Here is a 57671-nt window from a genome sequence, read left to right on the forward strand (position 1 = left end):
AAACAAGCTGAAGTAGACAAATTACACAAAAGTCAACTACAGCAGCTTGAAGTAATTTCCGGCCTTTCTGCAGAAGAAGCAAAAGAGCAATTGGTTGAAGGTTTAAAAGCCGAAGCTAAAAGCAAAGCAATGTCTCATATACAGGAAACTATTGAAGAGGCAAAACTTACTGCACAGCAGGAAGCTAAAAAAATTATCATCAACACCATTCAAAGAGTCGGAACAGAAGAAGCGGTAGAAAACTGCGTTTCTGTTTTCAACATCGAATCTGATGATGTAAAAGGTCGTATTATTGGTCGTGAAGGTCGTAACATTAGAGCGCTTGAAGCCGCAACCGGTGTTGAAATCATAGTTGATGATACACCAGAAGCTATTATCCTTTCTTGTTTTGATCCTGTTCGTAGAGAAATTGCCCGTTTGTCTTTACACAAATTAGTTACTGACGGACGTATTCACCCAGCTCGTATCGAAGAAGTTGTTGCCAAAACCGCTAAACAAATCGACGATGAAATTATCGAAGTTGGAAAACGTACAGTTATCGATTTAGGAATTCACGGTTTACACCCAGAGTTAATTAAAGTTGTAGGTAGAATGAAATATCGTTCTTCTTATGGACAAAACCTGCTACAGCACTCCAGAGAAGTTTCTAAACTTTGCGGTATCATGGCAGCTGAATTAGGTTTAAACGTAAAACTGGCAAAAAGAGCTGGTTTACTTCATGATATTGGAAAAGTGCCGGATACTGAAAGTGATTTACCACACGCATTATTAGGTATGCAGTGGGCTGAGAAATACGGCGAAAAAGACGAAGTATGTAATGCTATTGGAGCGCACCACGACGAGATTGAAATGAAATCTTTATTATCTCCAATCGTTCAGGTTTGTGATGCTATTTCGGGAGCAAGACCAGGAGCAAGACGTCAGGTACTTGATTCATACATTCAGCGTTTGAAAGACCTTGAAGATGTAGCTTATGGTTTTAGCGGAGTTAAAAATGCCTATGCAATTCAGGCAGGTAGAGAACTTCGTGTAATTGTAGAAAGTGAAAAAGTTTCTGATGATAATGCAGCAAACTTATCATTTGAAATTTCACAAAAAATCCAAACTGAAATGACATATCCGGGTCAGGTAAAAGTTACTGTAATCAGAGAAACAAGAGCAGTAAATATTGCAAAATAATTTCTCATTGTTATAAAAAAAAGGCTGTCAATAGACAGCTTTTTTATTGCCTTTATATTTTAGAGATCATTAAAAACGATTTTAAAACTCGTTCCCACCCCAACTTCACTTTCAACAGAAACTGTTCCTTTCATGGCTTCTATTTGATTTCTGGTAATATACAAACCTATTCCGCGCGCTTCCTGATGTTTGTGAAAAGTTTTATACATTCCAAATAATAAATCGCCATAAACTTTTAAATCGATTCCTAAACCATTATCGGTAATTTTCAAAGATTTATAACCTTCAGGTTCAATTCCAAAATCAAATACAATAACAGGATCACGATCAGGATGCGCATATTTTATGGCATTTGTTGTAAAATTCAGCAAAACACTTTCCAGATAAGCCGGATTAAAATTAATCGTCAAATACTGCGGAACGTTATTGATAATTGTAACCTTCTTTTGATTATCATATCCTTTTATAGTTGAAATTGTTTTTTCGATGTATTCATGAAGTTTTAACGGTACAACGGCAATATTAATATTGCTCTGTGTTTTTACGATCTGAGTTAAATTAGAAATTGTCTCATTTAAATCATTTGAAACTGTTCTTAGATGTTCCAGCATTTCAGCAACCGTTCCTTTATCTTTATCTTCATCGATAAAATCCAGAATTGACTTTATATTTCCGGCCTGAGTATTTAAATTATGCGAAACAATATGTGAAAAATTAAGCAGACGACTGTTTTGATCGCTGTATAATTTCATTGTTTTTAAAAGCTCTAATTCTTTTTCTTTTTGAAGAGAGATATCGGTATGAGTTCCAATTACACGCAAAGGTTTTCCGTTTTCATCACGATTAATAACCTTTCCTCTGTCGAGAATCCATTTATAATTACCGGTTGAAGTCATTACACGATGGTAATTTTCATAATACGGAATCTTATTGTCAAAATGTTCTCTGATATCTGAATAATATTTTGGAAGGTCATCAGGATGAACAATTTTATCCCATCGTTCAGGATCATCAAAAATATCGGCCGATTCCAGTTCTAAAATCTTTAGCGAAAGCGAAGAATAAAAAACATTATTGGTAACCATATCCCAATCCCAGATTCCAACAGTAGAAGCATCCAGAGCAAATTGAAAACGCTCTTCGGATATACGAAGTCTTTCTTCTTTATCTTTTAAATCGGTTATATCAGAAACATGTCCAAAAAAGCTGACTTTGCCATCTGGAGACAATTCTGTTTTGGCAGAAACTTTAAACCAGCGAAGTCCCTTTTTTGGCAAAACTGCCCTAAATTCGAGCTCCCAAGGAACTATTTCTTTACGCGATTTTATTAAAGATTTGAAAAACAACTCTCTGTCCTGCTCAAAAATTCTGTCGTAAATTATGTATTTAATATCGTCTGTAAACTCTTTTATAGAAAGCTCGAAAATTTCATCAGCAGATTTACTGACTAAGGGAAAAGTGTAACGATTATTATTATCAATAACAAACTGGAAAAGCAAATCCGGCATTTCGGCAAATAATTTTCTGTAGAAATTATTCACCACTAAGCAATCCTCATTACTATATAAATCAAAAACCATATGCCGCTGTTTAAGTAAATACTATTTTTGGATTTGTTTAAAATCCTTAAAATTCATTTAATTTACTTCCTTTGAATACAAATGTAATACCAAGTTAAACTTTTTTAACTTAATAACGTTAAGTCTTACAAAAAATTACTTCCTTGGATGATATGAGTGCATTACTTCTTTTAAAAAACTTCTGTCCAGATGCACATATATTTCGGTTGTTGTAATTGATTCGTGGCCCAGCATTAACTGAATCGATCGTAAATCGGCACCATTTTCTAATAAATGAGTTGCAAAAGAATGGCGTAAAGTGTGAGGACTAATACTTTTGTTAAGACCTATTTTTACTGCCAAATCTTTGATAATCGTAAAAATCATTGCACGCGTTAACTGATTTCCTCTTCGATTTAAGAATAAGGTATCTTCACAGCCTTTTTTTATAGTAAGGTGAACCCGAATTTCATCACGATAAATCTGAATATATTTCTGGGTTAATTTACCAATTGGCACAAAGCGCTCTTTGTTTCCTTTTCCGGTTATTTTTATAAAACCTTCATCAAAAAATAAATCAGATATTTTAAGCGAAACTAATTCTGAAACCCGCAGGCCGCAGCCGTATAATGATTCAAGAATAGCACGATTTCTTTCTCCTTCGTTACTGCTTAAATCGATTGCCGCAATAAGTGCATCGATTTCTTTTACAGATAATGTATCAGGAAGTTTCCTGCCTGTTTTAGGACTTTCGATTAATTCCAAAGGGCTGTCATTTCGATAATCTTCAAAAACTAAATAATTAAAAAAGCTTTTCAATCCGGAAATGATCCTTGCCTGCGAACGCGGATTGAGTTCTTTTGAAACAGAATATATAAACTGCTGGATCGTTTCATCTGTAATTTTAATAGGCGAAATATCAATTTGATTGGCTTCTAAAAAAAGGCATAAACGCTCAATATCAAAGCTGTAATTTTCGATCGTGTTTTTAGACAAGCCTCTTTCTATACGCAGATACGACTGATAATCTTTTATATAATTATTCCATTTCATATTTACAAAGTAAAACATTTTTGAGCATAAAAAAACCTTCCTGAAGAGGGAAGGTTTTTAGAGTATTTTAAAATTCAGATTTTAGAATCTATATGCTGCCGTCAAAGCCAAAACACTATTCTTAGGACTATCTATATAATCATCAATATTGTCTGTATCATAATCTCTAACATTTGATAAACCAACGGTATAACGAATACCTACAGAAAAATTATCTGTAAAATTATATCCTGCACCAAAATTAAAGCCTAAATCGGTAGATTTGTAAGCATCTTTTACATCATTACCATCTCTTTTAGCAGAAACTAAAAATCCAAGTTGCGGACCACCTTCAACGCTAAACTGTTTTGTGATATAAAATTTTGCCAATACTGGAATATTAATATAATTTAATCTATAATCAATATCATTATTATTTCCAATAGCATCAAACGACGCACCCTGAGCAGAAAATAAAAGTTCTGGCTGAATAGATAACCTTTCGATAACTTTTATCTCTGCAAAACCACCAACTTGAAAACCTATTAATGCATTTGAGTCATTATCTCCACTAAAATTTGTGATGTTAAGACCTCCTTTTACTCCAAATCTTGTTTGCTGTGCATTAGCAAAGCCAAATGCCAAAACGGCAATAGTTGTTAAAATAACTTTCTTCATTGTTAAATTTGTTTTGGATTAAATTTTAATAACCAAATATAAATATATTCTTCTTAAAAAATCATTTTGAATTTAACAAATAAAATAGTATTAAGCGTATAAATTGTTAAATCAACATAAATTTACCTTTAAAATACCTTATTATTAGAACAAGAATCTTTATAAAACTAACTACACCTTTTTTAAAAACATATTTACATAAGATTATACTTGTAAAAAAGAATTTTAACAAATAATTAAAATGTTAGAATAAGAAAGAAATACATTACAAATATCGAGTTGATTTTCAGTATTTTAAAACTAAAATCATTAATTTAGGCATATAAAACCTTAAAAAAGTGTGAATTTTAATAATGATTGAAAGATCGATATAAAACAATAAATTCAAATTAATGTAGTTTTGAACTATAGAATAACATTTAAATACCAAACACTAAAAAACATTTTTATGAAGAAAATACTTTTAGCAGCTGTATTGTTCATTGCAACAACAGCTACAATCCAAGCACAATTATTACAAATTGGAGTTAAGGCGGGGGTAAACTTTGCAAGTCAAACAGGAGATGCAAGTTTAAACGGCGTGGCATTCGATAAAGACGGAATCACTAGCTATCATGCAGGTCTAGTAGCTGAACTTAAATTATTGGATAAATTTTCTATTCAGCCGGAGCTTTTATACTCGACTCAAGGAGCAACTTATAAAAATGCAGTTGAAGAATTTAAAAATGAATTAGGTTATTTATCTATACCAGTAATGGCTAAAATTTATTTAAACAACAGTTTTAGTTTAGAAGTTGGGCCACAAGCTTCATTTTTATTGAGTAACAAAAAACAATTTGATGTAGAAGATCCTAATACTTTTGATTTTGCAGTTAATGCCGGTTTAGGAGTCAAATTAACTAAAAACATTTTCCTTCAGGGACGTTATAGTTTAGGATTAACAGAAGTTTCGAAAAATGCTGATGTTAAAAACTCAACTGTTCAAATTTCCGCTGGATTCCTGTTCTAAAAAATATCACATACTTTTACAAAAACCGGTCTATTAATTAGAGCGGTTTTTTTATTTTTACAGAATACAATGACAATTGCAAAAATCAACAGCAATGTCAATATTTCAATAAATAATTTTAAATATGAAAATCTGCATTATCAACGGACCCAATTTAAATCTTTTAGGAAAACGTGAGCCTGAAGTATACGGAAGCCAGACTTTTGAAGATTATTTTGAAACGTTGAAACAAAAATTTCCGAACATTGAACTTTCTTATTACCAAAGTAATATTGAAGGAGAACTGATTGGGAAAATTCAGGAAGTTGGTTTTTCATTTGATGGAATTATTTTAAATGCCGGAGCTTACACACATACTTCTATAGGTTTAGGCGACGCTATGAAAGCGGTTACAACTCCTGTAATCGAAGTGCATATTTCTAATACGTATGCCCGCGAGAGTTTCAGGCATCAATCGTATTTATCAGGAAATGCAAAAGGTGTTATATTAGGATTTGGCTTAAAAAGCTACGAATTGGCCATTCAGTCATTTTTATAAACCTTATTTAACAAATTATTAATAGGATCGTTTTTTGAGTTGTTTTATTTTTATAAGACAAATTACTCGCATGAAAAACGTTATACTGCTCGCCATTTTATTTTTTTCAATTTCCAATTTCGCCCAAATCAAAGGAACAGTAACCGATGAAAAAGGAAATCCATTGCCGTTTGTTTCTATTTTTGAAGAAGGAACTTATCGCGGTACAACTTCAAATGAGCAGGGACAATACCAGCTTCAAGTAAAAGAAATAGGTAGAAACAAAATCGTTTTTCAATATCTTGGATTTAAAACACAAAAAATAACGGTTTCTGCAGAATCAAAAACAATAATTTTGGATGTTAAAATGCAGGAAGAAAGTTTTGCATTAAATGAAGTCGTTATTGATCCAAAAAATAATCCTGCTAATGCAATTATTAAAAGTGCAATTGCAAACCGAAAAGAAAACTCTGAAAAAACGGCTCGATTTACAGCCGATTTTTATTCGAAAGGAATTCTAAAAGTAAAAGATTTACCAAAGAAAATTTTAGGTCAGAAAATTGATCTTGGCCCTGATTTATCTTCAAACTTAGATTCTACCGGAACCGGAATTTTATATTTATCCGAAACCATCTCAAAAGTTTCGTATCAAAAACCGGATAAATTAAAAGAAACTATAATCGCTTCCAAAATTTCGGGAAACAACAAAGGTTTTAGCTATAATACTGCCGCTTTATCTACTTATGATTTTTATGATAATACATTAGAATTTGATGTAAACCTTATATCTCCTATTGCCGGAAATGCTTTTAGTTATTACAAATATAAACTCGAAGGAAGTTTTTATGATGATAACAAACAGCAGATTTACAAAATTAAAGTCACTCCAAAACGAGATAAAGAACCCGTTTTTGAAGGTTACATTTATATTGTTGATGACAGTTTTGCCATTTATGCTATAGATTTTGACATAAAAGGCTACCGAATGAAAAATGAATTTACTGAGGTTATGAACTTAAAACAAAGCTTTAGTTATAATACAAAAAACAAAATCTGGTCAAAAAATGCACAGACACTTTCTTTTAGTGCCGGCGGTTTTGGAATAAAATTTTCGGGTCAGTTTAATTATGTTTATTCTAATTATGAATTCCCGGAAACTTTCGCCAAGAAAATTTTTGGAAACGAAATTGTTGCTTTTGATTTGAATGCGAATAAAAAAGATGATTCTTATTGGAATGAAATCCGCCCTATTCCATTAACGCTTGAGGAAAGTGCTGATTACACAAAAAAAGACAGTCTGCAAACGATTAGAAAATCAAAAAAATATACCGATTCGATTGATGCTAAGAACAATAAATTTAGAATAATAGACTTTTTAAGAGGTTACGATTACAAAAATACTTTTGAAAAATATTCTTTTAAATATGAAGGCTTATTGAATTTGACTTCTTTGAGTTTTAATACAGTTCAGGGTTTTAATCTGGATTCTGGTTTTTCATTTAAAAAATGGAATGAAGAAACCGGAAAAAGCACTTCGATAAGTACTACATTTAATTATGGTTTTTCAGATCAACGTTTTCGAGCTATTGGTGAATTTAGTCATCGTTTTAATGCAATAAATTATGCCACAATTTCGGCTTCGGGCGGAACAAAAACGGCTCAGTTTAACAGCACCGAACCCATTACAAAATTTGTCAATTCTATAAGTTCTTTATTTTTTAAAGATAATTATATGAAATTGTACAATCTTGAATTTGTTCAGATTAATTATGCTCAGGACATTGCAAATGGAATAAATTTAAATGCAAAAGTAGCGTATGAACAGCGAAAACCACTTTTCAATACAACTGATTATTCTTTCTTTAAAAGAGATGATATTTATTCATCCAATAATCCGCTGGCTCCTGATGATTTTAGCACTCCGGCTTTTAGTCAGCATCATTTGATGAAAGCCAATGTGAATTTCAGAATTAATTTTGGAAACAAATATATTTCAAGACCAGACGGCAGATATAATTTTAAGGATGAAAAATACCCGACTGTATTTCTGGCTTTTGAAAAAGCTTTTGCAGCAAGTGAGAAAAACTATGATTTTGAGCGCATTGGAGCCGCAGTTCAATATGACTTAAAACTAGACAACAAAGGCCTTTTGGGAATGAACTTTAAAGCAGGTAAATTCTTTAATGCCGAAAATATTTCGTTTATAGATTACAGGCATTTCAACGGAAACCAAACACACATTGGCACAACCGATCGCTATTTGAATGTTTTCAACTTAATGCCGTATTATACAAACAGTACAAATGACAGCTATTTTGAAATGCATCTGGAACATAACGATATGGGATTTGTAACGAATAAAATTCCTTTAATTAACCTTTTAAAATCAACAATGAATCTTGGATTTCATTCGCTGGCAATTCCAGACAGAAAACCTTATACAGAGTTTACAGTTGGTTTAGACAATTTAGGTTTCGGAAAATTTAAACTATTTAGAATCGATTACGTACATTCTTATCAAGGCGGAATTCAGCAGAATGGTGTTGTTTTTGGATTGAAGATTTTGAATGTGCTTAATTAAGATACTAAGGTTCTGAGGTTCTAAGATGCTAAGATTTCTCTTTGTCAAAGTTTAAACTTTGACAAAGATTTTAAATTGCTATGCTTAAATCTGCGAAAAAAATCTTAGCATCTTAGAACCTTAGCATCTTTAACAATGATAATCATCTGGTTCAATATGAATTAAAACATTTCCTAATTCAGGAATTTGTTCTTTTAAAGTATCTTGTAGTTTATGAGATAAATCATGCCCTTCTTTTACAGAAATCTTTGCCGAAACTATAGCATGAAGATCAACGTGATAACGCATTCCGGCTTTTCTTATGAAACATTTTTCGGTTCCGAGAATTCCTGGAACTGTTAATGATTTTACACGAATTTCTTCGACTAAATCATCGTTCATATTTTCATCCATGATTTCGCCAAGAGCAGGTCTGAAAATTTTATAGCAGTTGTACAAAATAAAAAACGCTGCAAAAAGTGCTGCCCAGTCATCTGCAGATTCGTAACCTTTTCCCATTATCAAAGCAATCGAAATTCCGATAAAGGCCGCAACCGAAGTTATGGCATCGCTGCGATGGTGCCATGCATCTGCTGCAAGAGATGAACTATTTGTTTCCCTGCTTCGTTTCATTACCAAACGATATGAGTATTCTTTCCAAAGAATTATAGCTCCCAAAACATATAATGTCCAGGATTTTGGTAAATCATGAGAACTTCCAATATTGGCAATACTTTCATAACCAATAATTGTTGCCGAAGTAATTAAAAAACCAACTACCAAAAAGGTAATTAAAGGTTCAGCACGCCCATGACCATAAGGATGATTTTCATCTGCAGGTTTATTTGAATATTTAATTCCAAACAAAACTAAACATGAAGAAAATATATCTGCTGTCGATTCTATTGCATCTGCAATTAAGGCGTATGAATTGCCAAAAAAACCTGCTAAACCTTTAATCAAGGCTAAGCAGGTGTTTCCGACTATACTAAAAATAGTAGCTTTTATAGCTTTTTTTTCATCTGTCATTATAGAAAATTATTTTTTCGCTGTAAATTCACGAATCTAAACCTTTGATTATCAAAATAATTCATGAATTCACAGCAAATAATTTTTATGCTCTCACAATTTTTGCTCCAATAGCTCTTAAACGCTCGTCGATACGCTCGTATCCACGGTCGATTTGTTCAATATTTTGAATTGTACTTGTTCCTTTTGCTGAAAGCGCTGCAATCAATAATGAAATTCCCGCACGAATATCAGGAGAAGACATTGTTGTTGCTTTTAATTGAGATTCAAAATTATGTCCCATAACCACAGCTCTGTGCGGATCGCATAACATAATTTTTGCGCCCATATCGATTAATTTATCCACGAAGAATAAACGGCTTTCAAACATTTTTTGGTGAATTAAAACGTCTCCTTTTGCCTGTGTTGCCACAACTAAAACAATACTTAACAAGTCAGGAGTAAAACCTGGCCATGGTGCATCGGCAATAGTTAAGATAGATCCGTCGATATCAGTTTTTACTTCATATCCGTCTTTGTGAGCCGGAATGTAAATATCGTCGTTACGTTTTTCGATTGTAATACCTAATTTTCTAAAAGTATTCGGAATTAAACCTAAATTTTCCCAGCTTACATTTTTGATCGTGATTTCGCTTTTTGTCATAGCCGCAAGACCAATCCATGAACCAATTTCGATCATATCCGGTAAAATTGTATGTTCACATCCGCCAAGGCTTTCGACACCTTCAATTGTAAGTAAGTTAGATCCAACACCTGTAATGTTAGCTCCCATAGAGTTTAACATTTTACACAACTGTTGTAAATATGGCTCACACGCAGCATTGTAAACTGTCGTTCTGCCTTTTGCTAAAACAGCAGCCATTACAATGTTTGCTGTTCCGGTTACAGAAGCTTCATCAAGCAGCATATCTGTTCCTTTAAGACCTTCTTCAGGAGTTTCTACACCATAAAAATGATCTTCTCTATTATATCTGAATTTTGCTCCAAGGTTAATAAAACCTTCAAAGTGAGTATCTAATCTACGACGGCCAATTTTGTCTCCTCCCGGTTTTGGAATATAACCTTTTCCGAAACGAGCCAAAAGCGGTCCAACAATCATAATAGAACCACGAAGCGCTCCGCCTTCTTTTTTGAAAGCTTCCGTTTCTAAATATCCAACATTAACTTCATCAGCCTGAAAAGTAATTGAACCCGGCTCGTTACGTTGAATTTTTACACCTAAATTACCCAGCAAAGTGATTAATTTATTGATGTCTATAATATCAGGAATGTTATTAATTTTTACTTTCTCTCCTGTTAGAAGCACGGCACATAAAATTTGTAACGCCTCATTTTTTGCTCCTTGTGGAGTGATTTCTCCTTTTAAAGGAGTTCCTCCTTCGATTTTAAAAATTCCCATAGATTTTTTTTAAGGTTCTAAGGTTCTGAGATTCTAAGGTTATAAGGTTGAGCTAAAATCTTAGCACCTTAGTTGCTTAGTATCTTAGCAACTTCTTCTATTTTTGATTATTGTTTTTTTGAAAATTCTTTTTTTGTCCTCCTTTATTGTTCTTATTGTTTTGTGTTTTGGCTTGTCCTGCCTGAGTAGTTTTATTTGATACACGTTTATTAGTACGCATTAAATCTGTTGTGTTCAACAATTCTTCTGTACTGTGCAGCAAATTAATTTTACCTCCCGACAATTCGTACAAATGCTCAAAAATCACATCATCTTTTACTGTGTCTTTGTTCCAGCTTAAAAAAGATTTTTTCATGTGGTTGGCAATTACCATTACCAAAGCATTTTTCATTTCGCCTTCTTCCCATTTATTGGCAACATCGATCATGTATTTGATATTGTTACCATAAAATCTGTATTTTGGAAAATTCTGCGGATATTGTAAAATTTCTGGTTTTAACTGCAAAACATCTCTTGATGGAATTGGGTAAGGAGATTCAACATTCAATTTAAAATCAGACATTATAAAAAGCTGATCCCAAAGTTTATGTTGAAAATCCGGCACGTCACGCAAGTGCGGATTTAAGCTTCCCATAACCTGGATGATATATTTTGCCGCTTTATTACGCGTTTCATCATCTTCAATTGCCGTAGCCTGATCGATCAGTTTTTGTAAATGGCGACCATACTCGGGAATAATTAATCGCTGTCTTTCAGAATTATATTCTAAATTATAAACAACGTCGCTTGCGGCTTCTCTTTTATATTTTTCGATCATAAGTTATAATGAAACTATACCTTCAATTGTAGAAACTTCTTTGTATTTACTAATCACATCGTCTGAGCTGTTCATAGTAACATCTATAGAAACACTGGTAAATTTACCTGTTTTAGATTTTGTTGTTTTAATTACCGCACCCATTCGGTCAAAAGCTTTTTCAACACGCTCAACATTATCGGCTACAGAAGGCACAATAAATTTGTATAAATATTCTGCTGGCCAAGTATTTGCGTTATCAAGCTCTAATTTTAATCTTTCGTAAAATTCGGCGGTATTTTTTTCGTTATCGTTCTCCATTCGTAATTAAAAATAAACGCAAATATACGGTTTTGATTTTAGACTTTTGATTTTAGATTTTAGATTTTTTTCAGGCTTAAAACTTTGTTTTAAAGGGACAAAGTTACAAAGGCGCAAAGGTGCAGAGAAAAAAGCAATCGAAGATTATTTCTTTGTAAATTTTACTCTTATATTTGAGAAAATAATCTGCTATAATCTATCGCAAAATTTTTATTTAGCCACAGATTTAAAAGATTAAAATGATTTAATAAAATCTGCTCAAATCTGCAAAATCTGCGTGGAACCAAAAGCTTTTTATTCCTTACGAGATTAAAACACATTATAATGAAAAAAATCCTTTTACTTTTTATTGCACTTACAATCAACCATATTCAGGCACAGGAAGTTAAAACTTTAACCTATTTCCAAAATGACACTTTAAAACTAGATTTAGATTTATATCTTCCAAAGAAAAAAGCTAACGAAAAAATCCCGTTAGTTATGTTTGCTTTTGGCGGAGGATTTTCTGGCGGAGAACGTACAAGCGAAAAAAACTTCGGTTTGTTTATGGCTCAGAATGGTTATGCGGTTGCAAGCATTTCGTATAGTTTGTATATGAAAGGAAAAGATTTTGGCTGCAAAGGAACTTTAACCGAAAAAATAAAAGCAATTCAAATTGGCGTAAGCGATATGTGGCAGGCAACGGCTTTTTTAATCGAAAATGCCGATAAATACAACCTTGATACATCAAAAATCTTTATTTCCGGAATTAGTGCCGGTGCCGAAATTGGTTTTCAGGCTTCGTTTTGGGATTATAAATTGATGAATTTATACAAAAGTAATCTCCCGGAAAACTTTAAATACAAGGGCTTTATTGGAGGTTCTGGCGCGATTCAGGATATTAATTTAATTACTAAGGAAAAAGCGATTCCGATGTTGTTGGCGCACGGAAGTAATGATGACACCGTTCCATACGCTGCGGGTTCGCATCGTTCTTGCCCGACAAATGCTTCGGGTTGGCTGATTCTTTTTGGCTCTTATGCCGTTTACAACCAAATGAGAGATTTACATAAAGATATTGAACTAATTACTTTTTGCGGTGGCGGACATGAATTCTCTGGTTATCTTTTTCATGAAGGACAACAATATGTTTTGGATTTTGTGAATGATGTTTTAAAAGGAAAGAAATTTGAATCGCATTTAATTCAGCCTTCTAAACAAGGTAAAAGTTCTGGGAAGTATTTGTTTTGTGAGTGATTAATTTTAAATAAATATGATGAAAGTTAATTATAAAAACTTTGAAATTGAATTACTTGACGATCCTAATTACAGTTTAAATTCGGCTGATAATTTTCGCCAATATAAAAAAGTTTATTTTCAAGAAAAACGTCAAGAAAATTGTTTTTATCCAGAAAGTAAACACGTTATTATTATTAAAGAATTTGGAATAGAAATCTCAAGTTCGATAATATGCGAAGTTGGATGGGCCATGAATGTAACAGAAGATTCTTTCATTATAGAAGAGGATAAAATATGGATCATTGGTTGTTCTGAAATTTATTGTTTAGAAATTCCAACATTAGAATTAATATGGCAAAAGGATTATAATTCTTTTGCATTGTTTTCTATTCACAAACTCGATGATGATTTTGTAATTCATGGAGAATTAGAAATATTAAGGATAACAAAAGAAGGAGAAATTATCTGGTCTTTTGGAGGAAGAGATATTTGGGTAACCATTGATGGTAAAAATGTATTTACTATAGAAAATAAATCTATAAGGTTATTTGATTTTGAATCGAACGAATATGTCATCGATTTTGATGGTAAACAAATAGAAGATAATCCCAGAATTATTTCACCAGAAATTAAAAATAAATGATAGCAAATATTTGGCTAAAGCGGAAATCTAAAAACATTCAAACCCGCTGGTGAAAACCAACGACAATTCAAAGAAAATCATCTATAACTTTTCGATTCTTTATTCTTGAAACTGCTCCAGCGGAGCAAAATATTTATAGCAAATTCCATTTACACCAATCAAAAGCTCCAGCGGAGCGACATATAAAACATTCAAAATATGCCGCTCCGCTGGAGCTTTTTGATAACATTCATTTTTTCTCTATAAATATGTCGCTCCTCCGGAGCTTTCCATGAATATTTTTTTCGATAAATATTTCGTCCTGCTTGGACTTTATTATTTCTAAAAAACTAATTTCCAAAATAATTCCAAAAACAAAACCATTTCTCCTATTTAGCCCTGATGGAAGCGGAAATCCTTTTGCTTTTTCCTTTAAAAAGCAAAAGATTGGAGCGGACAGCAGGAACCAATGCCTGCAAAAAAATGCCAAATCTTTCGCTTCAAGTAAAAATTCTTTTTAATTACGAATAAGTTTAGGTAAATTTGCCCTTTATTTTTAGAATAGTGCAAAAACAAATTATAGTACTCATTGGTGGTCCCGGTACGGGAAAATCTACACTTATAAACGAATTAGTCTCTCGCGGCTATTGTTGTTATCCTGAAATTTCTAGAGAAGTTACACTCGAAGCTCAAAAAAGAGGCATCGAGCAATTATTTCTGGAACAGCCTTTATTATTCAGCGAAATGCTTTTAGAAGGACGTATTCAACAATTTGAAAGTGCCAAAAATGAGCCTGATGACATCGTTTTTATAGATCGCGGAATTCCTGATGTTGTAGCTTATATGGATTATATTGGAGACGAATATCCACATCATTTTACAAAGGCGTGCGAGGACTATAAATATTCTAAAACATTTATTTTACCGCCTTGGGAAGAAATTTACCAGAGTGATACAGAACGTTACGAAAATTTTGAACAGGCATTGAGCATCCAGAAACACTTAATTGAAACGTATAAAAAATACGGTTACGATTTAATTGAGGTTCCGAAAGATACGGTTGAAAACAGAATTCTTTATATCTTAGACAAAATTTAGCAGCCGGTTTTAAAGTTGCAAAACTAGAAACTGATTTCTAAATTTTTAACTTTAAAACACAGGTCATGCAGGACGCACAGGAAATTCTTTTTAAATACTGGAAACATACCAGTTTTAGACCACTGCAAAAAGAAATCATTGATTCCGTTTTAGAAGGTCAGGATACTTTTGCACTGCTGCCAACCGGAGGCGGAAAATCAATTTGTTTTCAGGTTCCGGCCATGATGCGAGAAGGAATCTGCCTTGTAATTTCGCCTTTAATTGCTTTAATGAAAGATCAGGTGGCGAACCTGCAAAAAAGAGATATTAAAGCGATTGCGCTTACAGGCGGAATTCATACAGAAGAAATTATTGATCTTCTTGATAACTGTCAATTTGGAAACTACAAATTCCTTTATCTTTCTCCGGAGCGTTTACAATCAGACTGGATTTTAGAACGCATTAAAAATCTTCCTATAAATTTAATCGCTATCGACGAAGCGCATTGTGTTTCGCAATGGGGTCACGATTTTCGACCGGCTTATTTAAAAATTTCAGAACTTAAAAAATACTTTCCTAAAATTCCTTTTTTAGCTTTGACTGCAACAGCGACTCCAAGAGTTGTTGAAGATATTAAAACCGAACTAGGATTAAAAGATACCAAACTTTTCCAGCAGTCTTTCGAAAGAAAAAATATTGCCTACATGGTTTTTGAAGTCGAAGATAAATTGTACCGAGTTGAGCAGATTTTGAAAAAAAATCCGCAGCCGTCTATTATATATGTACGAAATAGAAAATCATGCCTTAATATATCAACGCAATTGCAATCGTTAGGATTTAGAGCAACATACTATCACGGCGGACTTTCGGCTCAGGAAAAAGATAAAAATATGCAGTTGTGGATGTCAGAACAAGCACAGGTTATAGTAGCTACAAATGCGTTTGGAATGGGAATTGACAAAGACAATGTTAAAACAGTTATTCATACGCAATTGCCCGAAAACTTAGAAAACTATTACCAGGAATCCGGGCGTGCGGGACGAAATGGTGAAAAAGCATTTTCGGTTTTATTGTATAATAATTCAGATGCAAACCAAACAGAACAGCAGTTTATAAGTGTTCTTCCTGATAAAAAGTTCCTGAAAACGATGTACGTTAAATTATGTAATTATTTTCAGATAGCTTACGGCGAAGGTATTGATGAATCGTATTCTTTTAAAATGAATCATTTTTGCAATAAATACGATTTTCCTACTTTGAAAACCTATAATGCTCTACAGTTTTTAAATCAACAGGGAATCATTACGATGTCTCAGGAATTTTCGGAAAAAGTTACGATGCAGTTTTTAATCGAATCAAAAGAAGTGATTCGATATATGAGTCTGAATCCGAATGATGAAGAAATTATTCTTGCTATTTTAAGAACATATCCCGGAGTTCACGAAATGAAAACACCGCTCAATCTTTCGCTAATAGCAAAAAAATCAAATCATACTGAAGAACAGGTTACGGCTCTTTTAGAAAAACTAAAAGAAAAAAATATTATTGAATACAAATCCAAAAACAACGACGCAACCATTTTGTTTAATGAAGTCCGCGAAGATGATTTAACCATAAACCGAGTTTCAAAATATCTCGAAAAACAAAATAAATTAAAACGCGATCAGCTTTCGTCTGTACTTTATTATATAAAAGAAGACAAAACCTGTAAAAACAGATTGGTTCTGGATTATTTTGGAGAAGAAACAAAAGAAAACTGCGGCGTTTGCTCGTATTGTATTACACAAAAAGGAAAAATCACAGAAGCCGATTCAATTGCTGATAAAATTCTGCACTTATTAAAAGCAACTGCATTAACTTCGCGTGAAATTCAAAATCAAATAAAATCAGACACAAAAGATGTACTTTCTGTTCTTCAGGAATTACTCGAAAACAATCATATTGTCATTCTGGCAAACAATAAATACGCTTTAAAATCATAATGGAAAAATTACGAATTATATTTATGGGAACTCCAGAGTTTGCCGTTGGCATTCTGGATACCATTATTAAAAACGACTACGAAGTTGTCGGTGTTATTACAGCTGCAGACAAACCAGCGGGACGCGGGCAAAAAATAAAATATTCGGCAGTAAAAGAATATGCACTTGCAAACAATCTTACATTGCTGCAGCCAACAAATTTAAAAGATGAAAGTTTTTTAGGAGAGTTGAAAGCTCTGAATGCAAATCTGCAAGTTGTCGTTGCGTTTAGAATGCTGCCAAAAGTAGTTTGGGAAATGCCTGCTTTAGGGACTTTTAACCTTCACGCTTCTCTGCTTCCAAATTACCGTGGTGCTGCTCCTATTAACTGGGCTATTATAAATGGCGAGACCAAAACCGGAGTCACTACTTTCTTTATTGATGATAAAATTGATACGGGAGCGATGATTTTAAATTCTGAAATTGCGATTGAACCAGGAGAAAATGCCGGACAATTACACGATCGTTTAATGAATTTAGGAAGTACAACGGTTATCGATACTTTAAAAGTTATCGAAGCAGGAAATGTTACTACAACAATTCAGGAAGATAATGACGATATCAAAACGGCTTACAAATTAAATAAGGAGAATTGCAAAATTGACTGGACAAAATCAGGAAATGAAATCAACAATTTAATTCGCGGTTTAAGTCCGTATCCGGCTGCATGGTGTTTTTTGAAAGATAAAAATGAAGAATTAAACATTAAAATTTACGAAGCCAAATTCATTTCAGATGCTCATTCTTATGAGGCCGGGAGTTTATTGAGTAATAAAAAAGAAATTAAAATTGCAATAAAAGACGGCTTCATACAGTTATTAAGTTTACAATTACCAGGAAAAAAGAGAATGCAGGTAGCCGAATTATTAAACGGAATAACTTTTTCTGATAGCGCAAAGGTCTATTAACGTCAGTAAAACAGGGGTTTCTACCTGTTTTTGATCGATGAATAACAAGCTTTATGAACAAAAAAAGCAAGTTATCAACAATTATTGCTAAAATTAGAGAAAACACTTGCACGCAACGGATTTCCTACTAAATTTGTGTATTAACAATTTTTTTTAACCAACAATTAATAACTAATTATTATGAACAAATCAGAATTAATCGATGCTATCGCTGCTGATGCAGGAATTACAAAAGCTGCGGCAAAATTAGCTTTAGAGTCATTTTTAGGAAATGTAGGAACTACTTTGAAAAAAGGCGGAAGAATTTCATTAGTAGGTTTCGGATCTTGGTCAGTATCTGCGAGAGCTGCTAGAGACGGTAGAAATCCTCAAACAGGAAAAACTATCAAAATTGCTGCTAAAAATGTAGTAAAATTCAAAGCTGGAGCTGAATTAGAAGGTGCAGTGAACTAAGTAAGAAAGTTCTCTAAACTAAATAATATAATTAAAACCCTCCTTATGGAGGGTTTTTTTATGCGGTTTAACGATTTTTTTTGTGATTTTAAAAATTTTATGATTAAATTTAATAAAAATTGTAGCCGTATGATTTCAGAAAAATTAAAAAAAGGACACCTGCTTATTGCCGAGCCTTCTATAATTGGGGATTTATCTTTTAACAGATCGGTAATTTTATTAGCAGACCATAACAAGGAAGGATCAATAGGTTTTATCATCAATAAGCCGTTAAAATATACAATTAATGACTTAATACCTGAAATTGATGCCAACTTCAAAATATACAACGGAGGCCCAGTTGAACAAGACAATCTGTACTTCATTCATAATATTCCAGACTTAATCCCGAATAGTGTCGAGATTTCAAACGGAATTTATTGGGGAGGAGATTTTGAATCAACCAAAGACTTAATAAACGACGGATCGATCAATAAGAACAATATTCGTTTTTTCTTAGGTTATACCGGTTGGGATGAAAACCAGCTTGAAAATGAAATGCAGGGAAACTCCTGGATCATTGCCGATAATAATTACAAAAACAAGATTATTGGAAAATCTACTACCCATTTTTGGAAAGAGCAGATTATCGAACTTGGCGGTGATTATGTCATTTGGTCAAATGCACCTGAAAACCCGTATCTGAATTAATTTTCAGGTAGGGTTTCATTTAGCTTCTGCACTAATAAATGAGCCAGATTACTTGTAAACTCTTTTTTTCGATATTTACTTATCGGCTGTATCCCTGTGATTACATTTGTAAGAAATAATTCGTCTGCTTTTTGAAGATCAAAAGGCGAAATTATCTCTTCGATTACTTCTATGCCTTCTACTTTCTTAGCTAATGCTAAAATCTGTTTGCGCATAATTCCGTTTAAACAACCTTCAGATATCGATGGCGTAATTAGTTTTTTACCCAAAACCATAAATAAATTTCCTTGCAAAGCTTCTACTACGTTTTTGGTATCATTCAATAAAATACAATTTGCAAGTCCGTTCTCGTGAGCAAAAATACTTCCCGTAATATTTATCATTTTATTTGTCGTTTTAATAGACGACAATAATTGTTTTGTTACATAAAAGTCTTTGTACAAATCAACTTCGTATTCATTCGTGTTTAAAGTGTATAAAGTATTTTCAAGTAGTGTTGCGTGAATTAAAAACGAAATATCATTTGTTTTTGGCAGATACAAACCGCCATCATTTCTATAAACGGTTATTCTGGCTCTTGCCGATTGAGCAATATTTTTTTCCTGAACAAGTTTTAAAATCTGTTCTTCGAAATATTCCATTGTAAAATTCATTGGAATTTCCATTCTAACAACTCGCATCGAAGCCATTAGTCTAAAATAATGATCTTCAAGAAACAAGACTTTATTATTAATAATTTTTACCGTTTCAAAAACGCCATCTCCGTATAAAAACGCACGATTTTGTGTGAGTAAATTTTCTTCTTGTGCAATGTTTCCGTTAAAATTGATCATAAAAAAACCCTGAATTTTGTTCAGGGCAAATATAAGGCATAAAATAGACTTTTACTAAACAGAACCTATAAGATGTTTTAGGTCTGAGATTTGATTCTCCCACAATTGTTTAGCCTCTCCTACTTCTTCTTTTTCAGCGAAATCTACTACCATTAATGATACATCTTTAGTCAATTCATCAACTAAAATATGAAGTTCAAAAAAGTATTCAGTATCCTTACTACTTTCATCAACCCATTTGAATTTTACTTTTTCGCCTGTTTTTTTTGATGCAAGACGTGCTTTTTCCTGCGAATCATTCCAGATGAAAGTAAAAAATTCACCTCTTGAATTAACATTGTCAGCAAACCATTCTGATAAACCTGACGGAGTTGATATATATTGATACAATAATTGTGGCGAAGAATTGATCGGAAACTCGATTTCGTAACGTATTTTTGAATCCATGTGCTACTTTTAATTTTTTCGAAATATAAGAATATATGTCCAAAAACAATGCGTTTTTAAAAATATTTTTTTTTCTTCAATTTATACTTGTACGCTTTAATATTATTTCTATCTTTGCACCCGCAATCAGGAATATCATGATAGCAGTCGAGGCGAGGTAGCTCAGTTGGTTAGAGCGCAGGATTCATAACCCTGAGGTCACGGGTTCAACTCCCGTCCTCGCTACAAGGTAAAAAACATCACTTCATAAAGTGATGTTTTTTTATTTATAAAAGTTTGTAATTATACAAAATTTATGGTTTACATTTTATTTAACCACCATTAAAAATAGTATCTTGCACACTAGTAATTTGTAAACAAATGGATATAGTTAAATTTAAGATCACATCAAAAACGATAAAAGTAGAAGTACGCAATTCGAACAATTATGTTTTTAATTTTAATTCAGCTTTAGACATTAAAAAAGAAGATAAAGATGTTTTATTAAAACTTTACACAGCCTTGGATCTCCTTTTTAAAAAAGAAACTGCTCCTGAAGTAAAAAACTATATTTCACCCAACCAGACTAATATATTAGACCAGATTTCAGACATTGACAATTTGGAGCAGAATAAATAAAAAGATCTTTCAAAATCTTAATATATAAGCATCACTTTTTAAGTGGTGCTTTTTTATTTCTAAAACTATTTTAGGCACAATATAAATTCGATTGATATTTTCAAAACAATAGTTTTTATCTATACCACAAGACGCATTTAATATCCGATTGAATCAGTATCTTTTTTGTTAATCCGTAAATTTGAAAGAAGCAAAATTCAAGTTTACTAATTTAAAAACCTCTACTTATGGGTAACACAAATGATGACATCAGCAAATGTCCCTTCCACAACGGCAAATTGAATAATACACCGGGAGGAGGCACAAAAAATCGTGATTGGTGGCCAAACCAGTTAAAAGTAAATATTCTAAGACAGCATTCTCCAAAATCAGATCCTATGGATAAAGATTTCAATTATGCTGAAGCTTTTAAAAGTCTGGATCTTGAAGCAGTAAAAAAAGATCTTCATGCCCTTATGACTGATTCGCAGGACTGGTGGCCAGCAGATTTTGGACATTATGGAGGATTATTTATTCGTATGGCATGGCATAGTGCCGGAACTTATCGTGTAGATGACGGACGCGGAGGCGCAGGTGCCGGACAACAGCGTTTTGCGCCGCTTAACAGCTGGCCGGACAACGTAAGTCTTGACAAAGCACGCCGATTATTATGGCCAATCAAACAAAAATATGGTAAAAAAATCTCTTGGGCAGATTTGATGATACTTACAGGAAATGTTGCTCTGGAATCTATGGGCTTTAAAACTTTTGGTTTTGCCGGAGGACGTGAAGATGTATGGGAACCAGATGAAGCTGTTTACTGGGGATCTGAAACTACATGGCTTGGCGGCGATGACCGTTATGGAAAAGGCTCTCCTGGTGTTCCTAAAGATCATGGTGTAGTTTCTTCTGATGATGATGCAGACGGAGATATTCATTCAAGAAATCTTGAAAAACCTTTAGCAGCTGTACAAATGGGACTTATTTATGTAAATCCTGAAGGTCCGGACGGTAATCCTGACCCAATAGCGGCTGCCAGAGATATTCGTGATACATTTGGACGTATGGCCATGAATGATGAAGAAACTGTAGCACTTATTGCCGGAGGGCATACTTTTGGAAAAACACACGGTGCTGCATCATCAGATAATGTTGGTAAAGAACCGGAAGCATCAGATTTAGAAATGCAGGGTTTTGGCTGGAATAACAAATACGGTTCAGGTAAAGGTGCAGATGCCATCACCAGCGGTCTGGAAGTTATCTGGACTAAAACACCTACACAGTGGAGCAATAATTTCTTTGAAAATCTTTTTGAATACGAATGGGAACTTACAAAAAGTCCGGCTGGTGCACATCAATGGGTAGCAAAAAATGCTGAAGCTATTATTCCGGATGCTTACGATTCTTCTAAAAAACATCTCCCAACCATGCTTACAACAGACTTATCATTACGATTAGATCCTGTTTATGAAAAAATATCACGTCGTTTTCTTGAAAATCCAGATGAATTTGCAGATGCTTTTGCACGTGCCTGGTTTAAACTGACACATCGTGACATGGGACCTCGCGCTCGTTATCTGGGAGCAGATGTACCACAGGAAGAATTATTATGGCAAGACCCAATACCAGAAGTAAATCATGCCTTAATAGATGCCAATGATGCAGCTCAGTTAAAATCAAAAATTAAAGCTTCAGGCTTAAGCGTATCTCAACTGGTTTCTACTGCCTGGGCTTCTGCTTCTACTTTTAGAGGCTCTGATAAACGAGGCGGAGCAAATGGTTCACGTATTAGATTAGCTCCTCAAAAAGACTGGGAAGTTAACAATCCTGCACAGCTTAAAGAAGTATTGGCTAAACTAGAACAAATTCAAACAGAATTTAATAATGCTAATAACGGTAAAAAAGTTTCGCTTGCCGATTTAATAGTTTTGGCGGGTTCAACAGGAATAGAAATTGCGGCAGAAAAAGCCGGAAGTTCAATTAGTGTTCCTTTTTCACCGGGGCGTATGGATGCTTCTCAGGAACAAACCGATATTGAATCTGTTGGTTATCTTGAACCAAAAGCAGACGGGTTCCGCAATTATCGCAAAACAAAATCTCCTGTTTTTACAGAAGAGCTTTTAATAGATAAAGCGCATTTGTTAACGCTTACAGCGCCAGAACTGACTGTACTTTTAGGCGGTTTAAGAGTATTAGAAATCAATACCGACGGTTCTAAAAATGGTGTATTTACCAATCGTCCTGGGCAGCTTACTAATGATTTCTTTGTAAACCTGCTTGATATGAGTACAGAGTGGAAAGCTTTATCAGATGATAAAGAACTTTATTCTGGAAGTGATCGTACAAGCGGCCAGCTTAAATGGATTGGAACTCGTGCTGATCTTGTTTTTGGTTCTAACTCTGAATTAAGAGCTATTGCCGAAGTTTACGCCAGCAGCGATGCCAAAGAAAAATTTCTGAACGATTTTGTAACTGTATGGACTAAAGTTATGAATCTGGATCGTTTTGATTTAAAATAATTTTTCAAACAAAAACAATCTGAAAAGCGTCTCTAAGGCGCTTTTTTTATTTTATATAAAATAATCCTCCCTTTGTTGTAACATTTTTTAGCTAGAGCGTCTAACGTTAAAATTAAATTACTGTACTTTGTAACTTATTACATTCAAAATTTGAAGCCCTTCATTTTTGAATACAATAATATTAGACTCAATGAGTTTTGACTAGATAAAACTAGCAGCGATATTTTTCGTTATGGACAATAAAAAGTTTATTTTAAGTTTAAAAAAAGGAAATGAAGCTGCCTTCAAAAAGGTTTACTTCACTTACTACGATAAACTGATAAATATTGCAAAACGATTTAATCTTACCGTACTTACCCCAGAAGATTTTGTTCAGGAAAGCCTTTTACGATTGTATAATAAACGTGAATTACTAAACGAAGATGTTTTGTTTGATAAGCAGTTGTTTACCATTTGCAAAAACATTCTTATCAATCACGTCAACAGAGAAAATAAAATAGTACAACTTAATCCTTCGCAGGCTGAAATCTTAGACGAAGAAACTGATTCAGGAATTTTTGAGGAAAGAAAAGAAAAGTTACAAAATTTTATTATTCAGCTTCCTGAACAGCAGCAAAAAATATTTACTTTACACAAACTGGAAAACCTTAGCTATAAGGAGATTGCAGAAATCACAGACCTTTCTGAAAAGACGATTGCCAATCACATTTATCTCGCCAGTAAATTTATTCGAAAAAAAATCGAAAACCATTAGGAACTTTTTTGTTCTCGTTTGTTATATCTAAAACAAGAACAAAAAATGCACATTGAAGCTTATAAAACGAATATCAGAACTAAAAAGGACGCAAGTTATATTGTGGCTCTTTTACAGTTTATTATTTCTGATTGTATCATAAATTTTGATTTTAAAAATCGCGAAAGAATTTTAAAAATCGAAACCAATAGAGAAATCCAGGAAATGGTTTATGGTGTTTTTAATAAACAAGGATTTTATTGTAAAAAACTTTAATACCGAAAGGTCATGGATAAAGAAAAACTGGAAGAGGAATTAAAAAAAATCTGGAATGAAACCCCACATTCGAATTCAGAGAATACAAAAGAAGCTTCGTGGGAAGAATTTCGTTCTAAAGCTTTTGCTTCCAAAAAACGAATGTTTAAACCGTGGCGTTACGCTGCCGCAGCGGCCGTTTTACTTTTTGTGCTTATCGGAACTGGAATTTATTTTAATAATGAGCCTTTATCCGAAACTCATCTTGTGGTAGCAAAAAATGTAATCGAAAACCAGACTTCAAAAATAAAATATGTTGTCTTGCCAGATAGTTCAAAAGTAGAATTGAGTCCGAATGCTAAAATTATTTACGGAGATAATTTTGCTTTAAACAGAAAAATAGAAGTCGATGGTTTGGTTTATTTTAAAGTTACAAAAGATAAACAGCATCCGTTTCAGGTTTTTTGCAACGAAACAACAACTACTGTTTTAGGAACTTCTTTTATAGTAAATGAAACTGAAGACGAAAAAGTGACAGTTGAACTTTTTGAAGGAAGTGTGCAGATGAATATAAAAGGTCAGGATCAAAAATGGGTCTTGAAACCTGGTGAAAAATTCATTTATGCAAACCAAACAGCATCTGTTGAAGAATTTAACCGATTTATAGATTTTGAAAATGAAAAACTGGCTGTTATAGGCAAATATATCGAAGAGAATTATGGCTATAAAGTAGTAATTCCACAGGATTATCTGAATCAGAAAATTACGATTCGAATCAATAAAAAAGAAGATTTAAAAACAATTGTACAATTAATATCAGAAATGTATAACCTAAACTTTGAAATAAATGAAAATTTAAAACAGATTACTTTCCAATAGGAAAAGAAAAAGGATGTAAGCCGCGAAACTCCACATCCTCCTCATATTCAGGATAACACGAGGTTATTCCATTTAATAATATTCAAAAATACAAAATTTCATGAAGCATATAATTTCGGCATGCTTTTTTTTATTCAGTTTATGTATGTCTGCCCAAAACGTTACAGTAACTGTAGATCAAAACATAACCCTAAAAGAATTCTTTAAACAAATAGAAAATCAAACTGATTTTAAATTTGCTTTTACAGATCAAATCGATACAAGCCAAAAGTATTTTACAAAGAAAAGCACCTATAAGCAAATCGAAATTGAGAAACTTATCTCTGAACTTAACAAAATTGCGCCTGTACAATTTTCTATTGCTGGCAATAATATTTTTGTGAAACAGAAATCCCAATCTTCTGCTAAAACTTCGAAAAAAAAAAGCAAGTTAACAGGACAAATTTTTGATGATACAAAACAGCCTGTTATTGGCGCCAATGTGTTTATTAAAGAACTTGAAGTTGGCGCTGTAACAGACATCAATGGAAAATTCAGCCTTGAAATCCCAAACGGAAGTTATACTGTTTTAATAAGTTATGTTGGTTTTAAAAATCAGGAAGAGCATGTTAAGATTTCTGATGATACGAGAATCAATTTCAACATGGATGCAGATAGTCAGGAATTAGAACAAGTTATTATTACCAATAATAAAACTGTTGATATTAAGGCCACTCAAATGAGTGTTAACAGGCTTACAATGCAGGAAATTAAAAGAATTCCGGTTGCGATGGGCGAGCCAGATCCTTTAAAATCAATCTTAACTTTACCCGGAGTAACCAATGCAGGAGAAGCTTCATCGGGTTTTAATGTCCGCGGAGGTGCTGCCGATCAAAATTTAATTCTTTTAGACGGCGCTCCTGTTTATGCCGATTCGCACATGTTTGGTTTTTTCTCGATTTTTAATGCTGATATCGTAAACGGTCTTGATTTATACAAAGGAGGAATTCCGTCTAAATTTGGAGGGCGTGTTTCTTCTGTTTTGGATGTTACACAGCAAACCGGAGATTTTGAAGAATATAAAGTAAATGGAGGAATCGGAATTATTTCGAGCCGTCTTCTTGTTCAGGGACCTTTGCAAAAAGAAAAGGGTTCTTTTATACTTTCTGGACGTAGTTCTTATGCACATTTATTTTTGAAACTGGCTGATAACCAAAACTCGGCTATGTTTTATGATTTGAATGCCAAATTAAATTATCGTTTTGATGCTAAAAATTCGTTGTCATTTTCAGGTTATTTCGGAAATGATGTATTTGATATCAATGATCGTTTTGCCAGTACGTATGGAAGTACAATGGGAATTTTAAGCTGGAAACATAAATTTTCAGATCGTTTAAACAGTAATTTATCTACTTTTTACAGCGAGTATAGATTTAATCTGGAAATTCCGGTTGAGAGTTTCAAATGGGACAGCAATATTCAGAGTTACGGATTGAAATACAACTGGAATTATCAGCAGTCTGAGAAGTTTAAAATCAGTCATGGAATTGATGGTTTGTATTACAATTTTAATCCGGGAGTTGTGCAGCCTACAAGTTCAGATTCTCAGTTTAATTACAAACAGCTGGATAAAAAATACGCTTTAGAGACTTCTGCTTATCTTGATTTTGAAAATCAGATTACAGAGAAACTGAATTTCCGTTACGGATTGCGTTACAGCTCATTTTATCGTTTCGGACCAGAACCAATCAATACCTACGAAAATGGTCAGGCCGTTGTATATAATCCGTTATATAAAATTTACGAAGAAGGAACTCCAAACGGAACCATAAATTACAAAAAAGGTCAGGCGATCAGTACTTTTAATAATTTTGAACCAAGAGCCGCTTTGTCTTATTCCTTTAATGATAATACTTCTGTAAAAGCAAGTTACAACAGAATGGCGCAGTACATTCATATTTTATCGAATACGCAGTCTCCGCTTCCAATGAGTATCTGGACGCCAAGCGGGCCTTTTACTAAACCTCAGCTTTTGGATCAATATGCATTGGGATATTTTAAAAATTTCAGAGACGGCGATTATTCTTTAGAAACTGAATTATTTTATAAAAATGTACAAAACCGTATCGATTATATTGACGGTGCCGATGTTTTGGCTAATAACAATATTGAGCAGGTAATTTTAAACGGTAAAGCCAGATCGTACGGAATGGAATTATTGTTTAGAAAAAATACCGGAATTTTTACCGGATGGATTTCGTATACTTTGTCTCGCGCTGAGCAAAAAACGCCGGGAAGAACCCCTGAAGAACCAGGAATTGCAAATGGTGACTGGTATTTATCAGGATATGACAAACTGCATAATTTAAGTATTGTAGGAAGTTATGAATTTAGTCCGAAATGGTCTTTTAACGGAAACTTCACTTTACAATCAGGTCATCCGGTTACGTATGCGAATGGATATTATGAAATTGGAGGCATTCATGTTCCGAATTATTCTTTAAGAAACGAAAACAGATTACCGCTTTTTCATCACTTAGATCTTGCGGCGACTTACACACCCAAACCGGATAAAAAGAAAGGATGGCAAAGCTATTGGACATTCAGTCTTTATAATGTTTACAATAGAAAAAATGCCGCCTCTATGACTTTCACAACTAATGAAGATACGGGAGCAAATGAAACCAGAAGACTTTCAATTTTTGGAATTGTACCTGGGGTTTCTTATAATTTTAAATTTTAATGCTATGAATAAATTGAAAAAAAACAGGATAATAAGCAGAGTAATGGCATTAATGAGTCTTCTTTTTGTATTTTCTTTGGTTTCGTGCGAAGATGTCGTTAACCTTGATCTGGAAACAGGAGAAACCAAATTAGTAATTGATGCCGAAATTATTTGGAAAAAAGGAACTACAGGAAATGAGCAAACTATAAAAATAAGTAAAACGGCACCTTATTACAGCGGTTCTACGCCTAAAGTTACTGGCGCACAGGTAAGAGTTGAAAACAGTAACGGAGATGTTTTTACTTTTAATGAAACCGAAGCAGGAGTTTATAAATGCACCAATTTTGTTCCTGTAATTGATATGGAGTATAAATTGTTTATTACTGCTGAAGGACAAAGTTATACCGCAGCAGAAAAATTAACTTCTGCTACTCCAATAAACAAAATTGAGCAAAAAACTGTTCCTGATTTTGGCGGAGAAGATGTGATCGAACTGACCTTTTATTATAACGATCCGGCAGATCAAAAGAATTTTTATGTGACTGATTATCAAAGTGAATTTTTAATTTATCCTGAATACGAAATTACAGATGATGAATTCTTTAACGGAAACGAAATAAGCACAAGATATTCTCACGAAGATATGAAAACCGGAAATACGGTAAAAATTACACACAGGGGTGTTTCTAAAAATTTCTTCAATTACTGGAAATTAATTCTTGACGCTTCAAGTTCAAACCCTTTCTCAATTCCTCCGGGAAACATTCGAGGAAATATTGTAAATACCAATAATGCTGACAATTACGCCTTTGGTTATTTCAGACTTTGCGAAGCAGATGAACGCTCTTATGTTGTGCAATAAAAACATTCTCAAAAAAGACAAAACCCTTAAATACTAACATTTAAGGGTTTTGTCTTTTATAAAATCAATTTAAACCTTGACGAAATTCTACAGGCGAAATTCCTGTTTTTAATTTAAATAATTTATTAAACGACTGAGGATGTTCAAAACCTAATTCGTAGCCAATTTCGGCAGCCGTTAAATTTGTTGAAGTCAGCTTTTCTTTCGCAATATCAATTAATTTTGAGTGAATGTGCTGCTGTGTATTTAATCCCGTTGCACTTCTGAGCATATCGCTGAGGTAACTCGCAGAAAGGTTTAATTTATCTGAAAAGTATTTTACTGTCGGTAATCCTTTCAATATTGATTCTTTCGAATTAAAATAATCAGCCAGAAGATTTTCAAATTTTTCGACATGTGTCGTGTTAACCACTTTTCTGGTAATGAATTGCCTTTTGTAATATCTGTTGCTGTAATTCAGTAAAACTTCAATATACGAAATAATTAAATCCTGACTAATTTCATCGATAGAGGCATTTAATTCCTGATGAATATCTTCAAAAACACTTGTAATTTTCTCTCGTTCACGATCAGACAAATGAAGTGATTCGTTTATGTTGTAAGCAAAAAAACCATATTTAGAAATACTTTTGCTTAACGGATACGATAAGAGAAAATCAGGATGAAAGAACAAACTAAACCCTTCACATTCATCACTGTCATCTACTACTGACAAAGCCTGATTGGGCGAAACAAAAATCAATCCGCCGTCATCAAAATCATAATATCCCTGACCATATTTCATTTTACCTTTCAAATTGGTTTTATATGAAACCATATAAAAATTTGCCACTAAATTTCTAACATCAGAAGCCGGTGAAATTTCACTATGATTAAAAAAAGTAATAAGCGGATGCAAGGGTTTTGACACACCCAAAGCATCTGTCAATTCTGCAATAGAATTGAAATAACGCAGCTGGTTCTTTTTTATTGATTTATCGATCATAATACTGAAAATGTAAATTTACGATAGAAGTCATTAACTTTTACCAGAAAAAATACTGTTTGTGAGAGCATTATATTCTTCTTCAGATGAACTGCGTCGAGCATCTAAAAACAGTTTAATATCATTTGTAGGTGTGTATCTAAATTGATCTGAATTATCATTTGCTGCTTCAAAAATAGAAGCCACTACTTTTTCAAGTGCATCATGATCTACATTATTTTCCAAACCGCCGTATAACTTTCCAATGTGTTCTAAAAACGGAACATAATCTTCAATAAACTGAACATTTCCGCTTTCTCCTCCTACTCGTGCCTGAAAATTAGTTTCTAAAGCCCCGCCCGGTTCAATTACTTTAACTTTAATTCCCAGCGATCCTAATTCATAACGAAGACTTTCTGAAAAACCTTCCAATGCAAATTTTGAAGCGCTGTAAAGAGACGCCATCGGAAAACCAATTGCTCCTGCTCCTGAACTCACATTTATAATAGTCCCTGATTTGTTAGTACGAAAATGCGGCAGAATCGCACGGCTGACATCCATCGCTCCAAATACATTTACATTAAACTGCGCCTGAATTGCTTCTCTTGAAGCTCCTTCAAAAATTCCGAAAAGCCCATAACCCGCATTATTAACAATAACATCAATACGCCCAAAATGTTGAATTCCCGACTCAATAGCTGAATGTATTGTAGTAATATCTTCGACATCGAGTTTTTCAACCCAAACATTTTTCTTGTTTAATAGTTTTCCTGCTTTACTTACATCTCTCATTGTGGCAATAACATTCCAATTATTTTCTGCAAAGAATTGCGCTGCAGCTAGTCCAAAACCAGAAGAAGTTCCTGTAATTAATACTGTTTTTTTCATTTTTATATCATTAAAATTATTTGATACAAAACTAGTTCGCAGGTTTTCGGGCGAATAAGTAGAAATGAGGAACAAATAAGCCAAAATGAGGATTCTGAAAATACTCCAATAAAAAAGTCAGGTTTTAATAACACAAAACCTGACTTTTTTAAAAACTTTATAATAAGATTAAACCAAAACAGTTCCGCCGTCGATCGTTATAATCTGACCTGTAGCAAATGTCTGTTTCATTAAAAAAGTAAATGTCTGAGCAATTTCTTCAGGATTACCAACTCGTTTTACCAATAATGAATCGCCAACCGATTTATAAAACCCTTCTCTTGTACTCTCGTCCATACTATTCCAAAGGTTTGTTTTGATAACACCCGGCGCAACGGCATTTACACGAATAGGAGCCAGTTCTACCGCCAAAGCTCTGCAAAGTCCATCCATTGCGCCGCAGATACTTGCCGCCAATGCCCATCCTGAACCGGGTCTCTGGCTTGCAATTCCGCTCATTAACCCAATAGAACCGCCTTCATTAATATATTTTGAAGCATATTTTACAGCCGCAAGTGCGCCCCAATAACGAATTGTGAAAAAGTTCTTTGCGTTTTCAATATCAGTACCGTCAAGCGTAGTTAGATTCAAATTCTCGCCTGCTGAGTAAACCAGATGATCAAAATTACCTATGTTTTCAAACAGGTTTTTGATGTTTTCTACTTTACTTAAATCAACCACAAATCCAGTAGATTCTGTCGATAATTGTTTAAGCGCATCATTGATTCTGTTTTGATTACTTGAAACAATAATCACATTTGCACCTTCCTGAGAAGCTTCTTTTGCGGTGGCCAATCCTAAACCAGAAGTTCCGCCCAAAATGACTACTTTTTTTCCTTTTAAGGAATTTCTATTATTTTCCATTTCTAAAATATTTGATTTATTATTGATTTGCACCGCCGTTTACAAGCAAATGCTGACCGTTTACAAAAGAAGATAAATCGCTTGCAAAAAATTCAGCAATATTAGCAACATCTTCTACCTCGGCCAATCTTCCCATTGGGCAGCTGTCGATTAATGATTTTCTCAGTTCAGGATAACTGTCTGCATCAGCAAAAATTCCGGAATGATCTACCGCAAACGGAATAATACTGTTTACCGTAATTCCTTTATGGCCGATTTCTTTAGACAAAACATCAACCATATATCTAGGCGTGCTTTTACTTCCGCCATAAATTGCCATTCCCGGAATTGGAAAAGCGGTTGTACTCGAAGCAATGTAAATGATTCTTCCGTTGTTTTCTACTTTTTTGGCCGCTTGCTGCATCGTAAAATAAGCACCTTTTGTATTGATAGAAAATAGTTTGTCAAACTGAGATTCTGTAAATTCAGTAACCGGGGTTTCTACCATTTCGATTCCGGCATTGGCCACTACGATATCAACTTTACCAAAAGCTTTAATAGCTTCTTCAAATAATCTTTCGATATCGGCAACTTTGCTAACATCGGCCTGAACGGCAATTACTTTTACTCCCATTGCCGTAATATTTGAAACTACTTCATCTGCAGAAGCTTTATCTTTTGAATAATTAATTACAATATTAGCTCCCAATGATGCATATCTTTCTGCAATAGCTTTTCCTAAACCTCTGGCAGAACCTGTTATTAATGCAACTTTATTATTTAATATTTTCATGATTTTTAAATTTTAATTATTGAATGATTTTGATACGATTTGAAGTGATGAATCATTGAACCAGGCAAATGTAAAACCCGCAATTATTGGAATCAGCAAACTTGCAACAGCCGCAAATTCAAGTTCAGGATGCACTCCGAAAATGATTATTAAGCCGATAAACCAGGCCGGAATACTTTTTAAACCTTCTATTTTGGATAAAAAAGCCAATGATCCGATGAATAAAAATACAGCCAGTTGAAAACCTGCAACTCCAATTATAGTTTCAAAAAATTTAGCTGAAACCATTATGGCAACTCCCATCAATATTCCGAAGATGATTTGCACAAAGACCGGAATTGAAGTTTTAATTGATTTTCCGAATAAATAATAACTTACCCAGGCCAGGAACATCGTCCAAGTTGGCCATTGCAGCATGAAAGAAACCGTAACGGCAACTGCGCCAAACAATCCTAATATTATAGCGTTTATGTATGTTTTCATAATTTCTACGATTAAGCCATTCCGCCGTTAACACCAATATTCTGCGCATTGATCCATTTTGCATCGTCAGAAGCAAGAAACACTGCAACATTTGCAATATCATTGGTTTCGCCAATTCTGTTAAAAGCAGATAATGATGCTAATCTTGCGATAACTTCTTCAGATTTTCCGTTTGTGAACAATTCTGTGTTTGTTGGTCCTGGCGAAACTGAGTTTACATTAATTCCTCTTGAACCAATTTCTTTAGAAAAAACTCTTGTCAATTGCTCCACAGCCGATTTTGTGGCTACATAAGTGGCGTAACCCGGAAGCATAATTCGATTTACAGAAGTTGAGAAATTGATAATACTTCCGTTATCAGCTAGTTTTTCAGCAGCTTCACGCATGGTATTAAAAGTTCCTTTTACATTAATGTTGAAGTGACGGTCAAAATCTTCATCCGTAGTATCTTTGATTAATTTGGTAATCATAATACCAGCGTTGTTAATCAAAACATCGATTTTGCCAAAATGCGCAATACTTTCGTCAAATAAAGCTTTTACTTCTGCCGAATTACTAACGTCTGCTTTGATTGCGATAGCCTGACCACCGCTGGCTTTGATTTCCTGAGCCAGTTTTTCGGCAGGTTCTTTACTTCCTGCATAATTGATAATAACTTTGGCTCCGGCCTCAGAAACTTTTTGAGCAATTGCGGCTCCAATTCCTCTTGATGAACCTGTAATTAAAACTACTTTGTCTTGTAAATTTTTCATGATTATTTGAATTTTGTATTATGTCATTATCGACAGTACAAAATTGCAAATAGAATGTAACGGGGTTGTTGCGAAGATTACAGATTGAAATGCAAAATTCAAAGCATACCCTTAATCAGCAGATTTTCTATATTCCTCAGGCGAGGTTTTGGTGTTTTTTTTGAAGTAATTACTAAAATGCGACGTTTCTATGAAACCCAATTTATACGCTATTTCTTTAATAGAAAGCGTAGAGTTTTTTAAAAGCGATTTAGCTTCTGTAATCAGTTTATCCGAAATCCAGTTACTTACTGATTTCCCCGTTTTACTTTTAATAACGTTGTTGAGGTAATTTTCATGAAGATTCTGCGCCAAAGCATAATCTTTTACCCGAAGCTGTTTATCTGTTTTTCCGTCGAGTAATTCTCGAAAATGATGTTCAAGGTTTTTCTTGAAGTTTTTTACGATTTGCGAACTTTTATTTCCTTCGTAAATTGGATTGTAATTATTCCAGAAAGCTTCTTTTATTTTTAGAAGAAGAATAAGCAGAAATCCTCCAATTATTTTATTTTTTATGGAAGATTCTGATTTGAATTCTTTTTCGATTTGAAGATAAATCGTTTCGAATTCTTTAAAAGCGGTTTCATTCAAATTTCTCGGATATACCGTTTCCGATAATAAAAAAGGAAACTCCTTAAAGATATTCGTGTGCACATTCTCTTTTAAAAAAGTCTCTGTAATAGTTATCAAATAAACATCTTTAATTTCATTCCACTCAAAAGATTTAAAGTGACCCGGATTTGTAAAATAAACCGTTCCCGGTTCTGTATTAAAAGAAACATCATCAGTCGTGTATTTCCCTTTAGCATCTTTTACAAATAAAAAAGAAAAGTAACCCGGTCTGAATCCGATGGATTTAAACGGCAGTTCCGGATGCAGGTCTTTTAAATTATTAATTGTTAAGCCATCATTGTCGGTAATTTCATTTACAGGAAGCCCCATATTTTTATAGGTTTCGTGTAAATTTTTAAATGAAACTATTTCTTTAGACATGGCTTTTTCTTTTTAATCATAGCGAATATAAGATTTTTTCAGAAAATCAATTGATTTTTCCACTTCAGGATTCTGGACCTCTCAACAAAATAACTTTGGACTTTACAACAAAATAAGTTCTTGGCTTTCTTCTGAAATTTGCCCTATAAAAATACAATCGATGATACATTCAAATCAAAAAGTATTAGTTACCGGCGGAACAGGTTTTGTTGCCATACACAGTATTTTGCAATTACTAAACCGCGGTTATCAGGTTCGAACAACCGTTCGTTCTTTAAAAAGTAAAGACAAGATTTACGAAATGCTGCAAAACGGCGGCATTACCGATTTCAGTACATTAGAATTTATTGAAACCGATTTAACAAGTGATAATAACTGGCCGGAAGCCATGACAGACTGCCAATATGTATTGCACATTGCTTCGCCTATATTTTTAAGATTACCGAAAGACGAAGACGAAATGATACGTCCTGCGGTTGACGGAACTTTACGAGTTTTAAAAGCCGCAAGAGATGCTGGCGTAAAACGTGTCGTGATGACGTCGAACTTTGGCGCTGTCGGCTACAGTCATAAGGATAAAAACTCGCTTATTACTGAGGAAAGCTGGACAGATCCTAACGAAAAAGGACTTTCGACTTACAATAAATCTAAAGTTCTGGCAGAAAAAGCGGCCTGGAATTTTATGAAAAATGAAGGCGGATCGTTGGAGCTTTCAGTAATTAACCCAATGGGAATTTTTGGACCGTCTTTAAACGAAGATTTATCAAGCGGGTTCGAATTGCTTAAAAAATTATTAGACGGTTCGATGAAAGCCATTCCGGATATCAGTTTGGGAATTGTCGACGTGAGAGACGTTGCCGAATTACACATTCTGGCAATGGAAAAACCGGAAGCAAAAGGCCAGCGATTTTTAGCTCTTTCGGGCGGAACAATGTCTTTAATGGAAATTGTAAAATTCCTAAAAGAAAAAATGCCGTATGTAACCGAAAAAGCGCCTTCAAAATCTTTGCCTACCTTTATAATACGTTTGACTGCATTATTTAATGATCAGGCAAAAGCGATTTTACCTTTAGTTGGCATTAATAGAAATGCGAGCAACAAAAAAGCAAAAACAATATTGGGCTGGACTCCGCGTACCAATGAAGAAGCGATAACCGCCACAGTAATTAGTTTAATAAAATGGAAATCTCTTAATATATAAAGATGAAAGTAATTGTAACTGGTGCCACCGGAATGGTTGGCGAAGGCGTTTTAATAGAATGCCTTGAAAACAATCAAGTAGAATCAGTTTTATATGTGGGAAGAAAACCAAGCGGAAAATCGCATCCTAAATTGACAGAATATCTGGTTTCTGATTTTCTTTCGCTGAAAAACAACGATACGAAACTTTCAGGTTATGATGCCTGTTTTTATTGTGCGGGAATCAGCAGCGTGGGACTTGACGAAGGGCAATACACTTATATTACGTACGATACAACGATTCATTTTGCAGAAGTTGTACTCAACCAAAATCCGAATTTGGTTTTCAATTTTATTTCAGGATCACATACCGATAGTTCTGAAAACGGAAAAATAATGTGGGCGCGTGTAAAAGGAAAAACCGAAAATGCTTTGCAAAAAATGCCTTTTAAAGCGCAATACAATTTCCGCCCAGGATTAATGAAACCTGATAAAACGCAAGTTCATTTAAAAGGATTTAATAAATACATTAAGTTTCTGTACCCAATTATGGGATTATTTTATACCGGCTGCGAAACCAGAGAAATTGGCCGCGCGATGATTGCGACAGCCCGTTTCGGGTTCTCTAAAAAAATATTGGAAGCCATTGACATTAAAAAAGCCGCGAACTAAAATGAAAAAGCGAATTTTAAAAATCATCAAACGAATGTTCATTGTTATCGTAATTTTAATTCTGATTTTGGGTTTGAGTACTTGGCTTTATATGCAAAAAGCAACTTTTGGAAGTTTACCATCAGAAGAAAGTATGGCACGAATTGAAAAATCATCTCATTATAAAAATGGAGAATTTCAAAATAATACTTACACGCCAACTTTTGCTCCCGGTTATACTTTTTGGGGCGTAATACGAAGCCAGATTTTTGACAAAGCCGTTTCAACAGAACCTTCAGGCAAAATTCCGTCTGTAAAAAGAGATTTGAAACATTTGCCAAAAGATCAAAACCTTTTGGTTTGGTTTGGACATTCTTCTACCCTTTTACAAATTGAGGGGAAGACATTCTTAATTGATCCGATTTTTAGTGATAATGCATCGCCGATTCCAAATAGTGTAAAAGTTTTTGCAGGAACAAATTCGTATCATGTTCAAGATTTACCCGAAATTGATTATCTGCTAATTTCTCACGATCATTACGATCATCTTGATTATGAAACTGTTTTGGGTTTAAAGAAGAAAGTTAAAACTGTCATTTGCGGTTTGGGCGTTGGTGCGCATTTTGAACGCTGGGGATATCCTAAAAATAAAATTATTGAAGAAGACTGGAACGATTCTGTAAAAGTTGGAAAAGATTTCACGATTCATACACTTCCGGCAAGACATAAATCGGGACGCGGATTTACACAAAACCAATCTTTGTGGGCTTCGTATTTAATTAGTTCGCCAACAATGAAAGTTTTCTACAGCGGCGACGGCGGTTACGATACGCATTTTGCCGAAATCGGAAAGAGATTTGGTCCAATTGATGTTGCTCTTTTGGAAAACGGACAATATAACAAAGCGTGGCATTATATACACATGCTGCCCGAAGAAACTTTGCAGGCGGCAAAAGATTTAAATGCTAAAAGTATGATTCCGGTTCATAATTCGAAATTTGCATTGGCCAAACACAGATGGAATGAACCGCTCAACGAAATTACACGTTTAAATGAAAAATATCATATTCCGTTGATTACGCCTAATATGGGAGAAATCGTTAATTTTGATAGTCATAAAGTTTTTCCCCAATGGTGGAAAAATAATGCTGAAAAACCAATTTGATTTGTCATGAAATATACAGAAATCAAAAGTTGTTATATAGGTCCCGAAATATCACCGGAACATTTTATTGCAGAACATTTCTTTTTGTATCTGGCAAAAGGCTCGATTGAAGGTTATGACGGCGTTAATAAATACAACCTAAAACCGGGCGAATACTGCATTGCCCGAAAAAATCATCTGGCGAGATACAACAAACAAAAACAAGACGGAGAGTTTGAAAAAGTTGTCGTGATTTTTGATACTGCATTTTTAAAAATTTTTGCCGAAAAACATAAAATCAAAGCTCAAAAAAGTGAAGATGACGCGGCATTTGCTGCTTTAAAGAAAACAAATCTGGTTCCTAATTTCATTCTTTCGCTGATGCCGTATTATAATGACGGAGGCGAAATCGATGAAACTTTTTCGAATATAAAACGTGAAGAACTGCTTTTGATTCTGCTAAAAGAAAATCCGCAGCTGACAGATATTTTATTTGATTTTGCACCACCTCAAAAAATCGATCTCGAAGCGTATATGAATCGAAATTATAAGTTCAACATCAGCATGGAACGTTTTGCGTATTTAACCGGAAGAAGTATTTCGGCTTTTAAACGTGATTTCGTTGCTATTTTTTCGGATACGCCAAGCCGCTGGCTCATTCAACGCAGATTGAAAGAAGGTTATTTTTTGATGGAAAAGAAAGGCAAAAAACCTTCTGATATTTACCTTGATCTTGGTTTTGAAGATCTCTCTCATTTTTCTTTTGCTTTTAAAAAGAAATATGGGTTTGCTCCTTCGGATGTTTTGAAATTGGGGAAGAAAGTGTGAAATCTCATATCTCCTTCTTACAAAATAAATCGCAAAAAATAGTTATATATTAGCAGGAGTTTAAATTAAAACACCATGTCCATAACAACAGAAGCAGAATTAATCGGAATGAAAAAGGCAAGTGAAGCTGTAGCTTACACTTTAAAAGAAATGAGAAATTATGCCAAACCCGGAATTTCAACTAAAGAACTTGACGAATATGGCGGAAAAATCCTGAAAGACTTCGGAGCAAAATCGGCACCATTTGTTACGTATGGTTTTCCCGGCTGGACTTGTATCAGCGTCAATAAAGAATTTTGCCACGGAATCCCTTCTGATAAAAGAATACTTAAAGAAGGCGATTTAATCAATATTGATGTTTCGGCAGAATTAAACGGTTTCTTTTCAGATAACGGAGGTTCGTTTGTTATTGGCGAAGATATAAACCGTCATCAAAAACTGATTGAAGCTTCAAAGGAAATTCTGCGAAAAGCAATTTATAATATAAAAGGCGGTGTTCGTATTTCGGATATTGGTTTTATAATGGAAACCGAAGCCAAAAAAAGAGGTTACAAAGTCATCAAAAACTTAACTGGTCACGGAATTGGAAGAGGTCTGCATGAAGCTCCGCACGAAATTGCCAATTACAGAGATAAATTTAACTTAACCCGATTTAAGAAAAATTCTGTTGTTGCGATTGAAACTTTTATCTCAACAACTTCAACCATTGCCGAAACTCAAAAAGACGGCTGGACAATGGCAGGAAATAAAGGCGGTTTTATGGCACAGCACGAGCATACAATTATTGTTACTGATGGAAAACCAATTATTTTGACAGAAATGAATGAAATCTGGAATTAAAAAATTTCAAGGCATAAAAACTAAAAACTCCATTAGCAATAATGGAGTTTTTTATTCTTTTCAATTTTAAAAAATTAAGATTTAATCTAACCATTTTTCAAATGCTTCGCCCGCAATCGGCTTAAAAATTCAGGCGTAATTCCTAAATAAGAAGCGATATATTGCTGCGAAACTCTTTGTGAAATCATAGGATAACGCGTTACAAATTCTATATATTGATCCATTGCCGTTGCAGAAACGGTTTTAAACAATCGCTTTTGTAATTTAGACAAATGCCTCTGAATCATCAATCGGAACATTCTTTCTAACTGCGGAACTTCGTTTATCAAATTTTCTTTTGCCTGACGGGTTAAAACCAGTAATTCGCAGTCTTCAAGCGCTTCAATATACATATCACTCGGAATCTGATCTTCAAAACTTGTAATATCACTCACCCACCAATCTTCGGTAGCAAATTGCAAAGTCAGTTCAATTCCGTTGCCATCAATAAAATATTCGCGAATACAGCCTTTATTAATATAAGCTTCAAAATTGCATATTTCGCCTGCACTTAATAAAATAGTTTTTTTTGGGACCATTCTCAATTCGAGACTGTTTTCAAAAATTTTAAGTTCCTTTTCCGTAAGACGGACGGTTCTCGAAAGATATTCTCGTATTTTATCAAACATTTTAATTGATTTTCAAAATGTAAATATAAGATGATTTATTTATTAATATTTCTTGATCTAGTTTAAGAAATTAGGAAACAAAATATTTCATCTTTGAAATCCCTAACAATTTACAAATCAAAATAATGAATGATCAAATTCTACACTTAAGAATTGCTCTGGCTTTATTGGCTATTGAAGATCTGATTCCTGGCTATATGGAAATTCAGGAAGACAAAGTAATTTCAAATGGAAATGTAGCAGTATGCATTATCGACGAAGAAGGAACCGTTTACGGCCGCATGTACGGAAATGACAAAGCCAGAAAAAGACAATCGTATAAAATTGCCTGGACAAAAGCCAGTCAGGTTTGGCTTACCGGAGTAAAAACAGGCGATTATGAAAAATTGGTTTTTAATAATATTGTAGACGAAAACGCAAACGGAATCGATGCTCCGGATCTTATTGGCTGGCAGGGCGGACAACCTTTGACTTTGTCTGACGGAACAAAACTTTCTGTTGGTTTCAGCGGATTTAGAGGGGTTTCTGATTTAGAAATTGTAATAAAAGCATTCAAAAAAATATAATAACCAACTTGTTGAATATAACAAACAGATATTTTTTAACACATAGAAACATAGGTTTATAAGTATTTAAAAAAGATTTAAAAAAATAATAAATTATTCACACATAGCTTATGTTTACTAATGCAAGTGAAACGCCTTTATACACTAATAAAATCTATGTTTCTATGTGTTTAAAAATTATACTTCAAAACAATTAAAATTAAAAAATGAGCTACATACCTGATTCAAACCGATATCAAAAAATGGAATACCGTCGCTGTGGAAACAGCGGATTAATGCTTCCTGCCCTTTCTCTTGGGTTGTGGCACAACTTTGGCGCGATCGACAGTATCGAAAACGCCCGAAACATTTTACACACTGCTTTTGACAATGGCATTTGTCATTTTGATTTAGCTAATAATTATGGTCCGCCGGCGGGATCTGCAGAGCAAACTTTTGGACAATTATTCAAAGAAGATTTCAAACCTTTCCGTGATGAACTTGTTATTTCCAGCAAAGCCGGATGGCCTATGTGGGACGGGCCCTATGGTGACTGGGGATCAAAAAAACATTTAATTGCGAGTTTAGACCAAAGCCTTTCCCGTCTCGGATTAGATTATGTCGATATTTTTTATCATCATAGACCAGACCCAAATACACCATTAGAAGAAACCATGGCGACACTAGATTTAATTGTTCGTCAGGGAAAAGCACTTTATGTGGGAATTTCAAGTTACAATCCCGAAGAAACCCAAAAAGCAACTAACATTTTAAAAGAATTAGGAACACCATGCTTAATTCATCAGCCTAAATATTCTATGCTGGAACGTACTATTGAAGATGGCTTACTGGATGTTTTGGAACTTAACGGAGTTGGCAGCATCGCTTTTTCGCCTTTGGCACAAGGACTTCTTACGAATAAATATTTAAACGGAATTCCTGAAAATTCAAGAGCAAACGCACACCGCGGAAACGGAGCAATTGAACAGGATGCCATTACACCAGAAAATATTGCAAAAGTTCGTCAGCTAAATGAAATGGCTTTAGAACGCGGGCAGAGTCTGGCGCAAATGGCTTTGTCATGGGTTTTAAAAGACAATCGAATCAGTTCGGTAATCATTGGCGCAAGCAGACCAGAGCAGGTTTTAGATTCTGTTGGATGTCTTAAAAATACTGCTTTTTCTGTAGACGAACTTCAGAAAATCGATAGTATTCTAGCTTAAAAATGATATTAACTATTTAACCATAATTATGAAAATATACCAATTCAATACATGCCTGACCATCATGTTATCCGGTTTTCTGGCGGCGGGTTTATCGGCGCAGAAAAAACAGACCAAAGCGACTGATTATAAAAGTGTAACGGTTTTTGTAACGGCAAAAAACACCGATAATAAATTAACTAAAACTGAAACTTTATCGTTTTTTGACAAACCTCAGCCTACGGAAAAAGAAACTTCTGTTTTTGTTGATCCATCAAAAACCTACCAAACTTTATTGGGAATTGGCGGCGCACTTACAGATGCTTCTGCAGAAGTTTTTTATGCGCTTCCAAAAGATAAACAAGAAGAAATCCTGACCGCTTATTACGATAAAGAGAAAGGGATTGGCTATACTTTGGCCAGAACCAATATGCAAAGTTGTGATTTCTCAAGTGACATTTACAGTTATATTGCCGAAGGTGACAAAGACTTAAAAACCTTCGACATCAGCCACGACAGAAAATACAGAATTCCGTTGATTAAAGAAGCAATTGCAAAAGCCGGAGGAAAATTAACTTTATACGCTTCGCCATGGAGTCCGCCGGCATGGATGAAAACCAATAATAATGTTTTACAGGGCGGTTCTTTAAAACCAGAGTACCACCAAAGCTGGGCTAACTTTTTTGTAAAATTTATTAATGAATACGAAAAAGAAGGAATTCCTATTTGGGGTTACACCGTTCAGAACGAACCAATGGCGGTTCAAAAATGGGAATCTTGCATTTTTACAGCCGAAGAAGAACGTGACTTTATCAAAAACTTTCTTGGCCCAACGATGCAAAAAGCCGGAATGTCTAAAAAGAAACTGATTATGTGGGATCACAATCGTGATTTAATGTATCAGCGTGTCAGCACGGTTTTAGAAGATAAAGATGCTGCCAAATATGTTTGGGGAATTGGATATCACTGGTACGAAGACTGGTTGAAAAACGGAATGAACTTTGAAGGTGAACGCCGCGTTGCAGAAGCTTTTCCTTATAAACCACTTATTCTTACTGAAGGCTGCGCTGCAGATTTTGACCAAAAATTATTGACTGAATGGAGTTACGGTGAAAAATACGGAATGTCGATGATTAACGATTTTAATATCGGAACGGTTGCCTGGACAGACTGGAATATTTTGCTTGATGCAAAAGGCGGACCAAATCATGTTCAGAACTTTTGTATGTCGCCTATTCACGCTGATTTAAAAACCGGAAAACTGATTTATACAAACGGATATTATTATTTAGGACATTTTTCCAAATTTATTAAACCGGGCGCAAAACGTATCGCTTGTAATTCGAGCAGTAATAAACTTTTGTCAACAGCTTTTGTAAATCAGGATAATAATCTTGAAGTTGTGGTTATGAACCAATCTGAGAATGATGTAGAATATTTTCTATGGATAAAAGGAAAAGCTTCGAAAATAACAAGTCCGGCGCATTCTATCGCAACTTTAGAAATACGTTAATTTTAAAATTGGCTACTATGAAAAAAGTATTGTTATTTCTGAATTTGGTTGTTTTGATGAGTTGTATTTCTGCTTTTGCACAAACATCAAAATCGTATAAAAAACAGCAGATTCCCGGAAAAATAGAATGCGAGTTTTATGATTTGGGAGGTGAAGGAATTGCGTATCACGATACGGATGAGGTGAATAACGGAAGTGGGAAACTGAATCCGGTAAACGGAAATCCTTTAAACGAATTCAGAATAAAAGAAGGTGTTGATATTTCGTATACCAAAACAGATAGTATTGACGACACGCCTTATACCAAAGTTCCGATTAAAATGAAACAGCTTTATGTAGGCTGGACACAGCCAACGGAATGGATTAATTATACGGTTGAGGTTAAAAAATCCGGCACTTATAAAATTGGTGTTTTATATACCGCAAATGGTGACGGATTAATTTCGATTGCTGTAAACGGAAAAGACACCACAGGAAACATGAAAATTGTTTCTACACACGACGATAATGATCCTGTTGCCTGGAGACAATGGCATCATTGGAACAGTTTAGAAAATATTGGAACGATTACATTAGAAAAAGGAACACAATTGCTCACATTGCATATCGTAGAAAACGGTAATATGAATTTAGATTATTTGACCTTTACGCCCTATTAATAATGATTTATGATTAGTTAACTCCGAATTCTGGCCGTATAATTCAAACCAAATTGTACGGTCAGTTTTCATTTTTAATCTAATTTATTGTTTTTCAAAGTAAAGATAATTCGTGCTGGCGCTTACATCTCGAAGTCGGATTTGCGAATTATTAAATTCAAACAATTTCCAGCTGTTATTTAAATTTCCAAGTAATACCGAACCAAAAGTCAGTTTTAATTCTCTAACATTATTTTGAACCGAAGTTTCCCATTGACCAGTTTCACTAGCCGCGCCTTTTGAAGCAACGACCGTATTATCACTTTTAAATACAAATGAATATCCGCTGTAAGCTGAAGTTTTTTCAGAATCATTAAAATAATACGGAATTTCCCAGGAACCTTTTGTAATAACATTATTCAAATCCAGCGATACAATATTGTTTTCAGGGCAGTAATCGATCGCATATTTTATGGCATTTTCGAAATCTAAATTGCTTGTAACTGATTTTGTCTGCCCCTGATAATCGACAATAGAAATTGGATATTTTAAAGAAATATACTGACTCGCATTGAGATTTTTTATAAAATTAAAAAAAGCCTGATCGCTTATTATTGTCTGAGAACTTCCGGCCTGAGTGGCGCTGTTGTAGATATTTATTGTTATCGGATAATTAATATTGAGTCCGTTAATTTTAGAAAGAAGATCAGGATATTGGTTCCAATAATCGATTAAAGTATCAAAATCAGCCTGATTCGGAATTTGTTTTTGAATATAATTATAATAGATCATCGTTACCGGAAAATCTATTTTTACAATATCATCATCGTAATTGTTTGCATTGATATTGTCTATCACTTTTTGATAATCTGCAGTAGTATTTACGGCAATTTGAGTGTTGTTTACGGTAACTGTATACGGCAGTTTTATAGTACAGTAAGTCGAACCGTCGATTACATTGTCCTGCACCGTGGGCACCATGGCAACTCTTTGGAGATAAGACGTAAGAGGCGAAGCACTTGTAATTGTTCCCTGTGCAGTATTATCCTGATCGTCAGATTCATTTTGGCAGGATAACAAGACAAGTAAAACTGCTGTTATTGATAAATATTTTTTAAAAGGGAACATATTTATATTTTTACAAAGGTAATAAATTTTAAGAAACTGTTTTTTAATAAATTCGTCTTCAAAAGGTTCTGTTTCATATTCTTAATTTAAAATTATTACTCGAAATTAGTATTTCGTGTTTCTATAAAACAATCAGCTGCGCTTTTACCCTACTTAAACTAAAAACAAATACTTTTGCATCATACCAATCACAAATATAAATGCCAACTAAAAACCAATCAGACACTTGCGACGAAATAATTTTTTCGTCATTTTTTAAAAGCCATGTAAAAGCGCTTCGAAATTTTCTGCTTTATAAGTTTGGAAATGCCGAACTGGCCGAAGATGTAACGCAGGAAGCTTTTGTAAAACTTTGGCAAAACTGTGCTGCTGTGCCGCTTGAAAAAGCAAAGTCTTATGTATATACCATTGCAAACAACAGCAGTCTAAACCACATTGCACATCAAAAAGTAGTTTTAAAATACGAAAAAAACTTCACGGGTTTGGATAAAACCAATGAAAGTCCCGAATATCTTTTGGAAGAAAAACAATTTCAGACAAAACTTTTAAAAGCCATCGAAAACTTAAACGAAAAACAACGCGTTGCTTTTTTAATGCACAGAATAGATGGAAAGAAATACAGCGAAATCGCTTTAGAACTGGATATCAGCGTGAAAGCGGTAGAAAAAAGGATTCATCTCGCGTTGTTAAGTCTGCGTAAAGAAATTGATTTATAAAAAGTAGGGTAAAATAAGATCTAATTGTTTTAATTATAATAGCACAACAAAATGAAAAAAAATCGCTTACTGGCAAAATGGCTCAACGATGATTTATCTCCGGATGAACTGGCTGAATTTGAGGCAAGCCCAGATTTTGAAAAATATCAAAAAATCAAAAATTATACAGTTCATTTAGAAGTTGATAGTTTTGATGAAAATGTTATGCTGTCTAATATTCTAAGTCAGAAAAAAGCGGGTCAAAAAGTCATTCCGCTATACAAAAACTGGATATTTAGAGCGGCGGCAATATTTGTTTTGGCATTGGGAATAACCTTTGCAATGAAGTTTTTTGTGTCTGAAACCGAAACGGCAGATTTTGGAAAAAAGACCACTTTTTCATTGCCTGACAATTCTGAAGTTGTATTAAACTCGGGTTCTGAAATAAATTATAAAAAATGGGACTGGGATAATCACAGGCACCTGGATTTAAAAGGTGAAGCTTATTTTAGAGTGGCAAAAGGTAAAAAATTTGAAGTCGAAACGAATCTTGGAAAAGTAACGGTTTTAGGAACGCAGTTTAACGTAAAAGCCAGAAAAAACAGATTTGATGTCGTGTGTTACGAAGGTCGCGTAAAAGTAAATTATGCTAAAACTCAAATTTTATTAACGCACGGACAAAGCGTGAGTTTTGAAAACGGAAAACAGATTAACATTACTGTACATACAGCACAACCGGAATGGATCGAAAACCAAATAGGTTTCTATAAAGAAGATATCAAAAGTATTCTTGACGAAGTTGAAAGACAATATAACATTCAAATAGAATTAAATACAAAAGACACAACATCATTATTTACAGGGAAATTGCCCGCTAAAGATTTAAATACAGCCTTGCAGATTATTAGTACAACGTATCGCTTAGAGGCCAGACAAGTCTCAAAAAATAAAATAATTTTTGACGAAAAATAAATGTTGCTCCCCAAACAATTTCATTTTTTGTTTTTTCTTTTTTTCCTTGTCCTAAATAGTTTTGCTCAGGACAAAGGGAAACTTGTGCCTTTTAAAAAAATAATAATTGATATTGAAAAACAGCATCAGGTTAGCTTTAATTATACCGAAGATAATATTGCCGGACAGGAATTAATTCCACCAAAAAAGTCGCTTTCCTTAGAACAAAAACTTGAATATCTGGCCGAAAAAACGCATTTGTCTTTTGAAAATATTGGAAATAAATTCATCAATATATATAAAAGAGAAAATGAATCTCAAATAATCTGCGGTTATGTTTTTTCTTCTACCGATAAAAAACCTATTGAAAACGCAAATATTAATCTGTCAAATAAAAATCAGGTTACAACAAATTCAAACGGTTATTTTGAGTTTAAAGAAGAAGATGCCGAAATATTTTTCATTAGTCACGTAGGTTTTGTTACAAAAAAAATTGTAACCGTAAATCCCAATTCTAAAAACTGTCTTCAAATACTATTAGAACCTGAAATTACCGAACTCAAAGAAATTAAAACAAATGCTATACTGGCTTCGGGAATTTCGAAAAACAAAGACGGTTCTTTTGAAATCAAACCCAAGAAATTTGGTATTCTTCCGGGACTTATAGAACCCGACGCTTTGCAAACGATGCAGCAAATTCCAGGTGTAAACAGTATAGACGAAAGTGTTTCGAGTATCAATGTGCGCGGCGGCACGCACGATCAGAATTTATTTTTGTGGAATGGAATCAGAATGTTTCAAACGGGACATTTTTTTGGTTTAATATCGGCATTCAATCCTAATTTAGCACATACGATTTCGATTTATAAAAACGGAAGTTCTGCTTTTTACGGAGAAAGTGTATCGAGCGTTGTTGCGATTTCTTCTACACCAGAAACGGCTGAGAAAAACTCGTTTAGCGCAGGTATCAATATGATCAATGCTGATGTTTACGGAAAATACAATCTTTCTAAAAAAAGTTATATAGAAGTTGCTGCCCGTAAATCAATTACTGATTTTGTAGAAACTCCAACTTACAAGGAATATTTCAATAAAGTATTTCAAAACACAACCATTACTGATTTTTCAGATAAACAAAATGTCGATTATCGCAGCGACAAGAAATTTAATTTTTATGACGTTACCCTAAAATATGCGCAAAAAATAGGGATCAAAGATCAAATCATTTTAGATTTAATTACAATAAAAGACAATCTTGAGGTTTTTCAGAGTGCTACTTTTTACGATATAAACAGATCTGAAAATAATATTTTACGTCAGCAGAATTATGGCGGAAATCTAGCCTGGAAACGAAACTGGAACGATTTCAACACTACTAAAGTCAATGTTTATAATTCGGCTTACGAACTTTTGGGCAATCAGTCTAACAGCGAAGGACAAATTGTAATTCAGGAAAATACAGTAAATAATAACGGAATCAATCTTGAAAATAATCATATCATTAATTCTAAATTTACTTTTAATGACGGTTATCAGTTTAATGAAATTGGAGTTACTAATCTGGAAAACGTAACAAATCCTGATTTCTATAGAAAAGTAAAAGAAGTGCTGAGAACGCACGCTTTAATTTTGGAAGCAAAATACAACGATACCATTTCCAGAATATATTTTAAAGTGGGAACGCGAATTAATTACATCGAAAAATTTAAAAAATCGATTGTTGAGCCACGCATACAATTTGGTTACGGGATTAATAAAAATCTAAATCTGGAATTACTGGGCGAACTTAAAAGTCAAAACTCGCAGCAAATTATCGACTTGCAGAAAGATTATTTCGGAATTGAAAAAAGACGCTGGATTATTTCAAATAATTCGACAATTCCTATTCAAAAAAGCAGACAGTTATCTTTAAATTTAACTTACATAAAAAATGACTGGCTGTTTGATATCGAGAATTTTTATAAAAAAGTAAACGGAATTACCACTTCGAGCCAGGGTTTTCAAAACCAGTTAGAGTTTGTTAAAACAACCGGCGATTATGAAGTTTGGGGAACAGAAATGCTGGTTCAGAAAAGAATGAACCATTTTCTTACCTGGCTCAGCTACACGTATAATCATAATAATTATCATTTTCCAGATTATGAATACCCAATTTTTCCGAACAATTTTGAGGTAATGCACACAGCGTCGTGGGCGGGAATTTATGAGAAAAATAATTTTAAAATTGCTTTGGGCACAAAGTGGACTTCGGGCAGACCGAAAACTTCGCCTAATAATGCATTAATTGATCCTTCAAATCCTACTTTGGTTTATAATAAACCTAATAATACTAATCTGCATATTTTCTCGCAGATTAACTTTTCTACTACATACAAGTGGGAATCAGAGAATGGGATTCAGTATAAATTAGGAATTTCTATTCTAAATATTCTCAACAGAAAAAACGAAATCAGCGAATATTACAGAATAAGTTCGCTGACAAATTCTATAGAAGAAGTCGAAACTTTTTCCCTGCAAAGAACTCCTAATCTGAGTTTTAGAGTTTCATTATAATTTTCTTCGGGTTCAGATTTTAAAAATCTTACATTTTTTAGAAAAAAAATCAATTCTTTGGTAGGGTAATCTACGTCAAGGCTGTTTTACTATTGAACCTTATCAATAGAATAAAAATGACCGCCTTACAAAACTTCATAAAATATCACGAAGGCTTTTTCTTTTACGACAGTTCGTAGTAAAACGATATGTAAAAAAGAAACCGCTTCCTGATAGTAATCAAACAATACACTTTACGCCTTTGTAAAGTTCATTTTACCCCTTTGAATTAACTTAAATTAAAACACGATGAAATTAAAACAACTTAAATTCGCTGCAGCTCTTATAATCACAACATTTTTTGTAAGCTGTAGTAGTGACAATGGAGACAATGGAGATAATGGAAACAATAATCCTCCTCCAACTTCTGAAGTTAAAAAAGAAGTTACCCTTGCAACAAGCGCCACACTAGGTTCTTATCTGGTTGATAAAGACGGAAGATCTTTATACTTTTTCTCAACTGATGCAAACGGACAAGTATCTTGTACTGGCGGATGTGAAAAAGTTTGGCCTGCATTTTATGTAGATAATTTAACTGCCGAAAAATTAGGTACAGGATTAACTTTATCTGATTTTGGAACTGTAACCACTCCATCTTCTAAAAAACAATTAACTTATAAAGGATGGCCTTTATATTACTATGCTCCAAGTTCAGATGATGGCTATGGTAACGCAACCAACAAACTGGAAGAACCAGGAAAAACAACCGGAGATGGAGTTGGCGGTGTTTGGTTTATCGCAAAACCTGATTATTCGATCATGATTGTGAGAAGCCAGCTAAAAGGACATGATGGTAAAAACTACAAATCAGATTATACAGTTGGTGATGGTTTGACAACTTACTTCACAGATGGTGACGGTATCACATTGTATACTTATGTAAATGATAATTTCAAGAAAAACAATTTTACAAAAGAAGATTTTTCAAACAATGCAGTATGGCCAATATATGAAACAACAAAGATTGTAGTGCCTTCTATTCTTGATAAATCTAAATTCTCAGTAATTACTGTTTTTGGTAAATCTCAATTGGTTTATAACGGCTGGCCATTATATTATTTTGGACAAGATGCCGGAGTAATGGGTGCAAACAAAGGAATTAGTTTCCCAAGTCCAGGCATTTGGCCGGTTCCTGTAAAAGATATTCCGCTTGCGATCTAAAAAATCAAAACGTAATCTATTTCAAATTAGTTCAGTTTCTATTGGACTAATTTGAAATAATATAAAACATAATTCTGGTACACTGCCGTAAAATTTAAATTAGAAAATTGACATGAGTAAACGAAAAATCACAATTTTGGCAGTATTGCTTTTGGTAAGTTTTGGACCGTATTATATCTACCAAAATATTATTTATAAAGATGCCAGAGACATCAATAATGAAAAATCAATACTTACCATTTCTGCCCATAATTTAGAAAATCAATATGCACAAAATTCTTCGCAGGCAGACTCAAAATACTTAAATAAAACAATTGAGATTGAAGGAATAGTTACAGAAGTTACTGACTCTTCAATGGTAATTGACGGGAAAGTATTTTGTAAAATGAATCAAACAGTAAAAAAGAATTTTACGGATAAGCCCATCAATATAAAAGGAAGATGTATTGGGTTTGATGACTTGTTCGAAATCGTAAAATTGGATCAATGCAGTATACAACAACACTAAATATGAAAAAAATATTCTTAATAGCCAGCTTTTTAATCTGCTTGTATGCAAATGCACAAGATGATTTACTTTCGAGTCTGGATTCAACACAAGTTGTAGATAAAAATGCTACGGCAACTTTTAAAGGTCTGCAGATTATAACATTGCAATCGACAAAACTAGCTGCCAAAAAAGAGCTATATATTGTTATATCGCATCGATTTGGTTCTGTAAAAGGCGGAATTTCTGAGTTTTTTGGTTTTGATGATGCAACCACGAAAATTGGCGGAATTTATGGTGTAACCGATTGGCTTTCTGTAAGCGCATCTCGTCATACCCTTTTAAAAATTTATGAAACTTCGGTTAAATATAGACTGGCCAGGCAAAACGATCAATTTCCGTTTGACATTGTAGGTTATAACACTATTGATATTAACAGCGGATTAAAAAAAGATGATTATCCTAAAATTGAATTTTCGGACCGATTGACATACGTAAACCAGCTTTTGATTTCGAGAAAATTCTCTGATAAATTATCGTTGGAATTAGCCCCGTCATACATTCATAAAAACTTATACAATCCGGATAATGAAAACGATAATCAATTTACATTGAGTGCCGGCGGAAGATTAAAATTAACCAAAAGACTTTCTCTAAATCTTGAATACGGTGAAAATTTCAACAAACCTGATTTTTACAATAATCCTCTTTCTGTAGGATTAGACATTGAAACTGGCGGTCATATTTTTCAGTTAATTTTTACCAATTCGCAATCTATGACAGAAAGTGGTTATTTAACCAATGCTACGGGAGATTGGGGAAAAGGCGATTTTTTCTTTGGATTTAATTTATATAGAGTTTTTTAAAATATACAATATGAAAAAATATATTCTTTTATCAGGTCTTATTTTGTCTTTATATAGCTGTGAGTCTAATACTTACGAAAGTCTGGAAGAACCAGAGGTTATAACAGGACCGGTTACCTACACCGCAAACGTAAAATCGATTATTGATGCCAATTGTGCAGCCTGTCATAATTCTGAAGCCGAAATCATACCGCTCGAAACGTATGCTCAGGTTAAGAGCGCCGTTTTAAACACAAATTTATTAGACAGAATTCAGCGCCAAAATGGTACACCGGGACAAATGCCAAAAGCAGGAAGAATGTCTCAGGATAAAATCAATACAATTCTGCAATGGAGTACAGACGGATTGTTAGAAAATTAAATCGATAGAAAATGAAAAAACGAATTGTACTGCTGTTTTTGTTTATTGGAATATTTCATGTTTCGGCACAAAAATATGCAACAAAAACAGGGAATTTAAAATTTGAAGCTTCGGTTGAATCTTTTGAAGAAGTTGCTGCAGAAAACAAAAACACCTCTGCCATTTTAGATTCGGGAACGGGAGATATTGCTGTCTTGACATTAATGAAAGGATTTCGTTTTAAGGTAACTTTGATGGAAGAGCATTTTAACGAAAATTATGTAGAATCAGATAAATTTCCAAAAGCTTCTTTTAAAGGAAAAATTGAAGATTTTGATGTTTCCAAACTTTCAACGGCAGCTAAAACCGTTAAAATTTCCGGAGATCTGACCTTACACGGAAGAATAAAGAAAGTTACTGTAAATGCTAAAATTTCAAATGCAGATGACAAGATTACAGTAATCGGAAATTTTGAGGTAAAAGCAGAAGATTTTAATATTGAAATCCCAAAACTGGTCAGCAAAAAAGTAGCTGATAAAGTAAAAGTAAGTTTCAATCTTCCGCTTACAAAAATGTAAATTTTTAGTTCATGGTTAGTTACTTTAAAAGTGCTAAATTTTTCAATTTAGCACTTTTATATTTTTAGGATTACTTACCTGTTGTCTGTTGAATATGAGACGGATAACGATCTCCCTGAATGGCAGTCTGCGCAAAAGCATCATCAATTTTTTTAACATCTTCTGCAGATAGATTAATAGAAGCGCCGCCAATATTTTCGGTTAATCGGTTAGATTTTGTAGTTCCCGGAATTGGAGCGATCCAGGGTTTTTGTGCCAAAAGCCAGCCTAATGCGATCTGTGCAGGAGTTGCTTGTTTTTGAGAAGCAATAGCAGACAATAAATCAACTAATTTTTGATTTGCTTTTCGGTTTTCTTCACTAAATCGAGGCAGATTATTTCTAAAATCTGTTGCTTCAAAACTGGTACTTTCTGTAATTGCTCCTGTTAAAAATCCTCTTCCTAGTGGACTAAACGGGACAAAACCAATTCCTAATTCTTCTAATACCGGCAAAACTTCTAATTCTGGTTCTCTCCACCAAATAGAATATTCGCTTTGCAAGGCTGAAACAGGCAAAACGGCATTTGCTTTTCTGATTGTTGCAGCACCTGCTTCAGAAAGTCCAAAATATTTTACCTTTCCTTCTTGTATAAGATCTTTAACCGTTCCGGCAACATCTTCAATCGGTACATTTTGATCAACTCTGTGCTGGTAAAATAAATCAATAACATCTGTTTTTAAACGTCGTAAAGATTCTTCGGCAACTGCTCTGATATTTTCCGGTCGGCTGTCTTGTCCGTTAAATGCACGCCCGTCTTTAAAACCAAATTTAGTGGCAATTACTACCTCTTTTCTAAAAGGAGCCGAAGCCTCTCCTACCAATTCTTCATTTTCAATACCATAAGCTTCTGCAGTATCAAAAAAGTTAATTCCCTGTTCGTATGCTTCTCTGATTATTTTTATCCCGTGTTGTTTATCTACCGCTGTACCGTAAGCAAAACTTAATCCCATACAGCCAAGTCCTAATGCAGAAACCTCTAATCCTTGCGTTCCTAATTTTCTCTTTTCCATAATTTTATTTATATAAAAGTTTATTGTTATTTTTAACAGTACAAATTTCCTTTAATAAAACCAGCTGAATATTATACAGATTACTGCTATTATAACCATTTTTACTGATTAAGATAATCACACTAAGTTATTAATAATCTGAATAGTATATTTGTTTGGCTAATTTTATAAACAAATTATGGAACATAGTATTAAACTCGAAAAAGTTACGCAGTATAATCAGTTAAAAGGTGTAGAAACACAGCACCCTTTAATAAGCGTTTTTGATAATACAAATAGTAAAGCATTGCCCAATAATACCCGATTACATTTTAATTTTTATGCCATATTTTTAAAGGCCGGCCATTGCGGTGAATTAAAATACGGACGCAATAATTATGATTATGATGACGGCACAATGGTTTTTGTTGCACCCGGACAAATACTGGAAGTGAGCAATACAGATAATTATAAATCTACAGGTTTGACCTTACTTTTTCATCCTGATTTTATAAAAGGAACCGCGCTGGCCAAAAACATAAACCAATATTCTTTCTTTTCTTATGATTCGCACGAGGCACTTCATTTGTCTTTAAAAGAGCAGGAAATCATAAAAGACTTATTTAGTAAGCTGGATTATGAATTAAGCCAGTCAATTGACAAACACAGTAAAAACATTATAAGTAATACGATCGAATTGCTTTTAAATCACTGCGTGCGTTTTTACGACCGACAATTTATAACGCGCGAAAATATCAATTCTGATATTTTATCAAAATTTGAAAATTGGTTAAATGATTATTTCGAATCAGAAAAAGCACAAAATACAGGTTTGCCTTCTGTTGGATATTTTGCAGATCTTGTACACCTTTCGCCTAATTATTTTGGAGATTTAATTAAAAAAGAAACCGGAAGGTCGGCTCAGGAACATATTCAGCTTAAACTGATAAATCTGGCCAAAGAACGAATTTTTGATACAGAAAAATCGGTAAGCCAGATCGCTTTTGAATTAGGATTTAAATATCCGCAGCACTTTAATCGAATGTTTAAAAAGAATACCGGCTTCACGCCAATTGAATATAGAAACCTAAACTAAAAGAATGCTTGACAATTTCCCTTTTTATCTTGGTCTGTTAATTATCATTTTATTGCTGATTATGGTCGCCAATAAAATTAAAGTTGCATATCCTGTGCTTCTCGTGCTCGCAGGATTGCTAATTAGTTTTATTCCGGGTGTTCCTGCAATCAACATTGAGCCGGAACTCATCTTTTTTATTTTCCTTCCTCCGTTATTATACGAAGCGGCATGGACAATTTCATGGAAAGAATTGTGGCGCTGGCGACGCATTATTACCAGTTTTGCGTTTATTGTAGTTTTTGTTTCGGCACTTTCGGTTGCACTGGTTGCTAATTATTTTATTCCGGGGTTTTCATTAGCCTTAGGTTTTGTTTTGGGCGGTATTGTATCTCCTCCAGATGCTGTAAGTGCGGGTGCGATTTTGAAATTTGTAAAAGTTCCCAAAACAATGTCTTCAATATTAGAAGGGGAAAGTTTATTGAATGATGCATCTTCCCTGATTATTTTCAGATTTGCGATGATTGCCGTTGCCACAGAACAATTTATATTTTATAAAGCAGCAATAAGTTTCAGCTGGATGGTTTTTGGAGGTGTTGCAATAGGCTTATTAATTGGCTGGCTTTTTATGAAAGCGCACAAATATCTGCCAACCGATGCAAATGCTGATATTGTTTTGTCATTATTAACTCCATACATCATTTATCTCGCTGCCGAAGAAGCTCACAGTTCCGGAGTTTTGGCTGTTGTAAGCTGTGGATTGCTTTTATCTAATAACAGACATCGTTTTCTCAACAGTAAATCTCGTATACAAGGGATAAACGTTTGGGAAAGTTTATGTTTTATTTTAAATGGGTTGGTTTTTATGCTGATCGGGTTAGACTTACCTCAAATTACAAAGGGACTTGAAGAAACAACTCTTTTAAGCGCAATTGGTTACGGTGTATTAATTACGGCTGTTTTAATTGTAAGCCGAATGATATCTTCTTATGGCGCCGTAATTGTCACACTTATTGCCCGAAATTTTATTACAGTTGCAGACAATAGACATCCCGGTTACAAAACTCCATTTATTTTAGGATGGACCGGAATGCGCGGTGTTGTTTCATTAGCGGCAGCATTATCCATTCCCGTTTATTTGAATAACGGCAACGGATTTCCACAGCGAAACCTCATTTTATTTATCACTTTTATTGTTATTCTGCTAACTTTATTAATCCAGGGATTAACGCTTCCTTATTTTATCAGAAAAATTAAATTACCAAACATCTATGATCCCGTTCCTCATGATGAAGCATATCATCAAATAAAACAAGAACTGGCTGAATTTGCGTTGAATTACCTAAGAACCAACTATCAAGATCATGCAGAAAATAATAGTTCATTACAGCATCTTATTCAAAAATGGGAACAGCATATTAAAGGAATCGATGATGAATCAATAAGCCAGGAACTAAAACATATTTATCGTGATTTATTAGACCAGCAAAGAAAATGGCTTATAAATAGAAACAAGGAAGATAAAACTTTAGACGAAGCCATAATACGCAGACAAATGTATTATCTTGATATTGAAGAAGAAAAACTGAGATATCTTTAAGATTTTTTAGTTTCTAAAAAGCGAGCAAAACAGCTGTCTGCAAAGAATTTTAATAAAAAATTAAGTTTTTTTCTTTAACAAAATTATTAACTTGTTATAGAAATAGAAACGATACGCTGATATCGGTCTTAATTTTAAAAGGCATGTTTCTATTTTTTTCTCAGCAAATTAAAGTTTGCAACCTGTAAAATAGCCCGTTTTATTGCAATTAAAAAACCAAAACTATGCGTGTACCCGTTGTTCGAAAAAGTATAAAATTTACCCCGGATTCAAGAAGAGTTGTTGCCCGATATTTTATGAATGGTTATGAACGAACCCAGCAAATGGTGCTTCGCATAATGACCTTAGATGAAAAACAAGTTTTAGAAACCTTAGAGCAGACACTTCGTGAATTTGCCAGACGCCATAGAAATATTTCGGCTGTATTTTTTAGGCACTGCGAAAAAATAAAACCAATAATTGAAGCAATGCAGATTGATTACGAGGCTATGTCTCTCAATCGAAAAATGCTTATAGGTTCTTATTGTACAATGGAATATGCAATAGAATCTGCCGCCATTTTTAATCCGTCAATTGTAGAAGATTTTGATCAGTCGGGTTTAGAAATGGGAGAAAAACGCGTTATTATTTCTTTTCGTGCAACGGGTGAAGGCCACATTTCTTCGATTGTTTTTAGAAGAGGAATTCTTGACCGTGACAACAACCTGCAGATCATGAAAATTGGTCATCATATCGATAAGGCCGAAATCGAACACAAAACCTTATTCAATAAAGAGCGATTTTTAACTAAACTGCTCGAAATGCATACGCAGGACAAATATATTGATCAAATCATGCAGGATCTTCCTGATGAATTTGAATTTGCCGTTTTAAAAAACACTCTAAAAACGGCATTAAGCGATCCTTTGATTCGTCAGGAAAGAAGAGTTGCATTAGAAGAAATACTCTGGCTCGCTAATTCTTTTTATGATTTACAATTTAAACACGATTCTGATATTACAGAACGTGTAATTTTCCCAATATCTGATTCTGAAAGCCGCGGAATCGAAGACGCACGTTTTGTTCGTTTTACCGATGATGATAATTCTGTTCGCGTTATGGCAACATATACGGCTTATAACGGTCATGCTATTTTACCAAAACTCATTTCTACAGAAGATTTCTATTCTTTCAGAGTAATGCCTCTGCATGGTGAAGGCGCTCAAAATAAAAACCTTGCTTTGTTTCCAAGAAAAATAAAAGGAAAATATGCCATGCTTGCCCGTATCG

At 34.0% G+C, this 57671-nt stretch carries 57 protein-coding genes and 1 tRNA gene (2 of these 58 running past the window's edge); 39 read left to right on the forward strand and 19 right to left on the reverse strand.

The genetic code is table 11. The features are described from left to right. Window positions 1–1179: the 3' portion of a ribonuclease Y gene (rny, locus tag BUC29_RS10905; protein WP_073416191.1), read on the forward strand. The gene continues 381 nt to the left of window position 1, outside the view; the window shows 1179 of its 1560 coding nt (coding positions 382–1560); its start codon lies off the left edge, out of view; the stop codon is at window positions 1177–1179. Window positions 1180–1238: 59 nt separating this feature from the next. Here rny and BUC29_RS10910 read toward each other — a convergent pair whose 3' ends face one another. The 3 genes from BUC29_RS10910 to BUC29_RS10920 all read right to left on the reverse strand — a co-directional run bounded on the left by BUC29_RS10910 (window position 1239) and on the right by BUC29_RS10920 (window position 4448). Further along, on the reverse strand, window positions 1239–2759 hold the full coding sequence (locus BUC29_RS10910) for a sensor histidine kinase (protein WP_073416193.1): 1521 nt from the start codon (window positions 2757–2759) through the stop codon (window positions 1239–1241). A gap of 135 nt (window positions 2760–2894) precedes the next feature. Next, the gene (gene xerD / locus BUC29_RS10915; RefSeq protein ID WP_073416195.1) at window positions 2895–3791 is read right to left on the reverse strand and encodes a site-specific tyrosine recombinase XerD; all 897 of its coding nucleotides are present in this window, start codon (window positions 3789–3791) and stop codon (window positions 2895–2897) included. A gap of 81 nt (window positions 3792–3872) precedes the next feature. Next, window positions 3873–4448 carry a porin family protein gene (locus tag BUC29_RS10920; protein WP_073416197.1) on the reverse strand — a complete coding sequence of 192 codons (576 nt, stop codon included), beginning with the start codon at window positions 4446–4448 and terminating at the stop codon, window positions 3873–3875. Window positions 4449–4896: 448 nt separating this feature from the next. Here BUC29_RS10920 and BUC29_RS10925 point away from each other — a divergent pair, with 448 nt between their 5' ends. The 3 genes from BUC29_RS10925 to BUC29_RS10935 all read left to right on the forward strand — a co-directional run bounded on the left by BUC29_RS10925 (window position 4897) and on the right by BUC29_RS10935 (window position 8555). Further along, window positions 4897–5457, forward strand: a complete 561-nt coding sequence (locus BUC29_RS10925; protein ID WP_073416199.1) for a porin family protein — start codon at window positions 4897–4899, stop codon at window positions 5455–5457. A gap of 124 nt (window positions 5458–5581) precedes the next feature. Continuing rightward, window positions 5582–5995, forward strand: coding sequence for a type II 3-dehydroquinate dehydratase (gene aroQ, locus BUC29_RS10930; RefSeq protein WP_066035150.1), 414 nt, complete (start codon window positions 5582–5584; stop codon window positions 5993–5995). Window positions 5996–6065: 70 nt separating this feature from the next. After that, window positions 6066–8555 (forward strand): DUF5686 and carboxypeptidase regulatory-like domain-containing protein, encoded by a 2490-nt coding sequence (locus BUC29_RS10935; RefSeq protein ID WP_073416201.1) that lies wholly within the window; start codon window positions 6066–6068, stop codon window positions 8553–8555. Window positions 8556–8684: 129 nt separating this feature from the next. Here BUC29_RS10935 and BUC29_RS10940 read toward each other — a convergent pair whose 3' ends face one another. From BUC29_RS10940 to BUC29_RS10955, 4 genes are all read right to left on the reverse strand, one after another. Then, a complete protein-coding gene (locus BUC29_RS10940; protein ID WP_073416203.1) occupies window positions 8685–9563 on the reverse strand; it encodes a cation diffusion facilitator family transporter in 879 nt (292 codons plus the stop codon). 85 nt (window positions 9564–9648) lie between these two features. Beyond that, a complete protein-coding gene (murA, locus tag BUC29_RS10945; RefSeq protein WP_073416205.1) occupies window positions 9649–10962 on the reverse strand; it encodes a UDP-N-acetylglucosamine 1-carboxyvinyltransferase in 1314 nt (437 codons plus the stop codon). Window positions 10963–11059: 97 nt separating this feature from the next. Then, complete coding sequence (locus tag BUC29_RS10950; protein WP_073416207.1) at window positions 11060–11779, reverse strand: DUF4290 domain-containing protein; 720 nt, start codon at window positions 11777–11779, stop codon at window positions 11060–11062. Between the two features lie 3 nt (window positions 11780–11782). Further along, a complete protein-coding gene (locus BUC29_RS10955) occupies window positions 11783–12079 on the reverse strand; it encodes a DUF493 family protein (RefSeq protein WP_073416209.1) in 297 nt (98 codons plus the stop codon). A 324-nt stretch (window positions 12080–12403) separates the two neighbouring features. Between BUC29_RS10955 and BUC29_RS10960 the strand changes: the two genes are divergently transcribed. From BUC29_RS10960 to BUC29_RS10990, 7 genes are all read left to right on the forward strand, one after another. Then, on the forward strand, window positions 12404–13315 hold the full coding sequence (locus BUC29_RS10960; RefSeq protein WP_073416211.1) for an alpha/beta hydrolase family protein: 912 nt from the start codon (window positions 12404–12406) through the stop codon (window positions 13313–13315). Between the two features lie 16 nt (window positions 13316–13331). Beyond that, on the forward strand, window positions 13332–13940 hold the full coding sequence (locus BUC29_RS10965) for a hypothetical protein (RefSeq protein WP_139260484.1): 609 nt from the start codon (window positions 13332–13334) through the stop codon (window positions 13938–13940). A gap of 543 nt (window positions 13941–14483) precedes the next feature. Further along, a complete protein-coding gene (locus BUC29_RS10970; RefSeq protein ID WP_073416215.1) occupies window positions 14484–15017 on the forward strand; it encodes an AAA family ATPase in 534 nt (177 codons plus the stop codon). A 65-nt stretch (window positions 15018–15082) separates the two neighbouring features. Further along, window positions 15083–16978, forward strand: coding sequence for a RecQ family ATP-dependent DNA helicase (locus BUC29_RS10975; protein WP_073416217.1), 1896 nt, complete (start codon window positions 15083–15085; stop codon window positions 16976–16978). Further along, the gene (gene fmt, locus BUC29_RS10980) at window positions 16978–17925 is read left to right on the forward strand and encodes a methionyl-tRNA formyltransferase (protein WP_073416219.1); all 948 of its coding nucleotides are present in this window, start codon (window positions 16978–16980) and stop codon (window positions 17923–17925) included. Before BUC29_RS10975 ends, fmt begins: the two co-directional genes overlap by 1 nt. Window positions 17926–18105: 180 nt before the next feature. Beyond that, a complete protein-coding gene (locus BUC29_RS10985) occupies window positions 18106–18378 on the forward strand; it encodes an HU family DNA-binding protein (RefSeq protein ID WP_012022249.1) in 273 nt (90 codons plus the stop codon). Between the two features lie 129 nt (window positions 18379–18507). Continuing rightward, a complete protein-coding gene (locus BUC29_RS10990) occupies window positions 18508–19068 on the forward strand; it encodes a YqgE/AlgH family protein (protein ID WP_073416430.1) in 561 nt (186 codons plus the stop codon). Here the strand turns inward: BUC29_RS10990 and BUC29_RS10995 are convergent. Together BUC29_RS10995 and BUC29_RS11000 are read right to left on the reverse strand one after the other, a co-directional pair. Beyond that, complete coding sequence (locus BUC29_RS10995; protein WP_073416221.1) at window positions 19065–19901, reverse strand: aminotransferase class IV; 837 nt, start codon at window positions 19899–19901, stop codon at window positions 19065–19067. The genes BUC29_RS10990 and BUC29_RS10995 overlap by 4 nt on opposite strands. A 54-nt stretch (window positions 19902–19955) precedes the next feature. Continuing rightward, window positions 19956–20348: an START-like domain-containing protein gene (locus BUC29_RS11000; protein ID WP_026727620.1), complete on the reverse strand. Its 393-nt coding sequence runs from the start codon at window positions 20346–20348 to the stop codon at window positions 19956–19958. A 151-nt stretch (window positions 20349–20499) separates the two neighbouring features. Here BUC29_RS11000 and BUC29_RS11005 point away from each other — a divergent pair. The 8 genes from BUC29_RS11005 to BUC29_RS11040 all read left to right on the forward strand — a co-directional run bounded on the left by BUC29_RS11005 (window position 20500) and on the right by BUC29_RS11040 (window position 28897). Further along, window positions 20500–20573 (forward strand) — tRNA-Met (locus tag BUC29_RS11005). 135 nt (window positions 20574–20708) lie between these two features. Then, on the forward strand, window positions 20709–20966 hold the full coding sequence (locus BUC29_RS11010) for a hypothetical protein (protein ID WP_073416223.1): 258 nt from the start codon (window positions 20709–20711) through the stop codon (window positions 20964–20966). Window positions 20967–21193: 227 nt separating this feature from the next. After that, complete coding sequence (gene katG, locus BUC29_RS11015; RefSeq protein WP_073416224.1) at window positions 21194–23464, forward strand: catalase/peroxidase HPI; 2271 nt, start codon at window positions 21194–21196, stop codon at window positions 23462–23464. 232 nt (window positions 23465–23696) lie between these two features. After that, a complete protein-coding gene (locus BUC29_RS11020; protein WP_073416233.1) occupies window positions 23697–24218 on the forward strand; it encodes an RNA polymerase sigma factor in 522 nt (173 codons plus the stop codon). 45 nt (window positions 24219–24263) lie between these two features. Next, complete coding sequence (locus BUC29_RS11025) at window positions 24264–24473, forward strand: hypothetical protein (protein WP_073416234.1); 210 nt, start codon at window positions 24264–24266, stop codon at window positions 24471–24473. A gap of 12 nt (window positions 24474–24485) precedes the next feature. Continuing rightward, entirely contained in the window at window positions 24486–25331 is an 846-nt protein-coding gene (locus BUC29_RS11030; RefSeq protein ID WP_073416235.1) for a FecR family protein, read from the forward strand. A gap of 100 nt (window positions 25332–25431) precedes the next feature. Next, window positions 25432–28053 (forward strand): TonB-dependent receptor, encoded by a 2622-nt coding sequence (locus BUC29_RS11035; RefSeq protein ID WP_073416236.1) that lies wholly within the window; start codon window positions 25432–25434, stop codon window positions 28051–28053. Window positions 28054–28057: 4 nt separating this feature from the next. Continuing rightward, window positions 28058–28897 (forward strand): DUF4249 domain-containing protein, encoded by an 840-nt coding sequence (locus tag BUC29_RS11040; RefSeq protein WP_073416431.1) that lies wholly within the window; start codon window positions 28058–28060, stop codon window positions 28895–28897. A 64-nt stretch (window positions 28898–28961) separates the two neighbouring features. On the opposite strand, the gene BUC29_RS11045 is transcribed toward BUC29_RS11040, so the two are convergent. From BUC29_RS11045 to BUC29_RS11075, 7 genes are all read right to left on the reverse strand, one after another. Then, the gene (locus tag BUC29_RS11045) at window positions 28962–29882 is read right to left on the reverse strand and encodes a helix-turn-helix domain-containing protein (RefSeq protein WP_073416237.1); all 921 of its coding nucleotides are present in this window, start codon (window positions 29880–29882) and stop codon (window positions 28962–28964) included. A 33-nt stretch (window positions 29883–29915) separates the two neighbouring features. Continuing rightward, entirely contained in the window at window positions 29916–30749 is an 834-nt protein-coding gene (locus tag BUC29_RS11050; RefSeq protein ID WP_073416238.1) for an SDR family oxidoreductase, read from the reverse strand. A gap of 168 nt (window positions 30750–30917) precedes the next feature. Beyond that, a complete protein-coding gene (locus tag BUC29_RS11055) occupies window positions 30918–31652 on the reverse strand; it encodes an SDR family oxidoreductase (protein ID WP_073416432.1) in 735 nt (244 codons plus the stop codon). A 19-nt stretch (window positions 31653–31671) separates the two neighbouring features. Beyond that, window positions 31672–32424 (reverse strand): SDR family oxidoreductase, encoded by a 753-nt coding sequence (locus tag BUC29_RS11060; RefSeq protein WP_073416239.1) that lies wholly within the window; start codon window positions 32422–32424, stop codon window positions 31672–31674. Window positions 32425–32436: 12 nt separating this feature from the next. After that, the gene (locus tag BUC29_RS11065; protein ID WP_073416240.1) at window positions 32437–32907 is read right to left on the reverse strand and encodes a DUF1097 domain-containing protein; all 471 of its coding nucleotides are present in this window, start codon (window positions 32905–32907) and stop codon (window positions 32437–32439) included. Window positions 32908–32918: 11 nt separating this feature from the next. Next, window positions 32919–33659, reverse strand: coding sequence for an SDR family oxidoreductase (locus BUC29_RS11070; protein WP_073416241.1), 741 nt, complete (start codon window positions 33657–33659; stop codon window positions 32919–32921). Between the two features lie 111 nt (window positions 33660–33770). Continuing rightward, a complete protein-coding gene (locus BUC29_RS11075; RefSeq protein WP_073416242.1) occupies window positions 33771–34691 on the reverse strand; it encodes a helix-turn-helix domain-containing protein in 921 nt (306 codons plus the stop codon). 160 nt (window positions 34692–34851) lie between these two features. Between BUC29_RS11075 and BUC29_RS11080 the strand changes: the two genes are divergently transcribed. From BUC29_RS11080 to map, 5 genes are all read left to right on the forward strand, one after another. Continuing rightward, window positions 34852–35892, forward strand: coding sequence for an SDR family oxidoreductase (locus tag BUC29_RS11080; RefSeq protein ID WP_073416243.1), 1041 nt, complete (start codon window positions 34852–34854; stop codon window positions 35890–35892). Between the two features lie 2 nt (window positions 35893–35894). Then, entirely contained in the window at window positions 35895–36542 is a 648-nt protein-coding gene (locus BUC29_RS11085) for an NAD-dependent epimerase/dehydratase family protein (RefSeq protein WP_084538627.1), read from the forward strand. A gap of 1 nt (window position 36543) precedes the next feature. Beyond that, complete coding sequence (locus BUC29_RS11090) at window positions 36544–37686, forward strand: MBL fold metallo-hydrolase (protein ID WP_073416245.1); 1143 nt, start codon at window positions 36544–36546, stop codon at window positions 37684–37686. 6 nt (window positions 37687–37692) lie between these two features. Further along, on the forward strand, window positions 37693–38493 hold the full coding sequence (locus tag BUC29_RS11095) for a helix-turn-helix domain-containing protein (RefSeq protein ID WP_073416246.1): 801 nt from the start codon (window positions 37693–37695) through the stop codon (window positions 38491–38493). A 75-nt stretch (window positions 38494–38568) separates the two neighbouring features. Then, window positions 38569–39333 (forward strand): type I methionyl aminopeptidase, encoded by a 765-nt coding sequence (gene map, locus BUC29_RS11100; protein WP_073416247.1) that lies wholly within the window; start codon window positions 38569–38571, stop codon window positions 39331–39333. A gap of 86 nt (window positions 39334–39419) precedes the next feature. Here map and BUC29_RS11105 read toward each other — a convergent pair whose 3' ends face one another. After that, on the reverse strand, window positions 39420–40001 hold the full coding sequence (locus BUC29_RS11105) for a Crp/Fnr family transcriptional regulator (RefSeq protein ID WP_073416248.1): 582 nt from the start codon (window positions 39999–40001) through the stop codon (window positions 39420–39422). A 125-nt stretch (window positions 40002–40126) separates the two neighbouring features. Between BUC29_RS11105 and BUC29_RS11110 the strand changes: the two genes are divergently transcribed. From BUC29_RS11110 to BUC29_RS11125, 4 genes are all read left to right on the forward strand, one after another. Further along, on the forward strand, window positions 40127–40567 hold the full coding sequence (locus tag BUC29_RS11110; RefSeq protein ID WP_139260486.1) for a GlcG/HbpS family heme-binding protein: 441 nt from the start codon (window positions 40127–40129) through the stop codon (window positions 40565–40567). Window positions 40568–40773: 206 nt separating this feature from the next. Continuing rightward, entirely contained in the window at window positions 40774–41769 is a 996-nt protein-coding gene (gene mgrA / locus BUC29_RS11115) for an L-glyceraldehyde 3-phosphate reductase (RefSeq protein WP_073416250.1), read from the forward strand. 28 nt (window positions 41770–41797) lie between these two features. Continuing rightward, window positions 41798–43261, forward strand: coding sequence for a glycoside hydrolase family 30 protein (locus tag BUC29_RS11120; RefSeq protein WP_073416251.1), 1464 nt, complete (start codon window positions 41798–41800; stop codon window positions 43259–43261). Between the two features lie 17 nt (window positions 43262–43278). After that, window positions 43279–43920, forward strand: coding sequence for a delta endotoxin C-terminal domain-containing protein (locus BUC29_RS11125; RefSeq protein ID WP_073416252.1), 642 nt, complete (start codon window positions 43279–43281; stop codon window positions 43918–43920). An 84-nt stretch (window positions 43921–44004) separates the two neighbouring features. Here BUC29_RS11125 and BUC29_RS11130 read toward each other — a convergent pair whose 3' ends face one another. Beyond that, entirely contained in the window at window positions 44005–45027 is a 1023-nt protein-coding gene (locus BUC29_RS11130) for a hypothetical protein (RefSeq protein ID WP_073416253.1), read from the reverse strand. Window positions 45028–45227: 200 nt separating this feature from the next. On the opposite strand from BUC29_RS11130, the gene BUC29_RS11135 reads away from it, so the two are divergent. The 8 genes from BUC29_RS11135 to BUC29_RS11170 all read left to right on the forward strand — a co-directional run bounded on the left by BUC29_RS11135 (window position 45228) and on the right by BUC29_RS11170 (window position 52697). After that, window positions 45228–45743: an RNA polymerase sigma factor gene (locus BUC29_RS11135; protein WP_073416254.1), complete on the forward strand. Its 516-nt coding sequence runs from the start codon at window positions 45228–45230 to the stop codon at window positions 45741–45743. A 51-nt stretch (window positions 45744–45794) separates the two neighbouring features. Continuing rightward, window positions 45795–46694 (forward strand): FecR family protein, encoded by a 900-nt coding sequence (locus tag BUC29_RS11140; protein ID WP_073416255.1) that lies wholly within the window; start codon window positions 45795–45797, stop codon window positions 46692–46694. A gap of 27 nt (window positions 46695–46721) precedes the next feature. Further along, window positions 46722–49226: a carboxypeptidase-like regulatory domain-containing protein gene (locus BUC29_RS11145; RefSeq protein WP_244160820.1), complete on the forward strand. Its 2505-nt coding sequence runs from the start codon at window positions 46722–46724 to the stop codon at window positions 49224–49226. A gap of 288 nt (window positions 49227–49514) precedes the next feature. After that, window positions 49515–50426, forward strand: coding sequence for a COG4315 family predicted lipoprotein (locus BUC29_RS11150; protein WP_073416257.1), 912 nt, complete (start codon window positions 49515–49517; stop codon window positions 50424–50426). A gap of 112 nt (window positions 50427–50538) precedes the next feature. Next, window positions 50539–50934 (forward strand): OB-fold protein, encoded by a 396-nt coding sequence (locus BUC29_RS11155; RefSeq protein ID WP_073416258.1) that lies wholly within the window; start codon window positions 50539–50541, stop codon window positions 50932–50934. 2 nt (window positions 50935–50936) lie between these two features. After that, the gene (locus BUC29_RS11160; RefSeq protein WP_073416433.1) at window positions 50937–51779 is read left to right on the forward strand and encodes a DUF5777 family beta-barrel protein; all 843 of its coding nucleotides are present in this window, start codon (window positions 50937–50939) and stop codon (window positions 51777–51779) included. 10 nt (window positions 51780–51789) lie between these two features. After that, on the forward strand, window positions 51790–52140 hold the full coding sequence (locus tag BUC29_RS11165) for a hypothetical protein (protein WP_073416259.1): 351 nt from the start codon (window positions 51790–51792) through the stop codon (window positions 52138–52140). An 11-nt stretch (window positions 52141–52151) separates the two neighbouring features. Next, on the forward strand, window positions 52152–52697 hold the full coding sequence (locus tag BUC29_RS11170; RefSeq protein ID WP_073416260.1) for a YceI family protein: 546 nt from the start codon (window positions 52152–52154) through the stop codon (window positions 52695–52697). 70 nt (window positions 52698–52767) lie between these two features. Here BUC29_RS11170 and BUC29_RS11175 read toward each other — a convergent pair whose 3' ends face one another. Next, window positions 52768–53748, reverse strand: coding sequence for an aldo/keto reductase (locus tag BUC29_RS11175; RefSeq protein ID WP_073416261.1), 981 nt, complete (start codon window positions 53746–53748; stop codon window positions 52768–52770). A 178-nt stretch (window positions 53749–53926) separates the two neighbouring features. Here BUC29_RS11175 and BUC29_RS11180 point away from each other — a divergent pair, with 178 nt between their 5' ends. From BUC29_RS11180 to BUC29_RS11190, 3 genes are all read left to right on the forward strand, one after another. Further along, window positions 53927–54823: a helix-turn-helix domain-containing protein gene (locus tag BUC29_RS11180; RefSeq protein WP_073416262.1), complete on the forward strand. Its 897-nt coding sequence runs from the start codon at window positions 53927–53929 to the stop codon at window positions 54821–54823. A 4-nt stretch (window positions 54824–54827) separates the two neighbouring features. Next, window positions 54828–56402, forward strand: a complete 1575-nt coding sequence (locus tag BUC29_RS11185) for a Na+/H+ antiporter (RefSeq protein WP_073416263.1) — start codon at window positions 54828–54830, stop codon at window positions 56400–56402. Between the two features lie 224 nt (window positions 56403–56626). Continuing rightward, window positions 56627–57671, forward strand: the 5' portion of a protein-coding gene (locus tag BUC29_RS11190) for a glycoside hydrolase family 130 protein (protein WP_073416264.1). 422 nt of this gene lie beyond the right edge of the window; the window shows 1045 of its 1467 coding nt (coding positions 1–1045); its start codon is at window positions 56627–56629; its stop codon lies off the right edge, out of view.

Source organism: Flavobacterium defluvii, from assembly GCF_900129555.1.
Lineage (GTDB): Bacteria > Bacteroidota > Bacteroidia > Flavobacteriales > Flavobacteriaceae > Flavobacterium > Flavobacterium defluvii.

Coding starts and splice junctions, on each gene's coding strand:
- BUC29_RS10910 (WP_073416193.1), bottom strand. CDS start 2,759: ATGGTTTTTGATTTATATAGTAATGAGGATTGCTTAGTGGTGAATAAT.
- xerD (WP_073416195.1), bottom strand. CDS start 3,791: ATGAAATGGAATAATTATATAAAAGATTATCAGTCGTATCTGCGTATA.
- BUC29_RS10920 (WP_073416197.1), bottom strand. CDS start 4,448: ATGAAGAAAGTTATTTTAACAACTATTGCCGTTTTGGCATTTGGCTTT.
- BUC29_RS10925 (WP_073416199.1), top strand. CDS start 4,897: ATGAAGAAAATACTTTTAGCAGCTGTATTGTTCATTGCAACAACAGCT.
- aroQ (WP_066035150.1), top strand. CDS start 5,582: ATGAAAATCTGCATTATCAACGGACCCAATTTAAATCTTTTAGGAAAA.
- BUC29_RS10935 (WP_073416201.1), top strand. CDS start 6,066: ATGAAAAACGTTATACTGCTCGCCATTTTATTTTTTTCAATTTCCAAT.
- BUC29_RS10940 (WP_073416203.1), bottom strand. CDS start 9,563: ATGACAGATGAAAAAAAAGCTATAAAAGCTACTATTTTTAGTATAGTC.
- murA (WP_073416205.1), bottom strand. CDS start 10,962: ATGGGAATTTTTAAAATCGAAGGAGGAACTCCTTTAAAAGGAGAAATC.
- BUC29_RS10950 (WP_073416207.1), bottom strand. CDS start 11,779: ATGATCGAAAAATATAAAAGAGAAGCCGCAAGCGACGTTGTTTATAAT.
- BUC29_RS10955 (WP_073416209.1), bottom strand. CDS start 12,079: ATGGAGAACGATAACGAAAAAAATACCGCCGAATTTTACGAAAGATTA.
- BUC29_RS10960 (WP_073416211.1), top strand. CDS start 12,404: ATGAAAAAAATCCTTTTACTTTTTATTGCACTTACAATCAACCATATT.
- BUC29_RS10965 (WP_139260484.1), top strand. CDS start 13,332: ATGATGAAAGTTAATTATAAAAACTTTGAAATTGAATTACTTGACGAT.
- BUC29_RS10975 (WP_073416217.1), top strand. CDS start 15,083: ATGCAGGACGCACAGGAAATTCTTTTTAAATACTGGAAACATACCAGT.
- fmt (WP_073416219.1), top strand. CDS start 16,978: ATGGAAAAATTACGAATTATATTTATGGGAACTCCAGAGTTTGCCGTT.
- BUC29_RS10985 (WP_012022249.1), top strand. CDS start 18,106: ATGAACAAATCAGAATTAATCGATGCTATCGCTGCTGATGCAGGAATT.
- BUC29_RS10990 (WP_073416430.1), top strand. CDS start 18,508: ATGATTTCAGAAAAATTAAAAAAAGGACACCTGCTTATTGCCGAGCCT.
- BUC29_RS10995 (WP_073416221.1), bottom strand. CDS start 19,901: ATGATCAATTTTAACGGAAACATTGCACAAGAAGAAAATTTACTCACA.
- BUC29_RS11000 (WP_026727620.1), bottom strand. CDS start 20,348: ATGGATTCAAAAATACGTTACGAAATCGAGTTTCCGATCAATTCTTCG.
- BUC29_RS11010 (WP_073416223.1), top strand. CDS start 20,709: ATGGATATAGTTAAATTTAAGATCACATCAAAAACGATAAAAGTAGAA.
- katG (WP_073416224.1), top strand. CDS start 21,194: ATGGGTAACACAAATGATGACATCAGCAAATGTCCCTTCCACAACGGC.
- BUC29_RS11020 (WP_073416233.1), top strand. CDS start 23,697: ATGGACAATAAAAAGTTTATTTTAAGTTTAAAAAAAGGAAATGAAGCT.
- BUC29_RS11025 (WP_073416234.1), top strand. CDS start 24,264: ATGCACATTGAAGCTTATAAAACGAATATCAGAACTAAAAAGGACGCA.
- BUC29_RS11030 (WP_073416235.1), top strand. CDS start 24,486: ATGGATAAAGAAAAACTGGAAGAGGAATTAAAAAAAATCTGGAATGAA.
- BUC29_RS11035 (WP_073416236.1), top strand. CDS start 25,432: ATGAAGCATATAATTTCGGCATGCTTTTTTTTATTCAGTTTATGTATG.
- BUC29_RS11040 (WP_073416431.1), top strand. CDS start 28,058: ATGAATAAATTGAAAAAAAACAGGATAATAAGCAGAGTAATGGCATTA.
- BUC29_RS11045 (WP_073416237.1), bottom strand. CDS start 29,882: ATGATCGATAAATCAATAAAAAAGAACCAGCTGCGTTATTTCAATTCT.
- BUC29_RS11050 (WP_073416238.1), bottom strand. CDS start 30,749: ATGAAAAAAACAGTATTAATTACAGGAACTTCTTCTGGTTTTGGACTA.
- BUC29_RS11055 (WP_073416432.1), bottom strand. CDS start 31,652: ATGGAAAATAATAGAAATTCCTTAAAAGGAAAAAAAGTAGTCATTTTG.
- BUC29_RS11060 (WP_073416239.1), bottom strand. CDS start 32,424: ATGAAAATATTAAATAATAAAGTTGCATTAATAACAGGTTCTGCCAGA.
- BUC29_RS11065 (WP_073416240.1), bottom strand. CDS start 32,907: ATGAAAACATACATAAACGCTATAATATTAGGATTGTTTGGCGCAGTT.
- BUC29_RS11070 (WP_073416241.1), bottom strand. CDS start 33,659: ATGAAAAATTTACAAGACAAAGTAGTTTTAATTACAGGTTCATCAAGA.
- BUC29_RS11075 (WP_073416242.1), bottom strand. CDS start 34,691: ATGTCTAAAGAAATAGTTTCATTTAAAAATTTACACGAAACCTATAAA.
- BUC29_RS11080 (WP_073416243.1), top strand. CDS start 34,852: ATGATACATTCAAATCAAAAAGTATTAGTTACCGGCGGAACAGGTTTT.
- BUC29_RS11085 (WP_084538627.1), top strand. CDS start 35,895: ATGAAAGTAATTGTAACTGGTGCCACCGGAATGGTTGGCGAAGGCGTT.
- BUC29_RS11090 (WP_073416245.1), top strand. CDS start 36,544: ATGAAAAAGCGAATTTTAAAAATCATCAAACGAATGTTCATTGTTATC.
- BUC29_RS11095 (WP_073416246.1), top strand. CDS start 37,693: ATGAAATATACAGAAATCAAAAGTTGTTATATAGGTCCCGAAATATCA.
- map (WP_073416247.1), top strand. CDS start 38,569: ATGTCCATAACAACAGAAGCAGAATTAATCGGAATGAAAAAGGCAAGT.
- BUC29_RS11105 (WP_073416248.1), bottom strand. CDS start 40,001: ATGTTTGATAAAATACGAGAATATCTTTCGAGAACCGTCCGTCTTACG.
- BUC29_RS11110 (WP_139260486.1), top strand. CDS start 40,127: ATGAATGATCAAATTCTACACTTAAGAATTGCTCTGGCTTTATTGGCT.
- mgrA (WP_073416250.1), top strand. CDS start 40,774: ATGAGCTACATACCTGATTCAAACCGATATCAAAAAATGGAATACCGT.
- BUC29_RS11120 (WP_073416251.1), top strand. CDS start 41,798: ATGAAAATATACCAATTCAATACATGCCTGACCATCATGTTATCCGGT.
- BUC29_RS11125 (WP_073416252.1), top strand. CDS start 43,279: ATGAAAAAAGTATTGTTATTTCTGAATTTGGTTGTTTTGATGAGTTGT.
- BUC29_RS11130 (WP_073416253.1), bottom strand. CDS start 45,027: ATGTTCCCTTTTAAAAAATATTTATCAATAACAGCAGTTTTACTTGTC.
- BUC29_RS11135 (WP_073416254.1), top strand. CDS start 45,228: ATGCCAACTAAAAACCAATCAGACACTTGCGACGAAATAATTTTTTCG.
- BUC29_RS11140 (WP_073416255.1), top strand. CDS start 45,795: ATGAAAAAAAATCGCTTACTGGCAAAATGGCTCAACGATGATTTATCT.
- BUC29_RS11150 (WP_073416257.1), top strand. CDS start 49,515: ATGAAATTAAAACAACTTAAATTCGCTGCAGCTCTTATAATCACAACA.
- BUC29_RS11155 (WP_073416258.1), top strand. CDS start 50,539: ATGAGTAAACGAAAAATCACAATTTTGGCAGTATTGCTTTTGGTAAGT.
- BUC29_RS11160 (WP_073416433.1), top strand. CDS start 50,937: ATGAAAAAAATATTCTTAATAGCCAGCTTTTTAATCTGCTTGTATGCA.
- BUC29_RS11165 (WP_073416259.1), top strand. CDS start 51,790: ATGAAAAAATATATTCTTTTATCAGGTCTTATTTTGTCTTTATATAGC.
- BUC29_RS11170 (WP_073416260.1), top strand. CDS start 52,152: ATGAAAAAACGAATTGTACTGCTGTTTTTGTTTATTGGAATATTTCAT.
- BUC29_RS11175 (WP_073416261.1), bottom strand. CDS start 53,748: ATGGAAAAGAGAAAATTAGGAACGCAAGGATTAGAGGTTTCTGCATTA.
- BUC29_RS11180 (WP_073416262.1), top strand. CDS start 53,927: ATGGAACATAGTATTAAACTCGAAAAAGTTACGCAGTATAATCAGTTA.
- BUC29_RS11185 (WP_073416263.1), top strand. CDS start 54,828: ATGCTTGACAATTTCCCTTTTTATCTTGGTCTGTTAATTATCATTTTA.